Source organism: Bacteroidota bacterium (assembly GCA_034439655.1).
In the GTDB taxonomy this organism is placed as follows: Bacteria; Bacteroidota; Bacteroidia; order UKL13-3; family UKL13-3; genus CANJUD01.
Genome location: JAWXAU010000161.1, coordinates 1 through 44,675 on the forward strand (window position 1 = coordinate 1; position 44,675 = coordinate 44,675).

A 44,675-nucleotide genomic window follows, 5' to 3' on the forward strand; every position below is an offset into this window, starting at 1 on the left:
ATATACTTTGAATTGACTACCTATTTTAAGATTGCTAATTGGGGTTGCAGCAATAGCACCGTATAAGTTCAATGTGCCCGCTGTGCTGCTGCTATTATTAAGTGCTCCCCCTGTAGTAATTAAACTACTTGAAGCGGTAGTTGTTGTTCCAATAGTTGCATTAAATCCATTCAAATCAAGCACTCCAGAATCCAACATAAGTGCACCGTCGCAGGTTAAGTTTCCGCCTAGTCGAACACCTTTGAGCCTGTGAATGAATATAGTTCCCTTTGTTTGTACACGTAGGCCTACGACTTTGGCTGCCCCAGTATCTCCCAACACGCTAAGCATTCCTACAGCAGTGGTATTCATCACGTTGCCAGTACCATATATTGCAATACTATCAGTACTGGTAAATGTACCTAAATTTAAATTAACCCCTTGATAAGTAAGTGATCCTGGGTTTAGACCTAAGTTGCCGGTAACGGTCATATTACTGACCGCACGAACAGTAAAAGCAGAAACGAATTCTATGTTCTTATATATATTACTAGTTCCTGCAATACTTTGAGATGCAGTGCCAGCAAATACCATTTTACCTGTACCAGTATGGGTCCCATTATTCATAATGTCTTTAGCAATAGTTATTACATTACCACCATCGTTTAATATAGTACCCGTTCCAATAAACAGCTGGTTATTGATCTTGGAATTTCCTTGCAGTGTATAAGTACCCACACCATTAATCGAAAGCACTACATGCGTATCTGCGGGAATTGATTGTGGAGTGTATAAAGTTAGTGATCCTCCTACGTGATCGAGCATGCCATATCGATAATAATTGCGAACAACATATAGCGTTCCACCAGCTACAATGGTAACGGTTGCACCTGTATCAATAGTGATATCTTTACCGTAACTAGCCCCAGTTACCCAAGGCATAAAGGTGGCAATAGCTGGTATTCTCACGTTATCTGCAGCAGTAGGCACACTATTAGATGCCCAGTTTGAAGGATTATACCATAGTGTAGAGAAACCTCCTACCCAATCGCATGGGGCTTGCAGTGATACTTTATAATCTTCTGTTTCCCCGTTTGCAAATGAGGCACAAGCGTCGGCGGCTGTTATTACAGTGTTTGTATCTACTGTTCTAATACGCATTCCTGCAGTTCCTGCTGTTACTGAAGCAGGCATAGTAATATCATAGGTAATAGCGACACTTGAAGCAACATTTGAGCTAATTAATGTATATTCTGATATATCATAAATTCCATTGCGGTTATAATCTATCCACATAACCACCTTTTGAGGTTTTGCAGAGTTTGTAAAGGTGAGTGTGTAGTTATTATTTCCTCGCAAATTGGTGGTGCGTGAACTTAAGTTAGAGGTAAAATAATTGGACCATGAACTATCACTAGTGCTTGAACAACCCGAACCGGTATTATTAATAGTACCTAATTGCACACCGTCAATAAAGCCAAGCCCACAGCCAGTAACATGCACAGGGCTGCAATAGTAAACCATCCTATCGCCCACAGCGGTTTTAGGAATAGGCATTTTTACGTTACTATTAACAGTTAAATAATCAATATATGCATCTATTTTATTGCCTATTGGAGCAGTTGGAGAAACTGTATAGCTCAACCAGAAATAGTTATTTCCGGTACCCAATGTAACTGGTGTGGTAAAGTTTACCACTACATATCCATTCGGGCTTGAAACAGTAGAACCTACTTGTGTGGCAGTGTTATATATATTGTTGTTGCTTGTAAAGAATATTTTAGCGTTCACCAAGTCAGCCACATTGGTAGTTCCCGCAGTAACAAAACGTATATTATTAACTACTAGAGGTGTAATGTTGCCTGTTGTTACCACTTTCAAACGCAATACTTCAGCATCATTAGTGCCACGCAATACATTGCTCAGGTTATTTTGGGTCACATTGCTTGTAACATAACTCATTGCGGCTTGGTTGTATACATTGATATTATCAATATCTAGATAATAGTTGCTTGTAGTTGACCCAGTTGTTTTACCTACCAATCTTAAGATTACATTCTGACCACTATACGATGAAATACTGGTCAATATTGTAGTAAATGAAGTTGTAGCAGTGTGATTAGACGCATTAATCGAAGAAACAGAATTATAAGTCACTCCGCAATCTGTTGATATTTGCAATAAAAGAGAATCTTCAGACGTTAATGTAGTAGCACCACCACCCGAAACATCTGTTATTTTATAATCAAACTGTATAGCTGAAGTAGCACTTAAAGCTCCTACTTTGGGCAGTATTGCCAGACCATTTAATGTAGCACTGTTGTTGTTAATTCTAATCCCATTGGTGCCCATAGCCCCTGTTCCGCTACCAACGCTGAAACCTGTTGCGAGTGTCCAACCTGATGGGGTTGATGTGCTTGCATTGAAGTCTTGCGTGTATGGCAAGGCCAATGGAGCTACCACTGCGATTGTTTGAATTAAAGTATCATCAGTATGTGTTACATCTAAAGCGTATATAGTGTACGATTTGAATATGTAATTACCAGTAGTACTCATATTAAACGTGTTTGTTGGAGTTGCATTAAGAGAGTCTCCAGGAAGCATTGTTCCGCTAGCTAAAGTTACATCGGGCAATGAGACAATTGAACCACCGGGTATTGTGACTTTAGTTCTAACAATCACATTATTAATAGCCATTTTAACTGTATCATAACCTAAATTTTTGAACCTGAACGAAACTGTTTGGTTGGGACCATAAATGCAACTTGTACCAGGCGAAAGCATTGCTGTTACTCCTAAATTATCGCCTAATTGGTTGATAATAATAGATGAAGTTGAATCGTTTGAAGCAGTACCATCACATATCTGTGTCCATGCTTTCATGGTGTGAGTAGTGTAAGCACCCACGTTGGCGGTAGCTGTAAATGTGAATAGCTGTGAATCGCCCACGTTAATTGATGAAACAGTAGTTAAATTCTGTATACTAACAGTTACCCCATCAACAATAAATCCAGCTTTAAAGTTAGTTCCTGCAGGAACTGTTATTGTGGAGCTATAGTTTTTCACCCAAACCTTTACCAGTTCTGTACTAGTTCTATTCAAACCACTTGTAGGTGTTTTAATCGATGATACGCCCAAGTCAAAGTTCATGTTGAATTCATCTGCTCCAATATCAGGAGTGCTACCACTTCTTGTTTCACCATCAATATCATTGGTAGTACCTACTGCTGTTCCTTTATTGTTAACTTCACAATAATCGGAATTGATATTAAGGTTACCATTAACAGCATCCTTAAAGAAGTTAGAGGCTATCACATTTGTTGTTGTATTTGCACTTGTGTTGCCTGAACCATCTGAAACATTTATAGTCCATGAGCTAAAGCCATGAGTTGTTGTTGTTCCAGAAACGTAGAATGAATTAGAAGTATCTGCACTCGCAAAGAAGTTATACAAGCTTGTTGTAGATGACCAAGCAGTAGGTATGGTATATATATAATTTGTTCCTGCTGATGTGTGGCTGTTATATAATATATTGTTCCTAATATTTAAAGTAGATCCGCTGCCAGCCCTGCCAAATGCAGTTGATCCTGCAACGATTCCACTTTGTGACCCCGCAATATATACTGTATTATAATGATAGTTCTGTGTGTTTGTTGAAGTATTGTCAGAAATACCTATCATACTATTTGTGCTTGAACCATTTTGAATTAATGAAATTTGGTTGTTTGCAACTGTAACGCCATTACCCAAACTATTGTATATACCCGATATATTTGTAAAGGTACCTGTATTAGAACTATTAGATAGTGCATATACTTTATTTCTGCTCACTTGCGAACCTGTCCCACTATTGTTATAGAATATACCATACATTGAAGTGTTACCTTTAAATGATGACAAATTGCTAACTGTATTTCTCAATATTTCAGGATTACTTTGTGTTGTGCCGCTACTTAAACCAATACCAATAACTGATGCTGATATTCCTGTCGACACATTAGAGTCGTTAGATGCCAGATAAGATACATTATTGGAATCTATCTTAAAGATTGCTGTACTGGCAGCACTACCAGCCACAATACCAAAAGTATTATTGACAGCACTTGATCCAGTATAACCATTATATAAACTGTTAATTGAATTACTTCTTATGTAATGTATGTGAGACGAACCATTTGGGTTTGCTTGTATACCTCCCACTAAAGTTGCACCAAAGCTACCATTTTCATTTTGTAAGCTATTAGAAATTTCATTGCTTCCTATAAAGTTACTATCTATATAACAAGTAGTGTTTGCACCATTACTTAATTGTTGAATAGCTATTACTTCATTTACTGTAGTTGAAGAGCTATTTACATTTTTAAATGATAGGCCAGCAACCATGTTATTCTTGATTTTACAAGAGGTAATTCCACCCAATATACGAATACCGTTAGTACGCTGTCCGCCTGCACTATTATATGCTATCACCTCAATATTGGCCGCCAAACTGCTATCGCCTACTATATTACCTGTAGCAGGGCCGTCTCCACCAATTTCCACATTACCTACTGAAACCAATATACCTAAGAATCCACTAGCAAGGCCGACTGAATAATTGGTATGTACTTTCATGTCTTTAAGAACATTTGAATATAACTTAAGCGTTGTTGTGCTACTTGTATTGCCAATACGAATTGGTAATACTTGGTTTAACTGACCTGAAACAACGGAGGCATCTCCAATTTGATATACAGACCCACTAATACCGGCTATATTTCCTCCAATGCGATTGCCCTGGATTAAATGGCCAACCTCAGTAGCTGAATTAACAAGTATTGAGGTAAGGTTAGAGGTTACTGCACCCACTGGTAAATTAATAGATGTTTGTGTAAATTTATTATCCAAGACATTCCAATAGCGGTTATTGCCCTGCATTGATAATGCAGATACCGTTGTAGAACCCGGAAGGAATGCATTCAAGAATATATTATTGTTGATTGTAATATAATCATTCTCTTTGGCCGCTGTTCCCAAGGCATATATATGATTGGCAGTATTGCCTGTTGATTTATCAAACAGACAGTATTCTACAGTATTGCTATCGTTGCCAATAGTACCATTAGTTGTACCGATAGTAACAGTACCTACACCAGCAGAAGTATTGCTATACATATTGCAATAACGAATAGTGTCTCTAACGGCATCATTGATAAAGTTGACTGCAGCGAATGCAGAACTCGTTTGAGTTAAGTTCATTATTCTGCTTGTTCCTGTTCCTCCAGCACGTCCATCAAATTTAACATACTTAACACCGTTTAAATTAACTAAGTGGCCAGTAAAAGAATTAATCCATACACCTGTATCGCCTGACGCAGGTCTAAACGTTACAGTTGAAGTTGGACTTGCCCCTGGAATTTGTCCACTGAAAACTATATTTTCAGTATACTGCCCATCAGAAATATCTACGATTATATTACCCGATATACCACAACTGTTCAAACGTGATGCGGCAGAACTAATGGTAGCAAAATTGGTACTGCTCACAGCAACTGCTGGGTTAACAGTGATAGTTCCAGTAAATGGCGTACAATAAATATTCTGCAAAGTGTCGTTTGAATTATCTTGGTCACTATTTCCACTATTCATAGTAGTACTATATACTTTGAGTGTAGAAGAACCTGAAGGGAAAGTTAAACCTGTAGTAAAGGTATAGGTAGCAGTATCGCACGCTGCCAATGCGGTACTTGGTGTAAAGGTTTCCGACACTGCACTTGAGCCTGTAACCATATAATTCAATACCACACTAGAAATAGTAGTAGAACCATTGTTTTTAATTCTTACTTTTATATTGTAGTTAGTCGATGCTGAAATTGAAGTTGAAACAGGTATCAATATGGTTTGTAAAGCAATATCATAAGAGAGCGGAGTAAATTCATCGGCCCCAAAATCGGGAGTGGTTGAGCGAGATTGTGCATCAATATCAACCGCCATAAGAGTGCTTAAATTAGTTCCGAAATTATTCATACATGCTTTATTGGTAACATGTAAATCGCTGGTCGATAGAAAATCAGGTCTTATATTTTTAGAGTTCGCATCTCTTGAGGAAGCTGTTCTCCATGTGCCGATGGTAGCATAACCTGTTGTTGAATAATATCCTAAGTTAGTACCTGTTGTAAACAAATCATTATAATCGCAAGTAGGGTAATAAGTATTATTGTCCATTCTAATAGCGGCTGCTCCATTGAGACCTGCAAAAATATTGTTTTGAATCGTATTAGTACCATAAACTGTTGCGGCAAAGTAGCCAGCAGCTGAAGTATTAGCATTTGATGATGTACCATTGCTAACGGTATTATATATATAATCTACTCCATTTCCATACTGGTCATATAATCCATAAGTCGCATTGGAGCCAGTACCTATCTCAATAAAATTGTTAGCTACCAAATATCTACGAGCAGCAGTCACACTGGAGTTAACACCCATATAATAACAGTACATGCCATAACCGCCTTGTCCACCACTTATTTTATTACCAGTGATGTATGTTTTGCTCGCATCAGCAAGTACCATAATCCAGTAATTATACATACCATAATAAGTTGCCAAACTTGAGTTTGTGGTTATTCTATTATTGGTAATTTTAATACCATCTAGATATTGGTGATACATTCCATAAGCATACTGGTTGGTAAAATCGCAATTGTTAATACCCGTTCCTCTAGAGGATGCACCAAAAGAATTACTGCTAGAAGATTGGATATACGTACCATAAGCCCCATTGTTTATCCTGCAGGTGTCAAAATATACAAAGTTCGAAATACTTGAACTAGGTATTGTTATTACAGCCAAGTTTGTAGAATTGGTAGTGGTTGAAACACCGTTCAAGGTGACATTATAGAACGAGTCATACGATGCTCCAGAACTAAGCAATAACGCGGTACCATACGTTGAGTTGGTTGCCGTAATGGTCATATTTTTAAAGTATATGTATTTACTTGCTATTAAACCTACTGTATAGTTATTTGTTGAGGTTCCGCTGTAAGTAATTACTACATCGCTAGGAACAGAAGTGGCTGATTGAAATACAATTTGATTGGTGGCCGAAGCTCCTACAATTGTTGGGATAATAAGCTGTTCTGTGTAAACACCTGTTGACACATTGAAAGTAACGAGTCCGCCTAATCCACCACATTGAAGTGCCGCAGATGCGGCAGTAAAGCTAGTATAATTTGTTGTGCCGCTTCCAGATGGATTAATAGTATAAGTACCATTTAAAGCAGGGCATAGTGTAAATTGACTTGTGTCATTATTTGTAACCGCATCACCTGATTTCGCAGTATACACTTTTAAGTTATTAGAGCCAATAACAATAGTTGCTTGTGTTGTGAATGTAATAGAAGAAGTATCACATTGTTGTAAAGCTGGAGAGAAAGAGAATGACTGTGAAACAACTGAATTACTGTTCAATTTATAGTAAACAGTCAAACTCGACAACGAATCTGAACCAAAGTTCTTGATTAGAGCAACAACATTTTGAGTACCTGCTGACAGGGGGAAGGACGGAGTGACAATTGCTGATACACCCACATCATTCGCTACACCTGTGTATTCGTCTGCACCTATATCTGGCATGCTGCTTCTGGTTTGTCCATCTATATCAGTAGTAACTCCTAAATTCACGCCATTGTTGCAAGAGTTAGTTATATGTAAATCAGTAGAAGAAGCAAAAGCAGGTAATTGATATGAAGAACCGGTACCAGCTCCATTGGGGAATGCCGCCGATGCCAAATTGCCTGATTGGTAAGTATTTCCTCCAATACGAAGAATATCAACGCCTGTTCCGTACAAGATGTTGTTATTGAATATAGAAACCGCAGCGGTATTATTAATATCAGCAGCAAAATTAGAACCACCAGTTTGGGCATTGGCCATGATATTGTTACGAACATCAATAGTATTTGTACCACCCCATACCGAGAAACATGCACTTGAGTTCGCTGTACCCGTCATATAGAATGAGTTGTTGTATATTTTCCAATTCTGCCCATACATATTGATACAACCTGCTGTACTAGTATTATTCCAAGAACCGCCAAAGAAGTTATTGGTAATTTCGCCAGAAACTCCTGCACTAGCACCACCCTGAGATGTCAATATATATATATGGTATTGGCCTGTGCGTATGAAGGTATTACCTTTAATTTCATGATAGAACCCAGTGGCAGGCGTGCCGTTAATTAAATAAATACATGATGAATTTGCATTGCCTGTAGCTAATTGAAATGTATTGTTCAGTATTTTGTTGGATGACATACTGCTACTATTTTGGTATACGCCATAGTAATATGAATTTTGGAAGTAGTTGTTTCTAATATAGTTTACAACAGAACCATTATTCCCAGCATGGTAAACACCATAATACCCCGATGAAATTCTATTTGAATCTAAATAGTTATTATTACAGTTTGACGTAGTGCTAAAAGAACTAGAAGAACCGCTAAATACTGCACCTGCTGCACTACTACTGGTTGGGGCATTGGTAATATCCACCACGCAGCTTCCTACTTTATTATTGTTTGCATTATTAAAGTAAACAGGAACCGCGTATGTTGCACCTGTTGCACGAATTCTCATATTTCTAAAGGTTACATATTGGCATCCGTTAAACAATACTGTATGTGTGGTTGATGCTGATGAACCAGCAAAAGTTAAAATAGTATTGGTTGTATCTGTACCCACAAAAGTAACAGTGTTTGTTGCCGAAGTTCCGTTAATTGCTCCAATTGAAACTTGCTCGCTGTAAGTGTTGCCTGATACGTTAAATGTTATTGGACCAGCTACACCACCGCAGCCACTTAGTATATTAACCACTCTGTTAAAGCTCTTGAAATTTGTTGAACTATTTGCCTGTGTGGTATCAATTGTATAAGTACCGCTTAATCCTGCACAGATTGTAAAAGTGAGCGTATCATTACTTGCATTACCCTCTGACGCTGCAACTGCAAATACTTTAAGTGTATTTGTGCTGCCCGAAGAAATTGTTATTTGATTTCCACCTGTAAATGTCTTTGATGAAGTGTCAAGCGGCACGAGCGTACCAGAATAACTTGTAGTAACAGCCGAGCCTCCGTTAAAGATATAACCAACTGTTCCTGAGGTAACATTGTTGGCCCCAAAGTTTTTGAATCTTACTGTTACATCAAAAGTGCCGGCCAATGTAGGTAATGAAGGCGATACTAATATACTTGCTCCAAGGTCATTATTTACAGGCACTTCGTAAGCACCGATATATGGGGTTGTTGAACTGCGGCTACGTCCATCTATATCATCAGAAATGCCAGTACCAGTAACTCCAGCTTTAAGTGTTGAAGTAGTATGTCTTAAATTAGTGCTACTTGTAAATGATGGATTAATGTTTTTAGAGTTTGCACCTACAGTAGTATAAGTTGAAGTAGTATATGTAGTACCATTATGATATATAAGGTTGGTAGATGCCGCACTAAAATAATCATTATAATTGAAAGTACTAAGACCTGTAATAGTGCCAAAATAAACTGGCAAACCTGAACCTGAACCTGCCGTATAGGCAAAAATATTGTTACGCATATTGGTAGGAGCATAAGAATAGCTAGGGTCTACATAGAAGGCACTGTATATAGCCGATGATGTAGCTACGTCTAAGTTCACCGTATTATAATCTACATCCCAATGCTGTCCGTATGCTAAGTAAATTCCTTGAGCAGATGTGCTACTAAATCCTCCCCCTATCATATTGTTAAACATCTTACCAGGGGTAGTGGATGCATTTTGGAAAGCGTATATATAATAGATTCCGTATTGCCCTGCATTGGTTACCGTATTATATGAGATTTCGCAATTGCTTCCTCCATAACAATAGTTAATACTCAAACCTGAACTTGAAGCATATCCTGTACGCATGGTGATGGTATTGCGTGAAATTGTAAAGGATGAGTTGGCGTAAATATATAATCCATATTGGTAAGTGTTGGAAATGGTGTTGTTCCTTGCATACCATTTTGTAGCATTATAATTTACATTACAATACAAATACATTGCAGTATTTCCACCAGATATGGTATTACTATCAAGTTCAAAACCTGTAGCAGTTGATTGACCTCCTGTAACACCTGTGGTGCTGTTGTTTAATACAATACCGCAGAAATTAGTACTGGTCGAATTGGTTCCATTGCTTCCTCCATAATTAATAATACAGCTTTTAACTTTTGAGTTGTTTGCTGCATTACCTAGTATATGAACTGGCCATCCATAGGTAGTTCCCGTAGCTTGAATAGTAAGATTTCTAATTATAACACCGGGTGTATTGTTAATTCTTATTGTGTATGAACTTGCTTGAGCGGAGGCTGCAAAGTATATCGTTCTATTTGCTGCATTTCCAGCACCACCATCAAAAGTAATGGTATTGGTTGTACTGGCACCCTGTATACTTAGCAGTTCTACTTGCTCATTATAAGCAGTAGCCCCCATTACGGTAAAGTTTACTGGGCAGCTTATGCCACCTGAGTTCAAACTGTTTACTGCATTTAAGAAGCTGGTGAAATTTGTAGCAGATGCCGCTGCCCCTTGGTTGATGGTATAACTGCCGCATAACGCAACACCTATTGGCGATGAAGTAAACGTATCATTTGCTGCAAACGCATCTGAAACTCCATTGGGTGAAGCAGTAAAGGCCTTAATTATATAACTTGTATTTGCTGCGAAATTAAATTGGTTACCACCTGTAAATGTATAAGTACCTGTACCACCATTAGCAGCTAAAGAAATCGAAGACAATGCTACCGAAACCGCACTACCTCCATTCACACTATAGCTCACGTTTGCCGAAGTAACGGTATTTGCTCCATAATTTTTAAGAGTTACTGTGATATTATTATTGCCCGCAGTAACTGGGAAAACAGGAGCTGTAATAACAGAAATACCTATATCATTATTTTGTGCGGGGGTTTCATAAGCTCCCATATCTGTTGATGAGCCGCGAGAAGTTCCACTGTAGTCAGTTCCAACAGTAGTAATTTTAGGAGCATTATTGGCTGCATTGCCCACATGCAAATCTGTATTTGAAGTAAAATAGGGGTTCCCGATCACCGAATTGGAATTATTACCTGCATCGCCAATAACAGTTGATGAGGTAAGATATGTTCCCGCATTATAACCATAATTTGTAGTAGATGTTGCACCCTTTACATATAATAAATTGTAATCAAAAGAAGAGGATCCGATTACTGCATATAGATATCCATTAGGCATATAGAAAGGCATGGCTGTTGAACCAGTGGCCGTTACTGCCAATAAGTTATTTCTGACATCAAGCGTGGTGGAGCCTGTAGTACAACAATTTCCTAGATATAAACATGCTGAACTTGTTGAGGTTGCTGCAAAATCTAAATTGATTGTATTATGGAATACATCCCAATTGTAGGCAGAATTTGAGAAATATATTCCATTTAAGCCCGTACTTCTAAATCCACCACCTATTAGGTTATTATACAGCTTACCTCTGCTTGAAGCATGGGCACCCGTCGATGCCAAGAATATTCCATATTGGCCAGCATTCGTTATTTTGTTCCTTTGTATAGACCACGAGTTTGTTGAGGCCAAAGCATTAGCACTACTTATATATAAACCCGTACTTGATGTCAAGTTCGTGTTCATATTAATAATGTTTCTATCAACTATGCCCCCATTGATTCCTTGTAGGTAGATTCCATATTGGTAAGCATTATTACAGCTATTACCAGTAAATTGATTGCCTCCGGTAGTTGAGTTATTTGCATCGTATGCTATAATATTTGCATAACCGCCTTGTATCGTATTTGAATCAATAATGACATTATTAAATCCTCCGGTAGCACTATAACTTGTAGCACTACCATTTAAAACAATACCTTGATAGTTCGTACTATTAAAACTAGATATTGCTGTTGAGCCAAAATCAACAATACAATTTTTGATGGTATCATAACTTGATGAACCCATTATTTGAACTGGCCAAGCATTGGTACTTGTGCCGCGTATAGTCAAGTTTTTAACGATAATATAGCTCTGATCCTTTAAACGAAGTGTATAAGGCAAACTAGCGGTGCCCGCAGCTTGTAATATGCGGTTTGCTGCATTGCCCGTTCCACCATCAAATGTAACTGTATTGGAAGCCGACAAACCTGGAATGCCTGACAAATCAACCTGCTCAGTATATGGCGTTGTGCCCATTACTGTAAATGTTGTTGCACAACTAACACCCGTTGCCACTAGTGTTGACACAGCACTGTTAAAACTCACGAAATTACTTGACGATGCTGCAGCTCCTTGATTGATGGTAAAGTTTCCACAAATAGCTACTGCGGTGGTGGGTGAAATAAAGGTATCGTTTTGACTAAAAGCATCTGTTACACCATTGGGTGATCCAGTATAGGTTTTGAAAACATAGTTGGTGCCCGATGAGAAATTAAACTGATTTCCTCCGGTAAAGCTGTAACTCATAGTAGCACCCGAAGCTAAACCCATTGATGTTAAAGCTACCGTTACCGGACTTCCTCCATTCACACTATAGCTCACATCGGCAGTATTAACCGTATTGGCACCATAGTTTTTAATAGTAACAGTCACATTGTTATTACCTGCCGATATTGGAGCAGCTGGTGCTGTCATGGCTGTAATACCAAGGTCATTATTGAGTGCGGGAGTTTCATAAGCCCCCACGTCGGTACTCGATCCGCGGCTAGTTCCGCTATAGTCAGCTCCAACAGCGGTAATTTTAGGCACATTGAATGAAGTGATACCTATATGCAAATCGGTATTTGAATAAAGATATGGATTGCCTATAATTGAATTGGTGTTATAGCTGCTGTTGCCTAGCACGGTAGAGGCCGTCAGCAGTGTGCCGGCATTATAGCCATAGGTGGTTCCTGCATTTGCTCCTGCAACATATAGAAGGTTATAATCAAAAGATGATGTTCCAATCACTGCATAAATGTAGCCGTTCGGCATGTAAAATGGAACTGCCGAAGACGCAGAATTCGTGACTGCAAAAATATTGTTCCTCACATCAAGCAGAGTTGCACCCGTTGTGCAGCAATTGCCCATATATATACAAGCTGCAGAGGTGGAAGTGGCCGCATTATCAATATTTACTGTGTTATGCATCACGTCCCAGTTATAAGCCGAACTCGAAAAATAAAGTCCGCTCGGATTTGTATTTCTGAATCCACCACCTATCAAGTTATTATATATTTTACCGCGACTTGTGGCATTGGCTGCTGTAGAAGCGAGGAATATTCCATATTGGCCCGCATTGATAATACTATTCCTTTGTATAGACCATGTATTAGTAGAAGCCAATGAATTTGCACTACTCAAATACAGACCAGAACTTGACGCCAAATTTGTATTCATGTTGATACTATTTCTATCAAATGTACCTGCATTGATTCCCTGTAAATACACCCCGTACTGATAAGCATTGTTACAAGCGTTGCCTGTAAACTGGTTACCACCTGTGGAAGAGCTATTATTCGCATAAACCATAATATTGGCAAAGCCTCCTTGTATCGTATTTGAGTCAATTATGATATTACCAAAAGTGCCTGCGGTACTATATGAGGTGGCGTTGCCGTTCAGAACAATACCCATATAGTTTGTACTATTAAAACTTGCAACAGAAGTAGAGCCAAAGTCAATGATACAATTTTTAATAGTATCGGCAGTAACTGTGGAACTGGCTAATATATTAACTGGCCATGCATTACCACCGGTACCACGAATAGTCAGATTCTTAATACTTATATAGCTTAAATTATTAATACGAATAGTATAAGGTAAACTTGCTGTACCACTTGCTTGCAAAATACGTGTAGCAGCATTTCCTGCACCTCCATCGAATGCTAGGGTATTGGTAGATGACAGGCCAGAAATACCTGTTAAGTTTATTTGCTCAGTATAAGTACCTGCTGCAACTGTAAATTTAACTGGTCCGCTTATACCACCACAAGCTGTGATAGCTGTAACCGCAGAAGTAAATGAAGTAAAATTACTTGCACTTGCAGCAACTGAAGGGTTAATAGTAAAGCTAGTTCCGCTTATACCACCTGTGCAAGTCGTAAATCCAGTAGTATCATTGGTTTTATCATTATCAGTATTTCCATTAGGGCTTTGTGTGAAAGCTTTCAAATAGTGCAGTCCAGAAGCTACCGTCAAACGTTGGTCAGTTGAACCAGGTCCGCTCGTAGAATTGAAAGTAAGCTGCAAGGTATCGCAAGGATTCATAGTTGAAGGTAATGACAATGAAATTGCTGTATTATTATCATATTGATACTTAATAGTACCTGATGTTACTGAGTTATTCCCGACATTTTTTATAGTTACAACTACATTAGTAAGTCCTGTACCTACAGTTGGTATGGGAGTCCTAATAGCCACAACCATTAAGTTGTCGCTCAAACTAGAAAATTCGTATGCACCCATATTGGGTGTTGATGAGGAACGCGTAACACTATTAATATCAGTTGTAATTCCTGTTCCACTTACCCCTGTTAAACAGCCGTCCGATATATTCAAATTAGAAGGTGCTGAAACAAAAAGTGGGGTCTTGTTGCTACTATTAGCATTCTGCGTTGTGCCCGCTGCTGTCGACATTGCAGAGGCAAAATTTGCGTAGGTTGTTCTTGCCGTTCCACTTGTTAATGCTATATTGGTACCTGTGGTTGTGTAGTTGTTATAATCCATCACATTAGCTGCAGAGAAAGTATTTCCTGCAGGAACTACTACTGAATAACCCGCAGCAGCATTGCTAAACAAATTATTTTTAATATTAAAGTTATTATTGCTTGCGAAATATAAACATCCACTCGTTGTAAGTGAAGTTCCAGATATGTTCACAGTATTATGATATAAATCAATATAACTGCAGCTCTGCACATAAATACCATAGTAGCCATTTGTTCCTCCTCTTATTGCATTATTAGCAATAGTGATTCTATTGGTACTAGTTCCTGTAACACTAGTAAAGTAGATACCATAAGATGCTGCACCACTTAGGGTGATATTGTTGCCAAGTACTTTAATTGCATTGCCTGCATTCGCGATATACATACTGTAATAAGCAGTAGCTGAACTTGTGTTAAATGTATTGTTCAATATATTAATACTGTCGGAATAATTTAAATAAACTCCAGCGTAATATTGATTGTTAAAAGTATTTCCCGATATCACCCATTTTTGATCTCGTGTACCGTTGGTTGCCATATACATGGCATATCCAACAGCATTAAAGGTATTATTACTAAAAGTATTAAAATTATCTACAACACTCTGCTCATACACATGATAGTTGGAAGTATTTTGGGTACTATTAAATACACAACCATTAAATGTATTGCTATTTGATCCTCCTGTAAATTCTACATTTCTAGCATTTCCTGAGGTGCTGGTTAAGAAACCTATATTGTTGAAGGTAACATAATCTGCACCCGCCATTTGAACTGAGTAAGTGGCAGTGCTTAATCCTTGGATTATACATAAAGCAGGGTTACCCGATGCTGATGTAAAAGTGATTGTATTGCTGCTAGAGGTATTACCTGGAATGGAAGAAAGCGAAAAGCTTTCATTATAAGTACCGTTTGACACAGTAAAAGTGACGGTACTGCTCATACCGCCGCAGGTTAAAGCACTAACTGCACTTGTAAATGATGTAAAGTTTGTTGACGATGCCGCCGCTCCTGGGTTAATTGTATAGCTACCGGTTAAAGTAGTACAAATTGTAGCTTGAGCTGTATCGTTTGACAAATTACCATCACCACTTAAAGCTGTGTACACTTTTAGGGGACTACTACCGCCAGCTAGAGTAATGGTTGTTGAAAATGTAACCGTTGCTGTATCGCAAACGGCTAAGGCCGTTCCAAAATTAAAAGTCTCTGAAACTGCTGACCCTCCATTGTACTTATAATAAACCGTTAAACTTGAAACCGATGCAGTACCGAAATTTTTAACGATTGCCTTTACAGTTTGAGAAGAACCTGAAGTTAATGTTCCTGATGGGCTGGTAATAAAAAAGACTCCAACATCATTAGACGAGGTGGCACTGGCAATTTCATCTGCCCCAATATTAGGTGTGCTGGCACGGCTTTGTCCATCAAAGTCAGTGGTAATAAGTCCTAAACCACCAACACCTCTTAAACAATAAACTCCCATGTGCAAATCTGTACTAGAGGTGTATAAAGGATTAAGGTTTTGGGAGTTTGCATCCTTACTTGTTGCTGTTTTCCAGGCTCCCAAAGTTGTATAAGCTGAGCCACTCAAGTAGCAAAGATTGGTTCCAGTTGTATAATAGTTATTATAATTAACTGTGGTGTAATAAGTGAAATTGTCGAACCTAATTGCTGGTGCCCCGTTATAGGCAGCAAAAATATTATTTTGAAAAGTACTAGTACCTGTAGAACCACCAGCAAACCAACCTGCCGCCGAACCATTTGTTGTTTGCGAAGTTCCTATATTTACAGAATTATGTACATAATCTGTTCCATAGGTACCCTGTTCAAATATCCCATAGGTGCTATTTGCAGCGGAACCAATTTGTATAAAATTATTTGCCACCAAAGGCTTTCGGGCACTATTCACGCTTGAATTTACAGCTAAATAAGAATTATACATCCCATATCCACCTACGGCTCCAGTTATCTTGTTACCAGTAATTAATATTTTATTCGTGTCTGCCAGCACCATAACCCAATAGGTGTACATTCCAATATACGAAGTAAAAGCAGAGTTCGTCGAAATCCTGTTTTTGGTCAATTTAACACCATCCAAATACTGATTATATATTCCATAAGCATACTGATTGGTAAAATTACAATTATTAAACATCGTTCCTTGAGAAGTCGCATTGATTGTACTGTTGCTATTTGAAGCAATATAAGACCCATAGGCTCCATTATTAATGCTACAGGTATCGAACCTCATATTGTTTGAAATATTGGCAGTATTATATCCATTTATAACCGCATGGTTTGGGGTATTACTGGAAGTAGTAACGCCATTAAATATCACATTGTAAAATGAATCATATCCAGCACTGCTTCCAAAGGCAAGAGCAGTTCCATAAGTAGTATTACTTGCCGTAATAGTCATATTAAAAAATCTAATGTATTTAGCTCCCGAAAGATTAACTGTATAATTCGCCGTAGAAACAGTAGACGGAAAAGTTAAAATACGGGTACTAGCATTTCCACTACCTCCATTAAAGGTAATTGTATTGGTGGCGGATGCTCCTGTGATAGCTGGTATTGTAACTTGTTCAGTATAAGTACCTGCAGAAACATCAAAAACAACTGGGCCTGATATCCCGCAATTAATTAGTGCACTATCTGCTTGGCCAAATCTTAAAAAATTACTTGATCCACTTCCAGAGGGGTTAATCGTATAAGTACCGCTAAGACCTGTGCAATAAGTAAAAGTTCTGCAAATAGTATCGTTTGCGGCTGTTTGAGTTCCATTTCCGTTTACATTATTTAACCACATTTTTAAGGTATAGGTTCCTACACTTGAAATGTTTAATTGCGTTGAAAAAGTAGCAGTATAGATTCCGCCAGAGGCAACTGAAAGGCTACTTAAAGATTGTGTAACAGCAGAATTATTATCTAATTTATAACCGATATCAACTGATGTCATATTCGCGTTCGTTAAATTAACCATCGAAAATGCAATTGTATTATTTCCCGACACAAAACTTGCGGGCGATGTAAAAGTATTAGCAGAAGCATCGCCGGTAGAAGCAGGCACCAATAAATTGTAATCTTCGCATTCCGATGAATATGCCAAAACGCCACAAGGTCCAGGAACATTGTTAGAATAATCAGCTATTACACGTAATCTGTACACACCATTGCCTTGACCCGAAGGAACTGTGAAGCTGTCCGTAGTAACACTACTAGCATTAACGAGGGAATAAGTATTTATCAATTCACTTCCGGAGGTATTAAATGTTCCATCAAGATTATAATCCACAAATACCTTTATGGTTGCTTGATAGTTGGAAGCATTTGTAATTGATAACCCCACTTTCACACCAGCAGCTGCTTTCACAGTTTGTGTTGAATAGTAATTGTAAATACCAGCAGCACCCACAGTATTTGCAGAGGTGGTATTGTTAATTTGGTTGGTGACAGCAGCAGTACCAAACTTGACATTAGTCATTCCCATACCATACCCCGCGTTATTTGAAGCAGTGGGTGAACAATAACTGGGGGCTGTGTAACACTGCGAAAATGCACCTTGGTAAGTTGAGAGCAGCAATAAGATTGCAACTAAGCTCCGAATGCTTGATGATTTTTGCCAAAAGATGTTTTGGGCTTGTGTGTAGATGTGTTTCATTTTATTTATTGGATTAGATTAATATTTTTTAATAATGGATATATAAAAGAGACATGTATTATGCATGCACAAAATCAGCAATTCCGTCAAGGGTTGCGTACTCTTCACTTTTAAATATTAATTTAAAAGTTAGTAAAAAAAAATTGAATATGAGCCGGCCCTAAATACAGATTGCTTAAAATGGCTCGCTACAAGAAAATACTTCGGAATTGCGTGTAGAAAATTTGTGACATTTAATTAGATTGGATTAGATTGATTGACTTTAGATTTTTTTTCTATGTTTTTGCAAAAACACAGATTTTTTTTACTGCTGAAAGGAATGGACAAATTTAATTCGAAGAGTTGCTTACTAGTTGCTTGTTTATACAAATTAATAATAAACAGCTTATCAACATTAACCGACCTGGAATTAAGACTCCGTATTTTACAACCTTCTATTTTTTAAACATTTACGACTTTTTCAGCTAAATCCTATCCAAAAAAGCAGTTTCACCAATTAGATAAATAGCATGATTTACTAGCTTATTGTGAGGAATCTCGTGCCCAATGATTCCTAAAATTTGTAACAAAATGTAAAACCTAGTTATTAAATAGCCTTTAGCCTTTCCTAAAAGTTGTATTTTTGAAGAAATCGATTGAATCTACCAATCTGCTACCATACCAACTAAACATCTCACCATTAACTAGTACAATTTTAGAATTGGGGCAAATTGATTCCAACTCCTTTATGTGCTTATCGGCGAACGGATAAGGTTCGCTACTTAACAAGATATATTGCGGCGATAGTTTCCTTATATCATCATGTGTTAGAATTGGGTATCTGCCATCAAAAGTGTTTGCCAAGTTTGCGAGACCAATTCTATTTAACATATCTGCAATAAAAGTATCATGCCCTGCAACCATCCAAGGTTTCCTCCAAATAAAGTAAAGGCAAGATGCGGGATGTATTTTCGGAAGTGATTCAAAACCAAATACTATTTTACTTTTCAATTCTATGGCTTCTTTATTCTTTCCTACTACACTTCCCACTGCCACAATCATCTCACAAGCATCTTCCAAGGTTTTAATATCGCTCATCCACACAGGGTAATGTTTCATGAGCTCTTCTATTTGCCCTTGCTCATTCTCTTCTTTATTGCCTATTATTAAGTCTGGTTTCAAAGCTGCTATCTTTTCAAAACTGAGTTTCTTGGTGCCACCAATTCTGGGCTTTACCCCATGTTGCTCAAGCGGATGAATACAAAATATAGTTTGCCCAACCACCTCATCTGTCAACCCCAACTCATATAATAGTTCTGTTTGTGAAGGCACCAATGATACAATTCTTTTGGGATATCGTGGTACTATAATATCTCTCCCCATTTGGTCGATAGTATTATAATATTCTTGAGTGTTATTTTTTGTCATAAAGTCTTATGTTCAGCCAATTAGACATTAAAATTTAAAAAATATTGACATAACGTCTGAAAATAAATTATTATTTGCATTGGCATCACATTGGTAAAAAAGCCTTCAAATTTAAAACAATAATCGAAATGAATTACAAAACATATTACCCCAAAAGAAACCATCTGTTGGATCGTTATATCCCATTTGGTTTTAATGCTGCCTTTAATAACCCTTGGTTTGATAGGGCAGAAACAGAAAAAGGTTTTACGCCTCGTGTTGACGTAGCTGAAACCGAAACCGCTTTTGAATTGCATGTGGCATTGCCCGGCATGGAAAAAGAACAAATTAAAGTAGAAGTGAAAGACGGATTACTAACGATTAGTGGCGAACGCAAGCAAATTACTGAAGAGAAAACTAAATTTCGCAGCATTGAAACTCGCTATGGAAGCTTTAGTCGCTCGTTCCGCTTAGGTGAAACGGCAAATGCTGCAAGCATAAGTGCTGAATTTAAGAATGGGATTTTATTGGCAACTATTCCTAAAAAAGAGATAGAAACCAAAACAAAAAATGTGGTAGAAGTTAGGTAAACAGGATATTAGGATTACAAGTTGCAGGTTTCTTCGCAAAAAGATCTGCACCTTTTTTTGTTATACATATTTCTATTTCCTAAAATTTTAAACCATTTACAATATAAATCGTCTATTTTTGCTGCATAAAATAGAAACAATTATGTTTACTTTAAATACCTTACTCAACGTGCCTCTAATACTTGGCGGACTAGGCACTGGCGAAATTGTCCTTATTGTATTTGTGGTGCTACTTCTTTTTGGTGGCAAAAAAATACCAGAACTTATGCGTGGCATTGGTAATGGCGTTCGCGAGTTTAACGATGCTAAAAGCAATGTGAAACGCGAAATTGAAACAGAAATGAAGGACAAAGAAAAAGAAAAAAAATAGCAAGCTCTTATACAGCTATAATTACATCCAAACCACCGGTTACTTAATAGTGGCCGGTGATTTTTTGTTTATAATAGCTTCATTAATTAACTATCAAACCTATACAAAACTGTGGCTGATTATAAACAATATAAAGAGAACTTAATAAAAGGTGAAACTACGGTAGTGCAAACTGTTCAGAGTTTTCTGAATAATGCGAATGAGCACAAACATCTCAATGCTTTTATAGAATTGTGGGGCGAAGAAGCCCTGCAAAGAGCTGTTGAAATTGATATAGAAATTTCCAAAGGTAATTGTGGCAAATTAGCTGGAATGGTGATTGCCCTCAAAGATAATATTTGTTATAAGGGCCATAGTGTTACCGCATCTTCAAAAATATTGTTCGGATTTGAATCATTATATAGTGCGACCGCAGTAGAACGTCTTTTAGCAGCGGGAGCCATCATAATAGGCCGCTGCAATTCCGATGAATTTGCTATGGGGGCAAGCAATGAAACGAGCACTTACGGGCCTGTGCTCAATGCCCAAGACAATACCCGCGTTCCTGGTGGAAGCAGCGGTGGATGTGCTGTTGCTGTTCAAGCAGGTTTATGCCATGCTGCATTGGGCAGCGATACAGGTGGTTCTATCAGACAGCCCGCAGCATTTTGCGGACAAGTTGGATTTAAGCCTAGTTATGGCAGAGTGAGCCGCTGGGGTTTACTAGCTTATGGTTCTTCGTTCGATCAAATTGGACCCATCACGACTAATGTATATGACTGTGCTCTATTGATGGAGGTAATATCAGGTGCTGACAGCAAAGATGCAACGGCTTCCAATAAAAATGTAGACGAATATAGCAAGTTGGAAAAAGCCGGCAACCCTTTAAAAATTGCTTATCTTGATACTTGTTTTAATAACCCAGGATTAGATGATGAATTGCGTACACAATCATTTTCAATATTTGAACAACTGAGAGCAAAAGGACATACTGTTGAAGCTGTTGAATTCCCATATTTAGATTATTTGGTTCCCGCATATTATGTACTGACCACTGCAGAGGCTTCGAGTAATTTGAGCCGTTATCAGGGGCTTGCCTATGGCCACCGCACCAGTGAAAAAGGCGATTTGGATGCACTATTTAAAAGGTCGCGAAGTGAAGGTTTCGGGCGTGAGGTGCAACGCCGTATTATGCTAGGCACCTTTGTGCTTACCTCCGATTTTTATGATGCCTATTATACAAAAGCACAGCGTGTAAGAAGACTAATACAGGAAAGCACGGATAAAATATTAGCGGATTATGATTTTATTATCACACCCACCACACCCAGCACAGCCTTCAAATTTGGCGAAAAAACCAAAGACCCCGTTGCCATGTATTTGGCCGATATATTTACAGTGCAGGCCAACTTGAGTGGCCATCCTGCCATTTCTTTACCTGCGGGTGTCCATTCTAATGGAATGCCATGGGGTATTCAGTTAATGGGTACACAATTCGGGGAGAAAAAACTACTGAGCTTCTCTCAAGAATTGTCTAAAATCGTGTCCCTATAATGTGGGTTATAATATAGTAGGTGATTTATAGCAAAACATATAGGTATTATACCCTTACGAATAAATAAACAATATAGTATTGAAAAAAGTGAAAAAGCATATCAGTGTTCTCGTTTTGTGTTTAGCATCGTTGTTTGTAAAGGGCGACAATGAATATCAGCAAAGGTTATCTAGCCTGCATTATTCTATCCCATTACCCTATAATGATTATATAAAGAATTATATTGATTACTATTTGAATAGTCCACAGCAAACTAAAAAAATATTAGGCCTTTGGAAACACTTTGAAACTATTATAGAAAAGCAGGTGAAAATTAGTCAAATGCCTGAAGAACTTAAATTCCTTCCCATTGCCCTGAGCAGTATGAATCCAAGCAGTATAAATGGAGCAGGAGCAAGTGGCCCTTGGATGATTATGTTCAACGATGGTAAAATGCAGAAACTAAAACAAACCTCCTTCATTGATGAACGGAGAGATTGGGAAAAATCGAGCAAGGCTGCTTGCAATTATTTTAAAGATTTATTAAATATATATAATAACGATTGGATGCTTGCTATGGCTGCATATGCAAATACACCTGCTGCTGTAAACAAAGCTATAATAACCAGCGGTATCAGCATGAACTACTGGAGTATCTATCTTAGCCTGCCTGCTGAAACACGAGATATTGTTCCCAAATTTGTAGCGGCGGTATATATAGCTAATTTTTATAAATTACATGATTTGTCGCCCGAAGCACTAGACCTACCTATGGAAATAGATAGTATTGCTGTAGACCGAAAACTAACTTTTGATCAAATTTCATCAGTAATTAATGTCCCTATTCGTACTTTGGAATTATTAAACCCTATATATAAAAAGCGAGAAATCCCTTTCGCCGAAATTCGTTATATATTAAGGTTACCTAAAGGTAAAGGGCAATTATTTGAAGACAAAAAGTATGATATATATAGTCATATCCCTGTAAAACCAACCGATAATAAACCTAATGTAAAACGTGATACCGCCACCACTCAAAAGCCACAACCGGCAATAGTAAAGGTAGCCTATACGGTGAAAAGAGGTGAAACTTTGGCAGGAGTATGCGATTATTTTGATTGTACCCTATACCTAGCCCGATACTGGAATAGACTTAAAAATAATTATGTTGTACCCGGAAAAGTATTATACTTTTGGGTGACTACAGAAAAGAAAAATTATTATGAGAGTATCAATACGCTTACTCCAGCACAAAAGAAAACTTTAAGCGTGAAAGACTAATATATTCAGCAAATTAATATTCATTTATTTTGCAGAAAACTTATGATAAAATAATAATAGGAATCGACCCAGGTACAAATATCATGGGATATGGTGTTGTGGGATGCGTTGGCAAGAATTCAGAACTTATAAGTTTAGGGGTTGTAAAGTTGGATAAGTATGATAATCATTCGCTCAAGTTGAAACATATTTTTGAAAGAACCTTATCGCTTATCGATCAATATCATCCCGATGAAATGGCCCTCGAAGCACCCTTCTTCGGTGTGAATGTGCAATCGATGCTTAAGCTTGGCAGGGCTCAAGGAGTTGCTATGGCGGCAGCACTATATAGAGATATTCCAATTACAGAATATGCACCGAAGAAAATAAAAATGGCTATTACCGGCAGTGGGTCAGCGTCGAAAGAACAAGTAGCTGCTATGCTGAAGGCTATATTAAAGTTTGAAGAAACGCCAAGCTTTCTCGATGCTACCGATGGTTTGGCAGTGGCTTATTGCCACTTTTTGCAAAACAATTCTGGAGCCAATCATACTGATAAAAAAGTAAGTGGTTGGGCTTCTTATGTGAAAAATAATCCCAGTAAATTAAAATAGATTAGTGGTTGGTGAGGACACCAACCATGTACAGATTATATACTTATTCTACTATCAACTTTTCGATAGCGGTTTGTCCATTTATATTTATTTGTACTATATATATACCTGCACACAGTTGTTGCAAACCTAATTGAGCTGTGTTATTTTGAATTTTAATCAAATCAGTAATTACACGCCCATTAATATCCATAATTTTAATTTGCTCGATAGCTTGGCTTGCATTTATATATAATATATCTTTTGCTGGATTGGGCATCATTTGTATATGATACAATTTGCTTACTTCGCTAATAGCAACCATTCCGTTGTCCTTAATATTTAATGTAAATATATCTAGCGAACCAATTGTTGCATTTGTAGAGGCATTTTGCAGTTTCAAAATCAAGGTATGGTCTCCGCTTATCAACTTGTCGCTAATGGTGCTTACCGAAACATTTTGGGCAGTAGTAGTGCCTTTAGCAAAGGTTAACTTAGTAGTAGTATAAGTGTAATGCGTTCCGCTAATTGCAGTACCTCCGTTAGATACCACATCTATAGTTACATCATTTGCTGTATCAGCACTACTAATAGAAACAGCGATACTTGCGTTATTACCCTCTGTTACTGAATCGGAAACGAATTTGAATGAGATTTTAGGTATTACTGCTGCAATAGTTGTATCGTTATCTATAATAGTAATGGTATTTGTACCATTAGTAATTTGTGCACTGTTCGTAGCATTTTGTAATGAGAAAATTAAAGTCTCGTCGCTTTCGTCTACTATATCATCATTTACTTTAAACCATATAGTTTGTGCAGTGGTGCTGCCTGCTGCAAAAGTTACGGTTTGTGCAGTATAGCTGTTTATATCAGTACCATTTGTTGCGGTTCCACCAGTAAGTGCCACATCCACTTTGGTGGCATTATTAGGATCTGGATTTGCCAAATTAACGTCTACCCAAACGGTGTCAATATTTTCTTTTACCGATGAGGTTGTTGAGGCAAATGATACATTGGGAACATCATTATCTTTAATGGTAATTGTCATAATCGAATCTGCTCCGATATCAATTCCATTTGAAGCATTGCGAAGAGCCAAAACGATATCTTCTCCGCCTTCTGCTAATGCATCATCAGTTAGGTTTATGGTAATACTTTGTGAAGTGGTGCTACTCGCTGCAAACGATGCAGAAGAGGATGCCAGTGAGTAATCGGTACCATTAGTCGCCGTTCCTCCTTTTACTATAATAGAAATACTTTCACCTTTGGTAGGAGCAGCAGATATATCAATAGTAACGCTGGTAGTCCCTGCACCTTCGCCAATGCTAGCTGTAATATTATTAAATTTTACTACGGGATTTTTGGGAGCTACGGGAATTAATGGAGCATCAGTTCCACTAATTTGTATAGCAGTAGTTCCCCCTTTTGGATTAACAGTATTAATACTACCTGTAGCCCAAACACCATCTGCATCAGTGTCGGCATGGTATAATGACCCATCTGATAAATTATGGTTTTCAACTCTACGAACACCATTTGCTAAACTATTAGGAATAATAGTACCCCAAGCACCTGAAATAGAATCTACATTGTTCTTATAAAATGTTGCTGCAGTGGCCGAATTTCTATAATCATATCCATCCTGTTCAATTAATGTAATGCTTAAGGGTCTACCTGATCCATTTACATTATCATATAAAAAAGCAAAATTCTTATCAGCGGCCTTGCTATGAGAAAAAACACCGGTACAACCTGAACCTGAAGTGGTTGAAAAATCTAAACACTTAACACTATCAGCAGTCGTCAGATGAAAAGAATCATTTGAACTATTGGCTACTCCATCGTTTAATATAATACGCGGTTTAATATAATTGCCATCCGTAAAACGCACGTTACCTGTTAGCTCCAATCCAAACCAACCTGCATACTCACCGTTATTATCAGTAGTAAGCGAATCATATTGACCAACGGTTTTCAGTCCATATGAAGATGAAAAAGTATTATTGCCGCTTTGGTGCACAAATATTTGGTTACCACCACCCTTTGAGGTAGGACCATCGGTTGATTCTTGTATGGCACGAACACCATAACGATAAGTGGTGTTAGCAGTAAATCCGGTTAATTTGGCCCATATAAAAAATGGCACACGAGCGGTATTAGTTGCTGCACCTGCATTGCCTTTGGCATATTGCGGAACAATGGCTGAACTTATAGATTGAGCTTCTAAGTTGCTATTACTAAATAATAAACCTATAACAAAGAGTAGAGAAAGAGATATTTTTTTCATTTTTTTTAAATTTCGAGTGCAAAAATAACAAAACAAGCCCATCTTTTTAAATGAAATTATTGTGAACTTCTTATTTGTTCAAAAAGCGTTTGTAAGATGGCTACATTTACCCCTGTTCCTGAGGTTTGAAAATGGGATGCAACTATTTTTTCTTTGATATGTTGAATTCTGTTATCAGTGGCTGGATGTGTAGACAGAAACTCGGAGGGTCCTCCTTGCTCAGCTTTTTTTAACCGCTCAAAAAGCTTGAGTATCCCGTCTGGATTTATATTATTTTTCTGCATCAGTTCTAGTCCTTTTTCGTCGGCTTCTGTTTCCAAATCGCGTGAAAATTGTAGTGACCGAAGAGCGTCCCCATTCTCGGCAATCGCCGCGGCTATCCCTGTTAAATCACCTATTACTGCACTAATTAATATATATGCTCCAGCCGTTCGCACCAATGAACGCGTAACGTGCTTGCCGTTAATATGTGATATTTCATGACCTATCAACGCTGCCAATTCTTCATAGCTTTTCATCTCCTTTATGATACCACTCATTACCACTAAATGTCCGCCGGGAAGTGCAAATGCATTTATCATATTGCTATCAATATAAGTAAGCTGAATATGATAATCGCTGGGATAATTTAATTGTTTAAAAAAATCATTCAGTAGTTTTGTTTTTTTTATATTAATAGTACTTGAAGGTACTGCACTTTCATATAATGTTTGCCCAATACTCTCTTCCGTAGAAACCGGCAAGGCAGAAGCCACTCCACGTGCAATCCAATCTAAGCCAATGGTGTAAAATCCCACAAAAAACAATATGATGAAAACTATAATAAGGATAAAAACAGATGCTCCCTTAAATATGGTAGATTTTTTAGGAATATGAAATCCCGATTTCGGGTGTTGCTTGTGCAAATTAATCATAATACTTTTATCCGCAGTTTCAAATTTTTCAATAGGTTCATCTCCATATTGTATTATATAGTTCCCATCTTGAAATAGAATACTTTTATGGATTTTCGATTTATCCCATTGTACTTTTATCCCATTAGATAGCGTGATTAGTAAGCCCAAATCATTGACTTCGGCCCCAGCTTTATTAGGAGGTGTATTGGGTTTAAAGTAGAAATCCATCATATATTGATTCCAATTTCTACAATATTTTTTCGGAATCTAAATCTGTATAATATTTTTTACCTCTAGCAAAATAGTCCCAAATAATAGAACCCCTATAAGTACCTACTAGTTTTTTATTACTTGCCACAAAGGGTTTATCTATTATACCTTTATGACTAAAATTCCATTTATAAAAATGCATGTGTGCTTTGAACACCGCCTTAAAATTACCTCCCTCGCCCGATACTAAAAATTTGATTGCGGCAATTCCATCCAAAATTAAACGCATCAACATGATAAAAAATAAAAACGACCCTTTCAAATTTCTATATAATAAAATTAAATTATTGCGAAAATTATAGTATGTTTTGCGGGGATTTGATTTGTGCAAAGTTCCTCCACCCACATGGTATACCTCACTCTGCGGACATACCATTACTTTATACCCTGCTCTTTTCATTCGCCAACACAAATCAATTTCTTCCATGTGTGCGAACAATGGCTCATATAATCCGTTCAACTGCCAATATATATTTGCACGCACAAATAAACAGGCTCCTGTTGCCCAAAAAACTTCTTGTACATTATCATATTGTCCTTCATCTTTTTCATAGGTTTCTAGTATACGGCCTCTGCAAAATGGATAACCATATCTATCCATATAACCTCCACTCGCACCTGCATACTCAAAATAATTTTTATCACTATAATACTTTATTTTGGGTTGGCAGGCAGCGATATTTTTGTCACTTTCCATTAGCTCAATAACAGGTTCTATCCAATGCTCAGGAGTTTCAATATCACTATTCAATAATATATAATAATCGGCTTCTACTTGCTTGAGGCAGTCATTATAACCTTTTGTATAACCTCCATTCTCTTCATTGATTATTAGTCTAATTTCAGGGTAATGCTCTTTCATATAAGACACAGAATCATCGGTCGAGGCATTGTCGCCCACTATAATATCCAAATTGGGGTAGGTAGATTTTTTTACAAAGGGCAAGAATTTTTCCAACCATTTTTGTCCATTATAATTGAGAATGACGGCAGCTACTTTGGGGTGGTTTGTTGCCATTTTTTATAAAGTATATTTAGATTGTATCATTAATCCCAAACCAGACTGATACTTAGGTGCAACCAAGGCCTCGAGGCTATTTAATTTAATACCCATTTGGAATTTATTTTTCCTGCTTTTATATTGATAGGATAAGTCAATATTATAATCGCCATAACCACCAAAGCGTATTTGCGGAATCAATGCATACCTACTTTTGTGTACCTCCACTCCCATAGCTAGCTGTGGTTTATAGGAAGCATATATCATATAATCTATTTGAGTATATATATTATAGTATGCACTGCTTATCCCCTTCAAATTACTACCCATTTCATATTTTTTCGAAATTTTAACTAAAAAAATTGCTGGAAGTACCGAGCTGTTTTTTAAATAATTATAATGTGAATTTAATAAGTTTTTTAAACTGTCGCTTAAATTATCAGTATAGTTTTTACTGGTTACTTGAGCGATATTCCCTACATCCAAACCACTGAATCTAATAGCACTATCCCAACTTAAATTCTTATTGTTTTTATTCCAAGTAATAAAACCTAAATCCGTAATTTGTGCTTGAATATAAATTGGATATATTTTGTTTTTTTTATTGAAATATTTCTGATAAGCGAAATCAATAGATGCTCCGTTTCCTACAAAACCAAAAAGTTTATTTATAACGGAAGACCTGTAATCTACGTTCCACCTAGCATCTATATAATCACCATTTTGTTGGGTATATATTTGTGTATTACTCAAGTGTATATATGTATACTTATTCCCTGAAACATAATTTAACGAAAGTGCTAAGGTAGGTTCGGATTGCTTATTATTATAATAACCAAACGAAACACCCACCTTATGCCAACTCGCAGAGCGAAATAGTAAATTCATATTGTCTAAATTCCTTCCTGCATAAGGTGCATTGCCTCTACTGGCAAGGCCTGCTAAGTCTTTACCAATACTTCCATCAAAATGCGAACGAAAACCGTAATGTATATTATTTAAAAAATGATTCTTCCTTTTATATACAATATCTACAATAAAATCTTGCCCGAGAACTGAAGTGTTTTTTAAATTTCTATTTAATAAATTTATATCGTCCGTGGTAAAATGCTTTCCCATAAAATAATCGTATATCGATTTGGTAGTAATTCCTCTTGAATCCAGAGTGTACGATAGGTTAATATAAAGTTCGGTAGGATATTGATGCAATTTGACTTTATTTCCGGAATCAATTATTAAATTAGGCTTCTCATTCCCATACACAAAATAGAAGCGACAAAAAAAAGCAGCAACAAAAAGTATAGCTTTATAACTTTGTCTCATACAATACATCTGCTGCTATTTTCACATCCAAAAAATAAGTATCATAAAATGTACCATTGCCCTTTTTGGTATTTATCCAAGCATTGATCACTATATAATATCCCTGTTTCAATCGTACCAGTTCATCCACATTGGCAAATTGTTCTAATATAGATTTGGTGGGATTACAATAAGCTGGGTTGCTAGTATTATAAGCACCTGCGGCAATATAGGTAGTTGTGGTAAAAAATGAATCAATAGGTTTTTTGTCAGAACCCAAAACATATATATTTACTTTAGCCTCTACTGGAAATGCATTTTCAGCCGTGATGCGTAATAGCACCTCCTTTACTTTTCTTCCTTGGTCAAGATGCGGAAAATCATATTTGATAGTGTCTGCCAATTGTAGTCCTTGAGCAATTAATTGAACGGGCATTTGTACGTTCAAATCAGCTTTTATATAACTATTGCCATAGAAGAAATCTCCAAAATTATATACATTGCCATTCGGATTAGTAGTAGCTGTAGCTTTTACATGGTAGCCTGTAGGCATACTTTGTATAATAGAAGTAATATTGGAATTGGCCTCGGTAATATCAAAAACACTACGCACAGGTGCATTGGGAAAATATATGCCCCGACCAATACTAAAGGGTTTACTAAAAATACTTCCTGTTAGCTTTTGTGTATCGTTTTTATAAAACTCCAATTTGTCAAATGTAATCTGTGCCGAAGCACCTATACTGTTTTCTACCATTAAAGAAGTTTTAAGACTTCCTAAATAAAATTTACCAGCGGTGATTCTTTTGAATAAATTAAATTGTGGTTCTTTTTTTTCTATCACAAATTTTTGCTGGCCAAAATAGCCATCACCTTTTTTAATACTGAGCTGCTTAAATTTGAGCGTAAATTTTATATAATCATTACTGGTAATAGTAACGGGAATACCTGTAGAATCGGCACTTGCAGAAACATGTATAGTGAGGTAATTGGTTTGCATTTTATCAGGACCCGTTAGGTCGAGTTTATAGCCACTCCAGTCAATATTAGCCGTTGATTTTGTCTCGAATGGATAGTTTCCTTTGCTAACAGTAAATGGTAAATTATACAATGATGCGTTTTTGCTGGTTTGCGGGAATACCAAATCCAATTTCAAATTTTCAGGAAAAGTACTATATGCTGAAAAATCAATAAATGCAGTATCAAATTCTATATTTTTTAATTGGGCGTCATTAAGTTTAAAATTGAAACCATAATTAAAATCTATTAGTTTTCTATTTGGAAAAATAGCTGTAATACTAGATACTTTAAGATTACGAATACTTATTTTAAACACACTGGCTTTAGCAGTATCAATCAATACCTGTGTACTACCGCTGCCTGGAGAATATAAATTTAATACGGTTCCCACCATCAGCCCTTCCACTTTTTTGCCTGCCAATGATATACTATGAACTACTTTGCCTCCGTTTGATTTTATGAGTTTAAAAGTATCTTGGGCCACCAAGCTATTATCCGATTTATTGTTCAATTGGAAAACAAAATCCTGCAAATCAACTGGGAAATTATTAGTTAAATCTATTTCCATTTCCCCCTCAAGTATCTGTGCCGATTTAAACAGGGAACCCAAATCAACTGTTGTCGAATTTGCATTGGTAGTGGAGATAGCAGGTATGGCCAGCATACTGCCATGGTTTGCAATTACTGTTGCCCCAGCCACGCCGCCCTGCTCGCATATTTGGCCCAATGACAAAGTATGCACAATGGTATTATCGCTCAAAGTCATGTCCTTTAATGCCATAGTGGATGATATACCTGTATCGGGCAATTTGAGCAGTTCGTTCACCGTTTTATGATATAGATTTTGGTGATATCTGATATCGATAGTATGGTCGGGGTTCACAAATGATATTGAATCGGGAAGCAAGTTGTTTACGGTAAGATTGGCATAGGCCAGAGGAGCCAACCACTCACTATCATAACTTGGGCTTTTGCTTCGCCTGCATGCTGAAATGCTGAGGCATATTACAAGCACTAAAGATAGCTGTAAAATAAAGCTAGTCCTAGAGTTTAGTTTGCTGTATGTATGACCGAGTTGTGCCAAGTTTAGTGCGATAACGTGCAAAGATACAGAAGGGATTTTAAAAGTTGGGTAAAAATGTGTGGGTAAAGATCCCTTTATACGCCGCGGCGAATCCCTGAGGGGAGACTGACTCCTGCTAAAAACGGGGATAATTACTAATATAAAAAGTGTGAGTTAAATTTGAGCAATAATTTTATAGTTTTTTCGTTACTATATTTGTCCTTATAAAAGTATTGCAGTGAATAAAATATCATTACGCAACAAACCTACAATTTTTGCTATTATATTTTTTATAATAACTTGTGTTTTTTTATTATAAATTATATATAAATGGGGAGAGTGTATATAGTGGTCGGATGGAGAAGAGGTTTATGGTTTTGGAACAATCACTAATTGTTTCAAACAGAGAATTAGATGAGAAAAATATGCAAGTAATTGGTCAAGTATATAAATTAATAGAAACTGAATCGTCCGAAGTTATACCTTATGTTTTAACGGTAAAAGAAATAGATAGTTCACTTAAAATATTTACCAAATATATTCGTAAACTCAATTCCACTTTAGATGGTAATATATATAAGAGTTTCCAAAAAAATCCTGAATTTATTAGTAACGACAATAAAGAAAATATAACTAATTTAATAACTGAATTACATAGTAATACATTTAAAGATGCGTTAAACAAGATGGGCCAGTTTCTGAATTTAAAATGCAGCAAAATTGGAATTGACACACTATGCTTATTGAATTTAACCAGACTTAAAATCACTTATGATATTAAAAGTGATTGGACAAGTGAATTTTTCCATAATTTCCCACTTGAAGGCATTAGTATAATGCTTGCTAAAATTGAAAATGATTTTAAGTGTGCTTCTTCTGAAGTTATTTCAGAAATAGCAACACGACAAATCAATAGTCACGGCTGTGGATTTGATCCAAAGATAGCGACAGTCTTACCTAAAGCTATTATGATTCCAGTAGGTGACAAATATGAGGCGGATATTTTCTTGTCTAAAAATAAAAATTTCTATTATAAGAATATTGATGGTATAACCGTCGATGGTAAACCAATAAAGATAGAGAGTGGGATTGGGAAATTTGAACAAATAGTAACCGATGGCAATCACAAAATTCAAGGTAGCATAATGAAAAAAACCCTGACGGTGCAACTGAACTACACCTGTTCGATATAGAATACACAGGCTTCAAACTCCCACCAAACACAAAGAAATAAATTACCTATCCCTCTTAATCACCAACTCAACCAATATATTTATATGCCCATAGCTTGCATGGTTTTTATACGGCTCCATTAATTGCATGGCCTCATCTATCAATTGTTCCATTTTTGTAGAGGCATATTCAATACCCTTATAATGCTTCACATAATCAAATACTTTTCTCACATGTCTAGCACTTGTATTATGTTTCTTTACGGTATTGATGATTTCTTGTTTTTCACTTGAGGTGCAATTGTTCAAAGTATATATAAGTGGCAAAGTCATTTTGCGTTCTTTAATATCAATACCTCTTGGTTTGCCAATATCATCATCGCTAAAATCTAATATATCATCTTTTATTTGAAAGGCGATCCCTATTTTTTCTCCGAACGAAAGCATGCGTTGTATATCTTCATCACTTGCCCCTGCCGAGGCTGCACCCACTGCACAACAGGAAGCTATCAATGAAGCGGTTTTTTTTCGAATGATATCATAATATATCGCTTCGGTAATATCCATTCTGCGGGCTTTTTCTATTTGCAAAAGTTCACCCTCGCTCATTTCTCGCACGGCATTGCTCACTATTTTAAGCAAGCCAAAATCATTATTATCTACCGAGAGCAACAATCCCTTGGCCAATAAATAATCGCCCACCAGCACCGCAATTTTATTTTTCCAAATGGCATTGATACTAAACATGCCTCTGCGTTCATCCGAATCATCCACCACATCATCGTGAACAAGAGTTGCTGTGTGTAATAATTCGACCAAGGACGCACCACGATAAGTTGCCTCAGTAATACCGCCATGTAAACTTGCGGTAGCAAATACAAATAAAGGACGCAACTGTTTGCCTTTCCGTTTCACAATATAACTCATCACCGTGTCGAGCAGCGGTACACTGCTTTTCATGGCTAATCGAAACTTTTGCTCAAATTGTTTGAGCTCGGTTTCAAAGTCTTTTTTTATGAGGTCGAATGAAGACAAATGTTGGTGTTTTATATAAGTTTCTTTGTAAAAAGAGTGCTTATAATAATACTACAAATTAAAGGGTGAAAGGGTTTTGAAAAAAAGATATTTTGTGATTGCTCCGTTCATTCTGAACATCGACGACGTCATGCTGTTCGCCGCGGCGAACAGCATGACGTCCCATGCCTAATGGCGTAAATGACGTTATACCGAAACTCACTATATAATAGTCCAAAAGAAAGGGACTAAATGTATTGTAGTTCGGCATTACCATTCTAAAAACCAAATCCGCCACAGGCGAAGAACTATTTTAGTTTAAGAATTGGTATCACTTATCACCTCCTAATCGTATCCTGCTTTATAATACTATCCCTACCCACAGACTTTAACATTTCGTAGCGGTTACTATCAGCTTTTAATACTTCTGTATCAGTAAGGTCCTGAGGTTTCATAAACACAGACAAAACGCCCAATAAGATAAAAACTACAATGATTAAAGCAAAATATTGCCATTTAAGTTTTTCCATTACTATTCAAATTTGGTATGATAACTTTCCAATAATTTTGTATATAATATCATATCGTACTGGTAAGTCAATAAACTAGCTTCTGCTTGTGCCAGTCTTTCTTCCGCCGATTCAAGTTCATAATAAGTGGTATTTCCCAAGTCGAATGCCTTTCGTTCTAGATTTGTTTCTGACCTTAAATATTCAATTTGTGTATTGATTATTATATAAGCTTCCTGTGTGAGCCTTAGCTGTTCTTTTAGTTGGACAATTTTTGACCTGAGCTCAAAATCGAGCTGCGATATTTTGTTATCATATCTTTTCTGCTCTATGAGCGATTGTGAAATTAAAGACTTGGGTTGCATTTTATTGAACAAGGGAATATTAACATAAAAAGCAACATACTTTGAAAGGTTTGTATTAAACTGTGTGTTGAGTTCCATTTGCACCAAACTTGAGCTGCGGGTTACCCAGCCTGCCATAATACCCGCCGTGGGATACCGGGTTGATTTATAAATATTGATTCTTTGATTTTCGAGCGACGACAAACTTTGGTAAGTATGATATATAGGAAAATTACTTACTGAAAAACTATAATCTTGTACAGTAGTTATATTCAATTTATCAGGCGATTTTATATTGATAGAATCAGCGGTATAGCAAATTCCCTGAATTTGTTTATATAATATATTTTTCTGGTTTTTTAGTTTTGCTATCGTCAGTTTATTTAAGGTAACATAGGCATCAATATGGGGAATTTCCTTGGCGGGTAATACGCCAGCAGCCACCATACTCTGCACTTTCTTTTGCTTGAGCAACCATTGGTCGCTTACTTTTTGGGCTTGCAATATTTGTGCATCAGTTTGCCAATATTTATAATATAATACGGTTATCTGGTTTTTTAATTCAAACAAATTTTGTCGATATTGTTGGTGCGATACTTGTTTGCCAATATCATACATTTGCCCTGTATAATAGTTTTTACCTCCATCGAAAAGCATCCAATCGGATTGTATGTTGAAAGAATACACTTGGCTGCTAAAATTGCTCAGCACATTGGTAGCGGGGTCAATAAACAAACCCCAGTTATAGGTATTCCGTATGCTTGCCGACAACTGTGGCAAGTAATTATAGTTATTATATTTCGATGCTTGTTCATATTTCAAACTATCAATAACTGCATCTTTAATACTCATATTGTTATTGTAGGAAAGCAATACCAAATCGTTCAAGCTACTTGCTTGCTGGGCTTTTGCTTGTGAAATAAATAGCAGAATATATATAGCTACAATACTACTCCTCATCAAAGAATAAATTTACATGTTGTACTTTATCCATCAATTTTAGTTCTTTCACCAATACTTGGCTATTCTCTTCTTTTTTCAATTTTATATAATAAGACAATTCTAGGTATTGGTTATTCTCCTCGCCTAAGGCTTTTACATTTACCAAAGAATATTTGCGGCAAAATTTACTGATTACGGTGCTGGCATCAAAGCCATCGTCCGTTTTGGCACTCACCACCATTTGCAATAAGAAATCACGCTTACGCGGTGCCGACATGTTTACCTTAACCACCACATAGAACACCAAACCCACTATAATAGTTCCCATTATGGCTACTTCATATATTCCTACGCCACTGGCAAGACCTATTGCTAAAGCAAAAAATACAAACATCATATCCTGCGTATCTTTCAATGCCGTTCGGAAACGTATGATAGACATTGCCCCCACCAATCCAAAAGCCGTCGCCAGGTTATTCCCGATAACCATTATAACCACAGAGGTAATCATGGTAAGCATGATCAATGAATTTACAAATGTGGTGGAATAACTAAGACCTTTATAAGTTTGTCGGTATACTATCGAAATCATTATTCCGCATGCAAGTGCTACAATTAAATGCAGCAGTACCTCGCGGAAAGTAAGTTGGTATAAATAAATGTCTTGTAATTGCTCATTCATGGTTTTCGGCAAATGTTAAAGGTTTATAAATTGCCATACGGCTGTAACTAACAGGTGAAAAGCGGTGTGAGGAATTCTGGATATGGTTGTCAAGTCCATCAGCATACTTTGAGATAGCCTTTAGGTTTAGTTTAAATTCTTCAATAATACTCAAAGCCCAGCGAGGTATTTCATCGTGGTATTTTATCTCCAATACAAAATATTCGGGCGATAAGTATTTGGCCCCCTCTTCTCCATATATTTTATCTAGTTGTGGATATATAGTGGTGCGTACGTTTTTATCGAACGTGATGCGTACCCCTTTATCAAATTTACCCATATAAGCTTCGCGTTCGTAGGTCACTAAATTGAGCGGTTGCAAAGAGTTTTTATAGAAATGATATAAGAATTTTTGCCCATCGTACAAATGCGTTTTATTATATAGGAATTTTTCCAAATTCCCCGCTTGTAATATTTCATTTAATGATGAATATGGGACTTTTGCACGATGTTTCCCGATGCGGCTGCCTATTTTTTTCTTGATTTCTAAAAATGCAACACTATCTGGTTTTTCATTATCATACACCCTTATCCTAAATTTATTCCTCAGTTCCACACCTTCCTTTTTTTCATCATAATATTTCATAAAAGGAGTATCATAATATATACTTCTCACGGTATATTCACTAATACCAAATTCGTTCAGCCCCGCATAGGTATCCGGCTCTACAAAAGGTCTTAATCTAATACGTAATTCCTCCAACCTATTATTGACCAAATAATATTTGCGTTCGTATCTGTATTTTTCTATTTTGGTAGCTTCTAACATTTTATAATTATCTAAAATTATTTATAAAATATATCCCCCAATACCCTGTTCATATAATCCCATAAACTTATCTCCTCGCACAAAATAGTTGCTTTTGCAAACATTCCTGATTGTGGATGGGCAGATATTCTTATAATTCTGAAAGTCGTATATATAGCTTGCTTGCCTCCTACCAACTGTATTACATTATCAATTCTACTTACTTTGGCCTGCAAGGTCTCGTCGCTATTAAATAGTTTAAGTAATACTGTAGCTCCCGATTTAAGATAGGCAACTTCACGCAATGGGATAGGAGCAATAGCAATATATTCGGATGTGTCAAGTAAATCCATTAATATATCTTCGGTTGTAATCGTTCCCTTTTTTTGTTGAACCAATCCACTAAAAGCAGCTTTGATACTGAAATTGTCCATTCGTTTTTTTAATTCCCTGATCTGGTTCTCTATTGAATATATTTTTTGACGGTTCAGTTCCAATTCCTCTTCTTTATTGCCCGTGATTAGTTTTTGCAGTTCTGCTTCTGCAATTTGCACCCCAATACGTGCAAGCTCTAGTGCATCTTTTGATACTTCGAGTTGTTGGGTTGGTAATAAAGAATCACGATTGAGTTTGATGTTACGTTCTACTATTTTTTTCTGTGTAATATACTTTTCTTTGGTCAACTGCAAATTGGTTTTCGACTCTGTTATGATCTCAGGTTTTTGACCTGTGGATATTACATTCAACGAAGCCTTTTCTATGTCTAAAAGTCCCTGCAGTTTTACCATTTCTATTTGAAGTGTTTTAGAATACATGTGTCCTAAAACTTCATCCTTTTTGATATAATTTTTTTGCATCACCGATGGCTCCATATAAAAGTCAAAAGCATCGCCCGCCTGAAACTCGTGCCCTGAATAGTTAGTGATTACATCCAATTCATTGTTTTTGTTTGCACTGGTTATTCGTCCATCAACCGAGCGGGTCAATACCCATTCATTTACAGGAAAAACTTTGCCTGTAGCATATATTTTATAAGTGATTTTTATGGGGAGGATAAACAAGCCGCAAACTGCTGCGATGAGTATGATATAGATAATATATTTTTTGCTCATTATTATTTTATTGCCGATATGTTTAAACCATATAATGACGGCGGTACACTTTTATATTGTTCGTTAGAAACTAAAATTGAATCATTGTTCACAAAGGCAATACCTTCTATTTGGCCAATGGCAGACCTTAGCCCAAGGTCTACAAGTATTTTTTTATTATCCAATAAGCTTGGCGATTTCAAATCGCGTAATACCCATAAAAATGCTTTATCGCTAGTGGGGTTGAAACCTGTAAGTACTAAAGATTTTTTATCGGGCGAAATATCAGCACCGGTTATTAGCCCTTTGCTGTCGAATGAACCCAATAAAGTTGCTTTATAGGTGCCTTCCTGAGCAGGTATCCGATACAAACTGGTATGAAGGTCGCCATGCCGTTTGGTAAATATATATAAATAATTATCTAAATATACTATTGCTTCCGCATCATAATTGTTGTTTACTGACTTACGAAAATCTGTTTGATCAGGATAGGTATAATGTATGAGGTATGAGGGTACGCTGTTGTTCTTTTTCAAGACCGATGAGTCAATAACTGAAGCAATATATACACTCAAATCACTTCGGTCTCCATTATTGTTTCCCATGTCGGCAATATAATAATTCTTACCGTCAGTAGCTATATCTTCCCAATCTATATTGGATGCCCCGTTGATCGCTATATTTTCATTGTCGTCGCCTTTGGCAGTATCAATGCAGTATAATGCCGGTTCGCCACCTCCATCAGAAAAGCTCCATACACGTCCTTGCACCCAAGCCAATCCAGAATTTTCCTTGAACAAAGATTTCAGTACGACAATCAATTTTAAATTTGCCGCGGTATTTGCATATTCACACGAACTGTCATCTACCTTTGCCTTCTGTTTGTAGTTGATGGCATTGGGGTCGGTACAGCCTTTTTTGGAGCTGCACGACATGGTGCTTAATGCGACTAATAGAGAAAGAATATATACTACCTTACGGCTTTTCATTAATAATTAATTAATATTGCAGTCTGCGAATGTACAATAAAAAATTAAAAATCTTGAGACCAATATATTTAGCTTTAGTTTTCAGCATGTTATGGACGACCAAAATCGCCGCTTTTTCAATTAAAGACAGTTTAAATGTTTTCATTCACCATCCATTGCAATTAAATTATGTGGGAATTAACACTGGTGTATCAAAAAAAATATATAAAAATTTAGAGCTAGGGTTAGGGGTTTATACTTTTTTTTACTATCGAGACGATTTTCGCAAATCATCAAACACAACCGGCCTAATTGTATGGGCCAGATATTATTATAACAATTTTTTTGTGGGTGCTTCATTTTACAATGGCCGTTCCCCTTATTTAAGGCAGCTCAATCAAGAAAAGATATACATTATGCAGTACGACCTGATTGCAAATGCGGGCTACCGCCAAAAGTTTTCGAAGAAATATTATTTAGATTTCTGGGCTGGTTATAATGTGGTACAAAAACCACACTCTTTCAACCCCACTGCCTTTTCACTTTGGGCAGGTGTGGGCAAACATATTGGGCGTCGTTAGGTTTTACCTTATTTCTTAAGGACGATGCCGCTAAAACACCATTACAATAAAAGCATGATTGAGGCTGGTTGCGATGAAGCAGGCCGTGGATGTCTTGCTGGACCCGTATTTGCCGCTGCAGTTATACTACCACCCAAATTTAAAAACAAGACACTCAATGATTCAAAAAAATTAAGTCATAAAGAACGGCTTGCCTTAAAAAGTATTATAGAAAATGAAACACAGTGGGCCGTAGCTACTTGCAGCCCTACAGAGATTGATAAGATTAATATCCTACATGCATCTATACTTGCCATGCACCGAGCATTGGATTTGCTAAATGAAAAATATAATATACAGCCCGAACATATAATAGTGGACGGAAATCGTTTCAAACAATATCAGCAAATACAGCATACCACCATCATTAAAGGCGATGGTTTATATATGTCGATTGCGGCTTCGTCGGTATTGGCTAAGACACATCGAGATGCATATATGACAGATTTACATGCCCGATTCCCCCATTATGCTTGGAATAAAAATATGGGCTACCCAACCCTAAAACATCGTGAAGGCATTGCCAGCGTTGGGCCTTGCGAACATCATCGCAAAAGTTTCACCCTGCTTCCGCCTCAATTGGTTTTGTTTTAAAATTATACCTCAGTCGGCTTTATTTTTGCAAGCCCAAAAAACACGATGCCTGTTCTCAAACTCACCCCCGCCATCAAAATATTATTGCTCCTCAATGTGGCAATATTCGCTTTAAAATTCCTTCTATCTTCTATCGCTCCTGGGGTTAACCTAGAACATATATTAGGCCTCCACAATCCTGGTAGTTCCTATTTCCGTTTTTGGCAACCTATCACCCATATATTTATGCATGCCGATTTTATGCATATATTTCTCAATATGTTAGGGCTGGTAATGTTTGGGGTAGCTTTAGAGGAACGTTGGGGTTATCGTAAATTTTTTATTTACTTCATCATGTCTGCCATTGGAGGGGCTGCATTATTTTTAACTATCAATCATTATGAATTAGACCACTTACAAAAATTGGTGAATGCATACATAGCACAGCCTGATATGGATAACTTAAATCACCTTGTAAAAAAAGTACCGCAACTTACAGTAATCATGGACCAAGCGAACGAAATATGGTTAGAGTCTCCTCGAAATTTTGAAATTCAAACAGTAAAAGTTGTAAAAGATTATTATACAAGAATTTTAGATGTGCCCTGTATCGGTGCATCTGGGGGAGTTTACGGCGTAATCCTTGCTTTTGGTTTAATGTTCCCAAACGTTACCATTCTATTTGGCTTCTTCTTCCCTATCCCCGCTCGCATAGCCGTATTAATACTTGCAGGAATATCTATATATAATGGTTTCAAAAATGACCCAACCGACCATGTAGCACACTTTGCCCACTTAGGCGGTATGTTATTCGGATATATCCTGCTTAAAATATGGAAAGAGAATCTTTTTGACAAGTTCAGAATAAAATGATTGCATTTTAAAAAATGATGGTTTATATTTGTAACAAAAAAATAAAATCTACGCTTCTATAATATCCGTTCATTTATAAACTATTGAACCCTGTGCAAAGAAAGAGAATATGAGTGCCTTTAAAACCAAACTGCTGCAAAATAACAACATGCTGAATAGGCTGATAGCCATTTCCGTTATTGCTTTTCTATTGGTGGAAATAGTTCACGTATTTACATTTTTATCGGGTGGTGATGGCAAAGAAGCGGTTGAAGCCATAAAAGTACAGACTTCTATTCCCTCAGGTTTTTGGGATGTATTAGCCAAACCCTGGACACTTATTACCTATCAGTTTATGCATAATGGCTTTTGGCATTTGCTCTGGAATATGTTGTTTTTGTATTATTTGGGTAAAATATTTAAGGAGTACCTGGGTGAACGCCGCTTATTATATGCATATATTGGTGGCGGTATTGCCGGCGGCATGCTCTATCTGCTATGTTACAATTTATTACCTGCATTTGCAGGAAGCAATAGTATATTATTGGGAGCTTCTGCATCGGTGCTTGGCGTAGTGTGCGGAGCAGCTACTTTGCTGCCTAACTATGAAATCTTTTTATATGGTGTGTTTCGGGTGCCGCTCAAATATATAGCTATATTCTATTTGCTCACAAGTTTCTTTAGTATTACGAGCAGTAATCCAGGCGGGAATATTGCCCATTTGGGTGGCGGTATTTTCGGTTTCATCTATATCAAATCCCTATATGCCCATTTTGCCTGGTACCAAAATATTAAATTTAAATTGGCTCAATGGTTCAAAAACAAACCTTCAAAACCCAAAGGGCCAAAGCCTGTGCAGAGAAGCAGTACTTATATAAATCCAAACATGCAACACCGGCCCTCTCAAGAAGAAATTGACTTGATACTCGATAAAATAAATGCATCGGGATACGAAAGCCTTAATACTTACGAAAAAGATCTTCTCTTTAAAGCCAGTCACGAAGACGATTGATAATATATAGTTTATGTTCATCGTTCACCGTATCGTATTCCCTATAAATATAATTTTCGTCTTACTACTGCTAGGCAGTTATTTAGCCCCTTGGGTTAATCCTGAAAATTACTGGATGGTTGCATTTTTGGGCTTAATGCACCCTTTCTTGTTACTCATTAATTTCTTATTTGTGGTGTATTGGGCTATCTTTTTAAAATTAAAAGTATTATATTCATTTACTGCTATTCTTTGTGGCTTCACCCATTTTAATTCTACACTCAAAATAACCTCGAGTACCAAGGAAAATGGTAATTTGCTGAAAGTAATGTCGTATAACTGCAACTTCTTCGGCTATGGATTGAAACGCACTACCGATACTAGTCCTTTTTTTGACCTGGTGAAGAAGGAACAGCCGGGTATTATATGTTTTCAAGAATTTATGTGGGAAGACAACAAACGCAAAAACTATATCAATAAGTGTCGCCAAGCTATGGATTGCAAAAACGACTATTTCTATTTGGGCTATAAGGCTATGGACACTATCAGAAGGGAATATGGACAATACATTATCAGTAAATATACAATTATTAATAGAGGTGTCATTGAATTTGGAACTAATAAATTAAATCGTTGTATTTGGGCTGATGTTCTATATAACAATGATACCCTCCGTATATATAATGCCCACCTCGAAAGTATCAAATTGGGCGATGAAGAATATAAAATAATGAAAGATGGCGAAAAGAATGCAGGGCAAATAGAACGTACCAAAAGTATTGTAAGCAAAATGAAAGGTGCTTATATGAACAGAGCCATACAAGCACGTTTGGTATCCGATCATATACAATCGTGTCCATACAAAACTGTATTATGTGGCGACTTCAACGACACCCCTGTATCGTATGCTTATTCAACAATTACCAAAAATATGAAAGACGCATTTGTAGAAAGTGGCTCAGGATTTAGCCGCACATATGCAGGAGTGATGCCTTCATTTCGTATAGATTATATAATGGCCGATAAAAAATCGAATATCTATAATTATACTTTGGGCGAACCATACTTTAGCGACCACCACCTTATAGAAGCATCTGTAACCTGGGATAAAAAATAATATTACTTTTTATAAGAAATCCCCAAGCCAAATATTTGACTGGTTTGCCAACTTCTGTGTTGAAAATGATCATATAATAATACTGAATTAAAAGTCACGTTTATATACTTACTGATTTTTGCAGTAAGTATAATGTCTACCCGTTGGGACCAACGGTCGGGTTTGATTAGCTTATCGTAATCAAAAAAACCAACATAGCGTACTTTTAAATTCACAATGTCCTTATATATATTTTTATCAAAATTAGCCAATAATTGAAAACCGAATTCATTAATCACTTTTTTGCCAACCGGCACTCCATACTTTATCGTATCGGTGGCATTATATAAACTCTGGTCTAACACAAATGTTTGCTTGGTAGACCCAAGACCCAGTCGGGCGTCAAAATAAGGCTTGGGTTTGTATTCAATACCAAATGATTCTATAAGGTAAGCTGGCGACATAAAAGCAGAAATCTTAGTGCGTATGGTGGCATCGTGATAGTCTTTGGTGAATTTGTATCCATTGTCGAACTGCGATAAAAAATTTATCGCTGCAAATGCATTCCACTTGCTTGATAGCTGGTGACCATATTTAGTATCGAGGAATAAGATATCATTACTTTTACGCATTTCTTCTCCTTTATTTTTGAGTATGCCATATTGCATATTTGCTTTATTGCCCCAACTAGTTTTACCCTTTTTATAGGATGCAGTCATGTTAGCAGTTGCCAGCAGAGCAATATTATTGGTGCCACCCCCCTGCCAGTTATTACTGAACGAAGCTTGTGAAAAATTCATCGACATTTCTGCAGTTTTTTTCCATAGCTTTTCTTTCTTTGGCTTTACTTGTGCCGATAGCGACAATGTGGTAAAAGTGAACAATGCAAATATAATTTTTTTCATACTTTTTTCTATAATAAAATACTTCCTAAATAGCGACTGAACGGAAACTCGTGTTTGAATTAAAAGTTTCTCTTTTGACTCCGCCAGCGGGCGGAGGAAATTAAAAAAGATGGGAGTTTATGCTTATAAATGACCTCTCTTTTATTGACCGTAACGAAAAAAGAGGAGTTTTCGCACAAGCACTTAATATACTTTGGATAGAATAACTATATA

27 protein-coding genes are annotated in these 44,675 nt (G+C 36.9%); 11 read left to right on the plus strand and 16 right to left on the minus strand.

The window, feature by feature from the left end:
- Both SGJ10_11985 and SGJ10_11990 read right to left on the minus strand, forming a co-directional pair.
- Positions 1-18,363: GEVED domain-containing protein (locus SGJ10_11985; protein MDZ4758840.1), on the minus strand; the 18,363-nt coding region annotated here is incomplete at its 3' end.
- 597 nt (positions 18,364-18,960) lie between these two features.
- On the minus strand, positions 18,961-19,770 hold the full coding sequence (locus SGJ10_11990; GenBank protein MDZ4758841.1) for a helical backbone metal receptor: 810 nt from the start codon (positions 19,768-19,770) through the stop codon (positions 18,961-18,963).
- Between the two features lie 128 nt (positions 19,771-19,898).
- On the opposite strand from SGJ10_11990, the gene SGJ10_11995 reads away from it, so the two are divergent.
- From SGJ10_11995 to ruvC, 5 genes are all read left to right on the plus strand, one after another.
- Complete coding sequence (locus SGJ10_11995; protein ID MDZ4758842.1) at positions 19,899-20,339, plus strand: Hsp20/alpha crystallin family protein; 441 nt, start codon at positions 19,899-19,901, stop codon at positions 20,337-20,339.
- Positions 20,340-20,481: 142 nt separating this feature from the next.
- On the plus strand, positions 20,482-20,709 hold the full coding sequence (locus SGJ10_12000) for a twin-arginine translocase TatA/TatE family subunit (GenBank protein MDZ4758843.1): 228 nt from the start codon (positions 20,482-20,484) through the stop codon (positions 20,707-20,709).
- Between the two features lie 111 nt (positions 20,710-20,820).
- Positions 20,821-22,242, plus strand: a complete 1,422-nt coding sequence (gene gatA / locus SGJ10_12005; GenBank protein MDZ4758844.1) for an Asp-tRNA(Asn)/Glu-tRNA(Gln) amidotransferase subunit GatA — start codon at positions 20,821-20,823, stop codon at positions 22,240-22,242.
- 88 nt (positions 22,243-22,330) lie between these two features.
- The gene (locus SGJ10_12010; protein ID MDZ4758845.1) at positions 22,331-23,503 is read left to right on the plus strand and encodes a transglycosylase SLT domain-containing protein; all 1,173 of its coding nucleotides are present in this window, start codon (positions 22,331-22,333) and stop codon (positions 23,501-23,503) included.
- 29 nt (positions 23,504-23,532) lie between these two features.
- On the plus strand, positions 23,533-24,096 hold the full coding sequence (gene ruvC / locus SGJ10_12015) for a crossover junction endodeoxyribonuclease RuvC (GenBank protein MDZ4758846.1): 564 nt from the start codon (positions 23,533-23,535) through the stop codon (positions 24,094-24,096).
- 43 nt (positions 24,097-24,139) lie between these two features.
- On the opposite strand, the gene SGJ10_12020 is transcribed toward ruvC, so the two are convergent.
- The 5 genes from SGJ10_12020 to SGJ10_12040 are packed head-to-tail and all read right to left on the minus strand — an operon-like array spanning position 24,140 to position 31,868.
- Positions 24,140-26,365: a Calx-beta domain-containing protein gene (locus tag SGJ10_12020; protein MDZ4758847.1), complete on the minus strand. Its 2,226-nt coding sequence runs from the start codon at positions 26,363-26,365 to the stop codon at positions 24,140-24,142.
- A gap of 56 nt (positions 26,366-26,421) precedes the next feature.
- Entirely contained in the window at positions 26,422-27,492 is a 1,071-nt protein-coding gene (locus SGJ10_12025) for a M48 family metallopeptidase (protein ID MDZ4758848.1), read from the minus strand.
- Between the two features lie 16 nt (positions 27,493-27,508).
- Positions 27,509-28,549, minus strand: a complete 1,041-nt coding sequence (locus SGJ10_12030; GenBank protein MDZ4758849.1) for a glycosyltransferase family 2 protein — start codon at positions 28,547-28,549, stop codon at positions 27,509-27,511.
- 3 nt (positions 28,550-28,552) lie between these two features.
- On the minus strand, positions 28,553-29,863 hold the full coding sequence (locus SGJ10_12035) for a DUF5723 family protein (protein ID MDZ4758850.1): 1,311 nt from the start codon (positions 29,861-29,863) through the stop codon (positions 28,553-28,555).
- Positions 29,838-31,868 carry a hypothetical protein gene (locus SGJ10_12040; protein MDZ4758851.1) on the minus strand — a complete coding sequence of 677 codons (2,031 nt, stop codon included), beginning with the start codon at positions 31,866-31,868 and terminating at the stop codon, positions 29,838-29,840. The genes SGJ10_12035 and SGJ10_12040 overlap by 26 nt, the downstream gene beginning before the upstream one ends.
- A gap of 425 nt (positions 31,869-32,293) precedes the next feature.
- On the opposite strand from SGJ10_12040, the gene SGJ10_12045 reads away from it, so the two are divergent.
- Positions 32,294-33,109 (plus strand): hypothetical protein, encoded by an 816-nt coding sequence (locus tag SGJ10_12045; protein ID MDZ4758852.1) that lies wholly within the window; start codon positions 32,294-32,296, stop codon positions 33,107-33,109.
- A gap of 42 nt (positions 33,110-33,151) precedes the next feature.
- On the opposite strand, the gene SGJ10_12050 is transcribed toward SGJ10_12045, so the two are convergent.
- The 8 genes from SGJ10_12050 to SGJ10_12085 form a co-directional block, all read right to left on the minus strand.
- Positions 33,152-34,048 carry a polyprenyl synthetase family protein gene (locus SGJ10_12050; protein MDZ4758853.1) on the minus strand — a complete coding sequence of 299 codons (897 nt, stop codon included), beginning with the start codon at positions 34,046-34,048 and terminating at the stop codon, positions 33,152-33,154.
- Positions 34,049-34,181: 133 nt separating this feature from the next.
- Positions 34,182-34,373 (minus strand): hypothetical protein, encoded by a 192-nt coding sequence (locus SGJ10_12055; protein ID MDZ4758854.1) that lies wholly within the window; start codon positions 34,371-34,373, stop codon positions 34,182-34,184.
- A 67-nt stretch (positions 34,374-34,440) separates the two neighbouring features.
- Positions 34,441-34,632, minus strand: coding sequence for a hypothetical protein (locus SGJ10_12060; GenBank protein MDZ4758855.1), 192 nt, complete (start codon positions 34,630-34,632; stop codon positions 34,441-34,443).
- Between the two features lie 2 nt (positions 34,633-34,634).
- A complete protein-coding gene (locus SGJ10_12065) occupies positions 34,635-35,915 on the minus strand; it encodes a TolC family protein (protein MDZ4758856.1) in 1,281 nt (426 codons plus the stop codon).
- Positions 35,905-36,579: a DUF4956 domain-containing protein gene (locus tag SGJ10_12070; protein ID MDZ4758857.1), complete on the minus strand. Its 675-nt coding sequence runs from the start codon at positions 36,577-36,579 to the stop codon at positions 35,905-35,907. The genes SGJ10_12065 and SGJ10_12070 overlap by 11 nt, the downstream gene beginning before the upstream one ends.
- A complete protein-coding gene (locus SGJ10_12075; protein MDZ4758858.1) occupies positions 36,572-37,387 on the minus strand; it encodes a polyphosphate polymerase domain-containing protein in 816 nt (271 codons plus the stop codon). The genes SGJ10_12070 and SGJ10_12075 overlap by 8 nt, the downstream gene beginning before the upstream one ends.
- A gap of 17 nt (positions 37,388-37,404) precedes the next feature.
- The gene (locus SGJ10_12080; GenBank protein ID MDZ4758859.1) at positions 37,405-38,478 is read right to left on the minus strand and encodes an HlyD family efflux transporter periplasmic adaptor subunit; all 1,074 of its coding nucleotides are present in this window, start codon (positions 38,476-38,478) and stop codon (positions 37,405-37,407) included.
- A gap of 2 nt (positions 38,479-38,480) precedes the next feature.
- Positions 38,481-39,446, minus strand: a complete 966-nt coding sequence (locus SGJ10_12085; protein MDZ4758860.1) for a hypothetical protein — start codon at positions 39,444-39,446, stop codon at positions 38,481-38,483.
- A 29-nt stretch (positions 39,447-39,475) separates the two neighbouring features.
- On the opposite strand from SGJ10_12085, the gene SGJ10_12090 reads away from it, so the two are divergent.
- From SGJ10_12090 to SGJ10_12110, 5 genes are all read left to right on the plus strand, one after another.
- Positions 39,476-40,006 (plus strand): hypothetical protein, encoded by a 531-nt coding sequence (locus SGJ10_12090; GenBank protein MDZ4758861.1) that lies wholly within the window; start codon positions 39,476-39,478, stop codon positions 40,004-40,006.
- A gap of 24 nt (positions 40,007-40,030) precedes the next feature.
- Positions 40,031-40,639, plus strand: coding sequence for a ribonuclease HII (locus SGJ10_12095; GenBank protein ID MDZ4758862.1), 609 nt, complete (start codon positions 40,031-40,033; stop codon positions 40,637-40,639).
- 45 nt (positions 40,640-40,684) lie between these two features.
- Entirely contained in the window at positions 40,685-41,491 is an 807-nt protein-coding gene (locus tag SGJ10_12100) for a rhomboid family intramembrane serine protease (protein ID MDZ4758863.1), read from the plus strand.
- Between the two features lie 148 nt (positions 41,492-41,639).
- Positions 41,640-42,482 (plus strand): rhomboid family intramembrane serine protease, encoded by an 843-nt coding sequence (locus tag SGJ10_12105; GenBank protein MDZ4758864.1) that lies wholly within the window; start codon positions 41,640-41,642, stop codon positions 42,480-42,482.
- A 13-nt stretch (positions 42,483-42,495) separates the two neighbouring features.
- Positions 42,496-43,578, plus strand: coding sequence for an endonuclease/exonuclease/phosphatase family protein (locus SGJ10_12110; protein ID MDZ4758865.1), 1,083 nt, complete (start codon positions 42,496-42,498; stop codon positions 43,576-43,578).
- 2 nt (positions 43,579-43,580) lie between these two features.
- On the opposite strand, the gene SGJ10_12115 is transcribed toward SGJ10_12110, so the two are convergent.
- The gene (locus SGJ10_12115; protein ID MDZ4758866.1) at positions 43,581-44,462 is read right to left on the minus strand and encodes a DUF3078 domain-containing protein; all 882 of its coding nucleotides are present in this window, start codon (positions 44,460-44,462) and stop codon (positions 43,581-43,583) included.
- Positions 44,463-44,675: the final 213 nt, after the last annotated feature.

Bases quoted from the DNA above. Each gene is read 5' to 3' on its own strand.
- SGJ10_11990 (MDZ4758841.1), bottom strand. From the start codon at position 19,770: ATGACAAAAAATAACACTCAAGAATATTATAATACTATCGACCAAATG.
- SGJ10_11995 (MDZ4758842.1), top strand. From the start codon at position 19,899: ATGAATTACAAAACATATTACCCCAAAAGAAACCATCTGTTGGATCGT.
- SGJ10_12000 (MDZ4758843.1), top strand. From the start codon at position 20,482: ATGTTTACTTTAAATACCTTACTCAACGTGCCTCTAATACTTGGCGGA.
- SGJ10_12020 (MDZ4758847.1), bottom strand. From the start codon at position 26,365: ATGAAAAAAATATCTCTTTCTCTACTCTTTGTTATAGGTTTATTATTT.
- SGJ10_12025 (MDZ4758848.1), bottom strand. From the start codon at position 27,492: ATGATGGATTTCTACTTTAAACCCAATACACCTCCTAATAAAGCTGGG.
- SGJ10_12030 (MDZ4758849.1), bottom strand. From the start codon at position 28,549: ATGGCAACAAACCACCCCAAAGTAGCTGCCGTCATTCTCAATTATAAT.
- SGJ10_12035 (MDZ4758850.1), bottom strand. From the start codon at position 29,863: ATGTATTGTATGAGACAAAGTTATAAAGCTATACTTTTTGTTGCTGCT.
- SGJ10_12050 (MDZ4758853.1), bottom strand. From the start codon at position 34,048: ATGAAAAGCAGTGTACCGCTGCTCGACACGGTGATGAGTTATATTGTG.
- SGJ10_12055 (MDZ4758854.1), bottom strand. From the start codon at position 34,373: ATGCCGAACTACAATACATTTAGTCCCTTTCTTTTGGACTATTATATA.
- SGJ10_12060 (MDZ4758855.1), bottom strand. From the start codon at position 34,632: ATGGAAAAACTTAAATGGCAATATTTTGCTTTAATCATTGTAGTTTTT.
- SGJ10_12065 (MDZ4758856.1), bottom strand. From the start codon at position 35,915: ATGAGGAGTAGTATTGTAGCTATATATATTCTGCTATTTATTTCACAA.
- SGJ10_12070 (MDZ4758857.1), bottom strand. From the start codon at position 36,579: ATGAATGAGCAATTACAAGACATTTATTTATACCAACTTACTTTCCGC.
- SGJ10_12075 (MDZ4758858.1), bottom strand. From the start codon at position 37,387: ATGTTAGAAGCTACCAAAATAGAAAAATACAGATACGAACGCAAATAT.
- SGJ10_12080 (MDZ4758859.1), bottom strand. From the start codon at position 38,478: ATGAGCAAAAAATATATTATCTATATCATACTCATCGCAGCAGTTTGC.
- SGJ10_12085 (MDZ4758860.1), bottom strand. From the start codon at position 39,446: ATGAAAAGCCGTAAGGTAGTATATATTCTTTCTCTATTAGTCGCATTA.
- SGJ10_12090 (MDZ4758861.1), top strand. From the start codon at position 39,476: ATGTACAATAAAAAATTAAAAATCTTGAGACCAATATATTTAGCTTTA.
- SGJ10_12095 (MDZ4758862.1), top strand. From the start codon at position 40,031: ATGCCGCTAAAACACCATTACAATAAAAGCATGATTGAGGCTGGTTGC.
- SGJ10_12100 (MDZ4758863.1), top strand. From the start codon at position 40,685: ATGCCTGTTCTCAAACTCACCCCCGCCATCAAAATATTATTGCTCCTC.
- SGJ10_12105 (MDZ4758864.1), top strand. From the start codon at position 41,640: ATGCTGAATAGGCTGATAGCCATTTCCGTTATTGCTTTTCTATTGGTG.
- SGJ10_12110 (MDZ4758865.1), top strand. From the start codon at position 42,496: ATGTTCATCGTTCACCGTATCGTATTCCCTATAAATATAATTTTCGTC.
- SGJ10_12115 (MDZ4758866.1), bottom strand. From the start codon at position 44,462: ATGAAAAAAATTATATTTGCATTGTTCACTTTTACCACATTGTCGCTA.